The 57,671-nt window shown below is 32.8% G+C and carries 42 protein-coding genes (2 of these 42 cut by a window edge); 15 read left to right on the plus strand and 27 right to left on the minus strand.

Annotated features, from left to right (window positions below):
* The 8 genes from sufD to ACYX4H_RS04390 form a co-directional block, all read left to right on the plus strand.
* Positions 1 to 1,178 carry the 3' portion of a Fe-S cluster assembly protein SufD gene (gene sufD / locus ACYX4H_RS04355; protein ID WP_476237987.1) on the plus strand. 136 nt of this gene lie to the left of the window's left edge, so 1,178 of the gene's 1,314 nt are visible here — the last part of the coding sequence; the start codon falls outside the window, past its left edge; the stop codon is at positions 1,176 to 1,178.
* A gap of 154 nt (positions 1,179 to 1,332) precedes the next feature.
* On the plus strand, positions 1,333 to 2,547 hold the full coding sequence (locus tag ACYX4H_RS04360) for an aminotransferase class V-fold PLP-dependent enzyme (RefSeq protein WP_476237988.1): 1,215 nt from the start codon (positions 1,333 to 1,335) through the stop codon (positions 2,545 to 2,547).
* 148 nt (positions 2,548 to 2,695) lie between these two features.
* Positions 2,696 to 3,490 (plus strand): META domain-containing protein, encoded by a 795-nt coding sequence (locus ACYX4H_RS04365; RefSeq protein ID WP_476237989.1) that lies wholly within the window; start codon positions 2,696 to 2,698, stop codon positions 3,488 to 3,490.
* Between the two features lie 39 nt (positions 3,491 to 3,529).
* Positions 3,530 to 3,952 (plus strand): SufE family protein, encoded by a 423-nt coding sequence (locus ACYX4H_RS04370; RefSeq protein ID WP_476237990.1) that lies wholly within the window; start codon positions 3,530 to 3,532, stop codon positions 3,950 to 3,952.
* Positions 3,953 to 4,034: 82 nt separating this feature from the next.
* Positions 4,035 to 4,361: an SUF system Fe-S cluster assembly protein gene (locus ACYX4H_RS04375; protein WP_475296899.1), complete on the plus strand. Its 327-nt coding sequence runs from the start codon at positions 4,035 to 4,037 to the stop codon at positions 4,359 to 4,361.
* Positions 4,362 to 4,400: 39 nt separating this feature from the next.
* Entirely contained in the window at positions 4,401 to 4,907 is a 507-nt protein-coding gene (locus ACYX4H_RS04380) for a DUF2480 family protein (RefSeq protein WP_476237991.1), read from the plus strand.
* A 73-nt stretch (positions 4,908 to 4,980) separates the two neighbouring features.
* Positions 4,981 to 5,910 (plus strand): DUF3078 domain-containing protein, encoded by a 930-nt coding sequence (locus ACYX4H_RS04385; protein WP_476237992.1) that lies wholly within the window; start codon positions 4,981 to 4,983, stop codon positions 5,908 to 5,910.
* A gap of 123 nt (positions 5,911 to 6,033) precedes the next feature.
* Positions 6,034 to 6,732: a hypothetical protein gene (locus ACYX4H_RS04390; RefSeq protein ID WP_476237993.1), complete on the plus strand. Its 699-nt coding sequence runs from the start codon at positions 6,034 to 6,036 to the stop codon at positions 6,730 to 6,732.
* A gap of 9 nt (positions 6,733 to 6,741) precedes the next feature.
* Here the strand turns inward: ACYX4H_RS04390 and ACYX4H_RS04395 are convergent, their stop codons facing one another.
* Positions 6,742 to 8,994 carry a penicillin-binding protein 1A gene (locus ACYX4H_RS04395; protein ID WP_476237994.1) on the minus strand — a complete coding sequence of 751 codons (2,253 nt, stop codon included), beginning with the start codon at positions 8,992 to 8,994 and terminating at the stop codon, positions 6,742 to 6,744.
* Positions 8,995 to 9,013: 19 nt separating this feature from the next.
* On the minus strand, positions 9,014 to 10,237 hold the full coding sequence (gene hflX / locus ACYX4H_RS04400; RefSeq protein ID WP_475296904.1) for a GTPase HflX: 1,224 nt from the start codon (positions 10,235 to 10,237) through the stop codon (positions 9,014 to 9,016).
* A gap of 75 nt (positions 10,238 to 10,312) precedes the next feature.
* Between hflX and ACYX4H_RS04405 the strand changes: the two genes are divergently transcribed.
* A complete protein-coding gene (locus ACYX4H_RS04405; protein WP_476237995.1) occupies positions 10,313 to 11,281 on the plus strand; it encodes an endonuclease/exonuclease/phosphatase family protein in 969 nt (322 codons plus the stop codon).
* A 23-nt stretch (positions 11,282 to 11,304) separates the two neighbouring features.
* Here the strand turns inward: ACYX4H_RS04405 and ACYX4H_RS04410 are convergent, their stop codons facing one another.
* The 3 genes from ACYX4H_RS04410 to ACYX4H_RS04420 are packed head-to-tail and all read right to left on the minus strand — an operon-like array spanning position 11,305 to position 16,318.
* Positions 11,305 to 12,084, minus strand: coding sequence for a hypothetical protein (locus tag ACYX4H_RS04410; protein ID WP_476237996.1), 780 nt, complete (start codon positions 12,082 to 12,084; stop codon positions 11,305 to 11,307).
* A gap of 7 nt (positions 12,085 to 12,091) precedes the next feature.
* The gene (locus tag ACYX4H_RS04415) at positions 12,092 to 13,516 is read right to left on the minus strand and encodes a DUF5689 domain-containing protein (RefSeq protein WP_476237997.1); all 1,425 of its coding nucleotides are present in this window, start codon (positions 13,514 to 13,516) and stop codon (positions 12,092 to 12,094) included.
* A 3-nt stretch (positions 13,517 to 13,519) separates the two neighbouring features.
* On the minus strand, positions 13,520 to 16,318 hold the full coding sequence (locus tag ACYX4H_RS04420) for a carboxypeptidase regulatory-like domain-containing protein (RefSeq protein ID WP_476237998.1): 2,799 nt from the start codon (positions 16,316 to 16,318) through the stop codon (positions 13,520 to 13,522).
* 130 nt (positions 16,319 to 16,448) lie between these two features.
* On the opposite strand from ACYX4H_RS04420, the gene ACYX4H_RS04425 reads away from it, so the two are divergent.
* Positions 16,449 to 17,501: an endonuclease/exonuclease/phosphatase family protein gene (locus tag ACYX4H_RS04425; protein WP_476237999.1), complete on the plus strand. Its 1,053-nt coding sequence runs from the start codon at positions 16,449 to 16,451 to the stop codon at positions 17,499 to 17,501.
* 2 nt (positions 17,502 to 17,503) lie between these two features.
* Here ACYX4H_RS04425 and ACYX4H_RS04430 read toward each other — a convergent pair whose 3' ends face one another.
* From ACYX4H_RS04430 to uvrC, 12 genes are all read right to left on the minus strand, one after another.
* The gene (locus tag ACYX4H_RS04430; RefSeq protein WP_476238000.1) at positions 17,504 to 17,938 is read right to left on the minus strand and encodes a hypothetical protein; all 435 of its coding nucleotides are present in this window, start codon (positions 17,936 to 17,938) and stop codon (positions 17,504 to 17,506) included.
* A 95-nt stretch (positions 17,939 to 18,033) separates the two neighbouring features.
* A complete protein-coding gene (locus ACYX4H_RS04435; protein ID WP_476238001.1) occupies positions 18,034 to 19,659 on the minus strand; it encodes an Ig-like domain-containing protein in 1,626 nt (541 codons plus the stop codon).
* Positions 19,660 to 19,726: 67 nt separating this feature from the next.
* Positions 19,727 to 21,397 (minus strand): hypothetical protein, encoded by a 1,671-nt coding sequence (locus ACYX4H_RS04440; protein ID WP_476238002.1) that lies wholly within the window; start codon positions 21,395 to 21,397, stop codon positions 19,727 to 19,729.
* A 12-nt stretch (positions 21,398 to 21,409) separates the two neighbouring features.
* Positions 21,410 to 23,953 carry a TonB-dependent receptor gene (locus tag ACYX4H_RS04445; RefSeq protein ID WP_476238003.1) on the minus strand — a complete coding sequence of 848 codons (2,544 nt, stop codon included), beginning with the start codon at positions 23,951 to 23,953 and terminating at the stop codon, positions 21,410 to 21,412.
* Between the two features lie 170 nt (positions 23,954 to 24,123).
* Complete coding sequence (gene pgi / locus ACYX4H_RS04450) at positions 24,124 to 25,743, minus strand: glucose-6-phosphate isomerase (RefSeq protein WP_476238004.1); 1,620 nt, start codon at positions 25,741 to 25,743, stop codon at positions 24,124 to 24,126.
* Positions 25,744 to 25,746: 3 nt separating this feature from the next.
* A complete protein-coding gene (locus ACYX4H_RS04455) occupies positions 25,747 to 27,066 on the minus strand; it encodes a peptidoglycan DD-metalloendopeptidase family protein (protein ID WP_476238005.1) in 1,320 nt (439 codons plus the stop codon).
* The gene (locus tag ACYX4H_RS04460; RefSeq protein ID WP_476238006.1) at positions 27,024 to 27,947 is read right to left on the minus strand and encodes a tryptophan 2,3-dioxygenase family protein; all 924 of its coding nucleotides are present in this window, start codon (positions 27,945 to 27,947) and stop codon (positions 27,024 to 27,026) included. Before ACYX4H_RS04460 ends, ACYX4H_RS04455 begins: the two co-directional genes overlap by 43 nt.
* On the minus strand, positions 27,947 to 28,726 hold the full coding sequence (locus ACYX4H_RS04465) for a DUF3108 domain-containing protein (RefSeq protein WP_476238007.1): 780 nt from the start codon (positions 28,724 to 28,726) through the stop codon (positions 27,947 to 27,949). The genes ACYX4H_RS04460 and ACYX4H_RS04465 overlap by 1 nt, the downstream gene beginning before the upstream one ends.
* A gap of 202 nt (positions 28,727 to 28,928) precedes the next feature.
* Positions 28,929 to 30,089 carry a 4-hydroxyphenylpyruvate dioxygenase gene (hppD, locus tag ACYX4H_RS04470; protein ID WP_476238008.1) on the minus strand — a complete coding sequence of 387 codons (1,161 nt, stop codon included), beginning with the start codon at positions 30,087 to 30,089 and terminating at the stop codon, positions 28,929 to 28,931.
* 112 nt (positions 30,090 to 30,201) lie between these two features.
* The gene (locus ACYX4H_RS04475; RefSeq protein ID WP_475296919.1) at positions 30,202 to 31,359 is read right to left on the minus strand and encodes a homogentisate 1,2-dioxygenase; all 1,158 of its coding nucleotides are present in this window, start codon (positions 31,357 to 31,359) and stop codon (positions 30,202 to 30,204) included.
* Positions 31,360 to 31,568: 209 nt separating this feature from the next.
* Positions 31,569 to 33,815, minus strand: a complete 2,247-nt coding sequence (locus tag ACYX4H_RS04480) for a patatin-like phospholipase family protein (protein ID WP_476238009.1) — start codon at positions 33,813 to 33,815, stop codon at positions 31,569 to 31,571.
* A 43-nt stretch (positions 33,816 to 33,858) separates the two neighbouring features.
* Positions 33,859 to 35,655, minus strand: coding sequence for an excinuclease ABC subunit UvrC (gene uvrC, locus ACYX4H_RS04485; RefSeq protein WP_476238010.1), 1,797 nt, complete (start codon positions 35,653 to 35,655; stop codon positions 33,859 to 33,861).
* A gap of 101 nt (positions 35,656 to 35,756) precedes the next feature.
* Here uvrC and ACYX4H_RS04490 point away from each other — a divergent pair, with 101 nt between their 5' ends.
* The 5 genes from ACYX4H_RS04490 (at position 35,757) to ACYX4H_RS04510 (ending at position 39,695) form a co-directional block, all read left to right on the plus strand.
* The gene (locus ACYX4H_RS04490; RefSeq protein ID WP_475296921.1) at positions 35,757 to 36,182 is read left to right on the plus strand and encodes an ATP-dependent zinc protease family protein; all 426 of its coding nucleotides are present in this window, start codon (positions 35,757 to 35,759) and stop codon (positions 36,180 to 36,182) included.
* The gene (gene rimK / locus ACYX4H_RS04495; protein ID WP_475296922.1) at positions 36,179 to 37,054 is read left to right on the plus strand and encodes a 30S ribosomal protein S6--L-glutamate ligase; all 876 of its coding nucleotides are present in this window, start codon (positions 36,179 to 36,181) and stop codon (positions 37,052 to 37,054) included. Before ACYX4H_RS04490 ends, rimK begins: the two co-directional genes overlap by 4 nt.
* Positions 37,055 to 37,076: 22 nt before the next feature.
* The gene (locus tag ACYX4H_RS04500; protein WP_476238011.1) at positions 37,077 to 38,054 is read left to right on the plus strand and encodes a succinylglutamate desuccinylase/aspartoacylase family protein; all 978 of its coding nucleotides are present in this window, start codon (positions 37,077 to 37,079) and stop codon (positions 38,052 to 38,054) included.
* The gene (locus ACYX4H_RS04505; protein WP_476238012.1) at positions 38,041 to 38,607 is read left to right on the plus strand and encodes a 5-formyltetrahydrofolate cyclo-ligase; all 567 of its coding nucleotides are present in this window, start codon (positions 38,041 to 38,043) and stop codon (positions 38,605 to 38,607) included. Before ACYX4H_RS04500 ends, ACYX4H_RS04505 begins: the two co-directional genes overlap by 14 nt.
* 101 nt (positions 38,608 to 38,708) lie before the next feature.
* The gene (locus ACYX4H_RS04510; RefSeq protein WP_476238013.1) at positions 38,709 to 39,695 is read left to right on the plus strand and encodes a PAS domain-containing protein; all 987 of its coding nucleotides are present in this window, start codon (positions 38,709 to 38,711) and stop codon (positions 39,693 to 39,695) included.
* Here ACYX4H_RS04510 and ACYX4H_RS04515 read toward each other — a convergent pair whose 3' ends face one another.
* The 10 genes from ACYX4H_RS04515 to panC form a co-directional block, all read right to left on the minus strand.
* Positions 39,696 to 40,316, minus strand: a complete 621-nt coding sequence (locus ACYX4H_RS04515) for a lipoprotein signal peptidase (RefSeq protein WP_476238014.1) — start codon at positions 40,314 to 40,316, stop codon at positions 39,696 to 39,698.
* A 101-nt stretch (positions 40,317 to 40,417) separates the two neighbouring features.
* Positions 40,418 to 40,798: a TraR/DksA family transcriptional regulator gene (locus tag ACYX4H_RS04520; RefSeq protein WP_475296927.1), complete on the minus strand. Its 381-nt coding sequence runs from the start codon at positions 40,796 to 40,798 to the stop codon at positions 40,418 to 40,420.
* 4 nt (positions 40,799 to 40,802) lie between these two features.
* Positions 40,803 to 44,207 (minus strand): isoleucine--tRNA ligase, encoded by a 3,405-nt coding sequence (gene ileS / locus ACYX4H_RS04525; protein ID WP_476238015.1) that lies wholly within the window; start codon positions 44,205 to 44,207, stop codon positions 40,803 to 40,805.
* A gap of 133 nt (positions 44,208 to 44,340) precedes the next feature.
* Positions 44,341 to 48,129, minus strand: a complete 3,789-nt coding sequence (locus ACYX4H_RS04530; protein ID WP_476238016.1) for a LamG domain-containing protein — start codon at positions 48,127 to 48,129, stop codon at positions 44,341 to 44,343.
* Positions 48,130 to 48,543: 414 nt separating this feature from the next.
* Entirely contained in the window at positions 48,544 to 52,926 is a 4,383-nt protein-coding gene (locus tag ACYX4H_RS04535; RefSeq protein ID WP_476238017.1) for a lectin-like domain-containing protein, read from the minus strand.
* 234 nt (positions 52,927 to 53,160) lie between these two features.
* On the minus strand, positions 53,161 to 54,519 hold the full coding sequence (gene radA, locus ACYX4H_RS04540; protein WP_476238018.1) for a DNA repair protein RadA: 1,359 nt from the start codon (positions 54,517 to 54,519) through the stop codon (positions 53,161 to 53,163).
* 41 nt (positions 54,520 to 54,560) lie between these two features.
* Positions 54,561 to 55,709 carry an alpha/beta hydrolase gene (locus ACYX4H_RS04545; protein ID WP_476238019.1) on the minus strand — a complete coding sequence of 383 codons (1,149 nt, stop codon included), beginning with the start codon at positions 55,707 to 55,709 and terminating at the stop codon, positions 54,561 to 54,563.
* Positions 55,710 to 55,760: 51 nt separating this feature from the next.
* Positions 55,761 to 56,690, minus strand: a complete 930-nt coding sequence (locus tag ACYX4H_RS04550) for a lysylphosphatidylglycerol synthase transmembrane domain-containing protein (protein ID WP_476238020.1) — start codon at positions 56,688 to 56,690, stop codon at positions 55,761 to 55,763.
* A 52-nt stretch (positions 56,691 to 56,742) separates the two neighbouring features.
* A complete protein-coding gene (gene panD / locus ACYX4H_RS04555) occupies positions 56,743 to 57,093 on the minus strand; it encodes an aspartate 1-decarboxylase (RefSeq protein ID WP_475296934.1) in 351 nt (116 codons plus the stop codon).
* 13 nt (positions 57,094 to 57,106) lie between these two features.
* Positions 57,107 to 57,671: the 3' portion of a pantoate--beta-alanine ligase gene (gene panC / locus ACYX4H_RS04560; protein ID WP_476238021.1), read on the minus strand. It continues 287 nt past the right edge of the window; the window shows 565 of its 852 coding nt (coding positions 288-852); the start codon falls outside the window, past its right edge; the stop codon is at positions 57,107 to 57,109.

A 57,671-nucleotide genomic window follows, 5' to 3' on the forward strand; every position in this document is an offset into this window, starting at 1 on the left:
AAGCTTGGAAATACACATCTTTAAACAAAATTTTAAAAGAAGACTACAGTGTTTTCCCAAAAAAAGAAGATGCTTTAGATTATAAAGATGTAAAAAAGTATTTCATTCATGATATAGATACCTATAAAATTGTATTTGTAGATGGTAAATACTCATCGCACCTATCTGCAACCACGCATGATGGCATTGATGTTTGCCTAATGTCTGCTGCTTTAACAAAGCCAAAATACAGATTAGTAATTGAAAATTACTTTAACAAAGCGGCTACAACAGATGGCTTATCATCATTAAACACGGCATTTTCAAAAGAAGGCGCGTATATACACATACCAAAAAATAAAATAGCCGATAAGCCTATTCAAATAATACATTTTTCAACAGGTTTAGAGTGTGCAAGCATGCTACAACCACGTAACTTAATTGTTGTTGAAGAAAACGCACACGTTCAAATTATTGAACGCCATCAAAGCTTAACAAGCAACCCGGTTTTAACCAACAGTGTTACCGAAATTTTTGCCAAAAAACGCGCTATTGTAGATTATTATAAAATTCAAAATGATGCCCAAAGCGCGTCGTTAATTGATAACACCTTCATAAAACAAAAACAAGAAAGTTTTGCATCTGTACATACCTTCTCATTTGGCGGAAAATTAACCCGTAATAACCTTAACTTCTATCAAGAAGGTGAGCGTATAGATTCAACCTTAAAAGGTGTAACCATTATAGGCAATAAACAACATGTAGACCACAACACGCTAGTACACCACATAGAGCCAAATTGCGAAAGTCATCAAGATTATAAAGGTATATTTTCAGATAGCTCCACAGGTGTATTTAACGGTAAAGTGGTAGTTGAAAAAGAAGCACAAAAAACAAACGCTTTTCAAGCCAACAACAATATTTTAGTAAGTGATAAAGCCTCAATAAACACAAAACCACAGTTAGAAATTTTTGCAGATGATGTTAAGTGTTCACACGGTTGCACCATTGGCCAGTTAGATGAAAGTGCTTTATTTTACATGCGCTCGCGTGGTATTCCTGAAAAAGAAGCCAAAGCGTTACTAATGTTTGCCTTTAGTAATAATGTTTTAAGTTCAGTTAAAATACCAGAATTAAAACAACGTATCACTAAAATAATAGCAAACCAATTAGGTGTAAATATAGGTTTCGATTTATAATACTGAAGTAGTTTTCAGTATAAATAATTTTATTAGTAGCTAATTCCCGCTATCCACTGTATCTTTTTTGTTTTATGCTATTTAAGAGCTAAACTATAAAGGTTCTAACCAAAACAAAAAAGGATGCCGTTACTATCGGGGCTAAAAAACAACCATGTTAAACGTTGAAAACATAAGAAAAGATTTCCCAATACTTTCACGTAAAGTAAACGGTAAACCTTTAGTATATTTTGATAATGCTGCTACCTCGCAAACACCACAACAAGTAATAAATGCTATTGTAGATTATTATTCAAATTACAACGCAAATATACATCGTGGTGTACACACTTTAAGTCAGGAAGCCACAGATTTATATGAACAATCCCGCAAAAAGATACAAGATCATTTTAATGCTAAATTTTCGCATGAAATCATATTTACATCGGGTACAACTCATGGTATAAACCTAGTTGCCAACGGTTTTTCTTCGTTATTAAAAAAAGGCGATAACATTATTGTTTCAGCTTTAGAGCACCACAGTAATATTGTGCCATGGCAAATGTTATGCCAGCGTACCGGTGCCACATTAAACGTTATTCCAATGAATAATGAAGGTGAATTGGTAATGGCTGAATACGACAAACTGCTTTCAAAAAACACAAAATTGGTTTTTTGTAACCATATTTCAAACGCTTTGGGCACTATAAACCCCATTGAAACCATCATAGAAAAAGCACACGCCGTTGGTGCTGCCGTTTTAATTGATGGCGCACAAGCATGCCCACATATTAAAGCAGATGTTCAAGCTTTAAATGTAGATTTTTATGTAGCATCAGCTCATAAAATGTGCGGACCAACAGGTGTTGGTATGCTTTATGGTAAAGAAGCGTGGTTAAAAAAACTACCACCATACCAAGGTGGTGGTGAAATGATTGCCGAAGTTACTTTTGAAAAAACTACTTACGCCGATTTACCTCATAAATTTGAGGCCGGCACACCAAATATAGCTGGCGGCATTGTTTTTGGCACTGCCATTGATTATATGAACAACATTGGCTTTGAAGCTATTGCAAATTATGAAAACGAATTATTGCAATACGCCACCAAAAATCTTTTAGATATTGAAGGCTTAAAAATTTATGGCACTTCAAAACAAAAAACATCGGTATTATCATTTAATTTAGAAGGTATTCACCCGTATGATGTTGGCGCTATTTTAGATAAATTGGGCATTGCTGTAAGAACTGGCCACCATTGTGCACAACCTATTATGGACTTTTATAAAATACCTGGTACCGTGCGCGCATCGTTTGCTTTTTACAATACCAAAGCCGAAATTGATGCTTTAGTTGAAGGTGTTAAAAAAGCTAAAATGATGTTATCTTAGCATCTAAATAAGTTCTAATAAAAAACGTTTTTAATTCTGAATTATTTTCAGAATATATCTTAATTAAATATTTTTAGTTAAAGAAAACCTGCCTCAAATAATTACGGTATATTTTTTGTATTTTAAAGAGTAAAATCAAATTAACATCATGAAATATGCACTTTTATTTTTCTGCTTTTTTGTACTAAAATGTGCAACGCCAAAAACAAAAACAACTTTAAACATTTCTAAAAGTAAAAACATTCAAAATATAACACTTCAAAAAAAATATAGCATTCAAACTATAAACGGAAAAGATGTAACTACACACCGTTTGTTTATAGAATTTAATACAGATACTAAACAGATTTCTGGTTTTTCGGGTTGTAATAATTTCTTCGGAAACTATGATATAACAAACACAGCTATTACAATAGGACCATTAGCTTCAACCAGAAAAATGTGTCCTCCTTATAAAAATTCCGTAGAAAAAGAATTACTAAATACACTTCAAAACAGCAAAAGCATAACTGCTGAAAGTGATTATTTAACACTTTATAACGATGCCCAAAAACCTGTACTCAAGGCCATTATTTTTACTAAAAAACATGCGCTAACTGTGCAATACACCCAAAGTTCTAGAGGTAGCTTTAAGCAAATTATAGTTAATAATGATTTTACAAATATTAGCACTACGCGTGGTGTAAAAGGTAAAAATGAACGCTTTTCAAAATCTAAATGGAAAACAATAAAAAACTTAGTTGAAAATTTTAATTTAAACAACCTTTCAAACCTAGAAGCTCCAAGTAAAAAACACCAATTTGATGGTGCTGCACTGGCTAAACTAACCATTACTCTAAATGGCAAAATATATGAAACACAAGCTTTTGACCATGGAAATCCGCATCCAGAAATTGCAAAAGTTGTTAAAGAAATCTTATCAATAGCTCAAAACATTGAATAGCAATTTTTCTTGTTGTATTTTTGCTTAAAATTTGACACCGTGACGATTGAAGATATTCAAAATGAAATAATAGACGAATTCTCAATGTTTGAAGATTGGGAAGAACGCTACCAATACATGATTGATTTAGGGAAAGAATTACCCATAATTAACGACCAATATAAAACTGACACCAATATTATTAAGGGTTGCCAAAGTAAAGTTTGGGTTCATGCCGAAATGGATAATGATAAATTAGTTTTCACTGCAGATAGTGATGCTATTATTACAAAAGGTATAATTGCAATTTTAATTAGAGCTTTTTCAAATCAGCACCCAAAAGATATTATTGATGCAGACACCAATTTTATTGATAAAATAGGATTGAAAGAACACCTATCTCCTACCCGTGCAAATGGCTTAGTGAGTATGGTTAAACAATTAAAAATGTACGCTATTGCGTACCAAACACAATTAAAATAACTGTATTTATATTCTTATAAAAGTATAAATATAGTATCCATTTTATTTCCGCTTTAGCAGAAATACTAAAAGAATACCATTTATGAGTGATACAACAATAGATACAAATGCCTTAGGTGAAAAAATAGTAAACGTTTTAAAAACTATTTATGATCCTGAAATTCCAGTAGATATTTACGAGTTAGGATTAATTTACGACGTTTTTGTAAATGAAGATTACGACGTTAAAATTTTAATGACTCTTACAACACCTAATTGCCCTGTGGCAGAAACTTTACCTTTAGAAGTTGAAGAAAAAGTAAAATCTTTAAACGATGTGAACAACTGTGAAGTTGAAATTACTTTTGATCCGCCTTGGAGCCAAGATTTAATGAGTGAAGAAGCTAAGTTAGAGTTAGGAATGTTATAGCAGTATTTTAAAATACACTTAACTTTTTAAATAGTTACAATGGCTGACGAAATTATAAATCGAGTTGCAAATAGCAAGTTAATTACATTTGATCTTGAAGATTTTTATCCGAAAGGTGATCGCATAATATTTGATATTAAAGATTGGCTTTTTGAAGGCTTCGTTTTACGCGAAAAAGATTTTAGAGAGCAGGTTAAAAACCATAATTGGGAACAATACAAAGACACTTATGTTGCTTTAATTTGCAGTACAGACGCCATCATACCTGGTTGGGCTTACATGCTAATTACAATAAACTTAGAGCCCTTTACAAAAAAAACAGTAGTTGGTAGTTTAGAGACTTTAGAAACTGTTATTTATCAAGATATTATTAATAATCTAGACACTTCAATATACAAAAACGCACCCGTTATTATAAAAGGCTGCACCAACAAACCTGTACCACAAAACGCTTATTTAATGGCTATTAGCAAACTTAAACCTGTAGTTAAATCTATTATGTATGGCGAAGCATGTTCAGCAGTACCACTTTACAAAAAAAAGTAATATTTTTCTGTGACCTAAACCAAAACTTGGGTCTAACACGTATATTTGCATAAACAAAACAAAATTACGTTACATGAAAAAAGTACTAGTATTAGGTATGATGTTTTTAGGAGTTATTTCTATAAACGCACAAACCAAAGAAGAATTAAAAACGCAAAAAGCAGAAAAACAAGCTATAGCTGATAAGGCACAAGCAGAAGCAAACGCTATTCAGGCTAAAATTGATGCCCTTCCAGGATGGAGAACTGGTGCATTTGGTACTATTGGAGGAAGTTTATCTGGTTTTAACAATTGGTACGCACAAGATAAGCCAAACAACAGCTCTGGTAATATTGGTTTTACTTTTAACGCTTTTGCTAACTTAATTGAAGAGAAATTTTTCTGGAGAAACTCTTTAAACACAAACTTAGCTTGGGTAAAGTTAGATGATAAAGATAACGGTACTGATGCCGATGATAGTTTTGAACCAACTACTGATGTTTTTAACCTTTCATCGCTTTACGGTAGAAACCTAACTAAAACATTGGCTGTTTCTGGTTTACTTGAATACAGAACAACCCTTTTAAACAACTTTAATGACCCAGGTTATTTAGATGTTGGTGTTGGTGCTACTTGGACGCCTATTCAAAACCTAATAGTAGTAATTCACCCTTTAAACTACAACTTTGTATTTGCTGATAATGATGCTGTTTTTGATTCTTCTATGGGTGCTAAAATAGTTGCAGACTACACAAGACAAATTGGTGCTATAAACTTTAAAACAAACCTATCTGCCTTTCAAAGCTACAAATCTAGCGATTTATCAAACTGGACGTGGACAAATTCATTTAGCTACACACTTTGGAAAATGATTGGTGTTGGTTTTGATTTTGGTTTGCGTAGCAATAAACAAGAAGCTTTAAACTATGCGTTGGCGCAAGACCCAGCTACAGCAACTGGATTTGATGATGTTGATAACGATTTACAAACTTACTGGACACTTGGTTTAAGCTATAAGTTTTAAAACATTATAAATAAATTATTTACAAAAAACCTCTTAAATTATTTAAGAGGTTTTTTATTTATAAAACAATAACATTCTATATTTAATTTTTAATTTTAAAGTGTTCATTTAAGAAAATAAAAAATGAAGACTAAAAACGAAGACCTAAAAATTGCCGATTACAGAATTAGAAAACTTATTGGGTTTTTGGGTTTATTTCTTCCTATTTTACTCTATTTCACTGAAGGTGAATTATTGGCTTCTATAAGTCATTATTACTACAAACCATTACCTTCGCTTATTTTCATCATAATATTATCTGCTTTTGGTTTGTTTTTACTATCATACAAAGGTTATACAATAGATACAACTTCTGAAAAAATTAGTGATGATGTGTTAACCAACATAGGCGGTATTGCTGCTTTAATTGTGGTTTTTATCCCAACGTGTTGTAAAGGTAGTTTAAGCGCTTCAATTGATATTATTTGTAGAGACCAAAGTTTTCCGCTATTAGGTCATAATAACGATTTTAAAAACACCATACATTTAGTAGCTGCTGGAGTATTTATGTTCACCATGGGGTGGATGTCTAAATACAAATTTACCCGAAGCGCTAATGATACTAACAATAAAATTTACAAAATATGCGGTAACTTAGTTTGGTTATCTATTGCACTAATTATTGTTTTAATAATTTTTGAAAAACTGAAAATACATATTGGCTTTACAGATTACTATGTATTTGTTTTTGAAACCACAGCCATTATTCCTTTTGGTATTTCATGGTTGGTTAAGGGTGATGTTTTAGATAATGTAAGCAGTATGTTTAAAAAAAGTAACTAATATTTTCAGTTAATTCCTTACATCAAACTTCTTTTTCTTTTGTTTTTTTCCTTTAAACAGTCGTTTTAAAAAGCCATCTCTTTTCTCTGGTTCACAATCTAAATCTTGTAAAACCTGTGCTGTTGGTTTTTCAAAAGTACTTTTTGTTATTGTATTAAATTTAGAATTGTTATTTAGTTGCTTGTAAAAATTAGCAAAAATGGGCAATGCAGAATTAGCGCCTTGCCCTATGCCTGTGGTTTTAAAACCTATGGTATGATTATCATTACCAACCCAGGTAACCGTTACCAATTTTGGTGTTAATGCCACAAACCAACCATCTTTATTATTTTGTGTTGTACCGGTTTTTCCTGCAATGGCATTTTGCAAACCATACACATTACGTAACCTAGAGGCAGTACCAGAGTTTACTGTTGTTTGCATAATTTCTAACATTACTTGCCTTGTGTAATCACTATAAGCTTTTTCATTTGAAATCTCGGGTTTAAAATCAACTATAACGTTGCCATTTTTATCGGTAATTTTAGTAATAGCATATGGCTTTACAGGCTTACTATTATTAACATAACTGGCGTAAACACCAGTAAGCTCTTTTAAATTAATTTCGGCAACGCCTAATGCTAATGAAGGTTCTTCAGGTAAGTCTTTTGTAATTCCAAGCTTTTTTGTTTGTGCAATAACTTTTGGTATTCCAACCTCGTTAAACACTTTAACTGCAATGGTATTGACAGAATTGCTTAATGCCTTTTCAAGTGTGTAATTTATGTATGGATCTTCATTTTTACTACCGGAATTTTTGGGTGTCCAATTATCAAAATTAGTATAAGTTACAGCTGATAATGGAAAATAAGTACATGGTTTCATACCATTTTCAATAGCAGCCGTATATACAAAAGGTTTGAATGTTGAACCTATTTGTCGTTCGCTTTGCGATACATGATCATACTTAAAAAACCTATAATCTATACCACCAACATACGATTTTATGGCTCCAGTTGACGGTTCTACAGCTAACATGCCTGTGTTTAAAAATTTCAAATAATGCTTTAAACTATCAATAGTTGAAATGTTTTTAACGGTATCTCCTTCCCAACTAAATAATTCAACAGGCTGTTTTATTGCAAGAGAATCTAGAATTTGAGATGCTTTTAAACCTTGCTTTGTTAAAGCCTTATAACGTGCTAGTTTTTTTATTTCAGATTGAATTAGTTTTGAATTTGATAACCACGGCGCCGATTTACCAAAAGCATTTTCATGCGTTTTTTGAAGTTTTTTAAGGTGTAGTTTCATAGCAGATTCTGCCATAGCTTGCATAGTAGAGTCTAAAGTAGTGTGTACTATTAAACCATCTTTATACAGGTTGTAAGGTTCTCCATTTTCATTTTTTAAAGTATCTAAAATGGTTAAAACTTCCTTCTTAACAGCTTCTCTAAAATAAGGTGCCAAACCAACATCATGACTAAATGATTTGTAATTTAATGTTAGCGGCAAATTACTTAAAGAATCGGTTTCAGCTTCAGTTAAATAATTATACTTTAACATTTGCTGTAAAACTACATTACGTCGATTTTTACTTTGCTCTAAATGCTTTCTTGGGTTGTAATAAGTAGTTGCTTTTAGCGTACCAACCAATGTGGCTGCCTCTTCAACAGTTATATGTTTTGCGGCTTTATTAAAAAACTTTTGCGCTGCACTTTCAACACCATAAGTATTATCTGGAAAAGGCACCGTATTAAAATACAAGGTAAGTATTTCTTCTTTTGAATATACCCGCTCAATACGCTTGGCTATAATAGACTCTTTAAATTTATTTATGAGCATGCTAAACATAGCATACTGTTTTCTTCCATAAAGATTTTTTGCCAATTGCAATGTTATGGTACTACCACCGCCTGCCGATTTATTTCCTAATAAAATATTTTTAAAAAACACCCGCAATAAACTTATATTATCAACGCCGTTATGCTCAAAAAAACGCACATCTTCAGTAGCAATTAAGGCATTAATAAGGTGTTTAGGAAAAGCTTCAAACGGTAATGGTTGCCTATCATAAATATAATATTTACCTATAAGTTTACCGTTGTAATCAAGCAATTGAGTAGCTTGTGCTTGCTCAATAGTTTTTAAATCTTGGGTTGTAGGAAGTTTACCAAAAACACCCCAAAGTGCACATAAATAAATGCTAAAAAAGAAGGCAAGAACGCCAGCCCCAAAAACAAACAGCCATTTTACCCATTTTTGTTTTAAAATTTTTGAGTTCATGTGGCGTTTTAAGGGGTTTTTATGCATCATCTACATCAAATTCGTTATAATCTGGATACAAAAAGTTGTTATACGGAAAGCGTGTTACGTGAATATCTCTAACCTCATCATACACGCGCTTTTTAAAATCGTCTAAATTCTTTTTATTTAACGCCGAAATAAACAAAGCATTGTTTCCAATTTTGTTCATCCAGGTTTTTTTCCATTCTTCAAGAGTGTAATTAGCTTTGGTGCGCTCGGTTTCTAAATCGTCTTCGTCAATGGGTTCTGGCTTGTAGGCATCAATTTTATTAAAAACCATAATGGTAGGTTTATCACTACTATCTATTTCACCTAAAATTTTATTAACTGAAGCAATGTGTTCTTCAAAATTAGGGTGCGAAATATCAACTACATGCAGTAGCAAATCTGCTTCTCTAACTTCATCTAAAGTACTTTTAAAACTCTCGACCAATTGTGTTGGTAGCTTTCTAATAAAACCAACAGTATCACTTAATAAAAACGGTAAGTTTTGTATAACCACTTTACGCACGGTAGTATCAAGTGTGGCAAACAATTTATTTTCAGCAAACACCTCACTTTTACTTACCACATTCATGAGTGTAGATTTACCAACGTTTGTATAACCAACCAATGCTACACGTACCATTTTACCACGGTTACCACGTTGCACAGCCATTTGCTTATCAATGGTTTTTATGCGCTGTTTTAGTAATGAAATTTTATCGCGTACAATACGTCTATCTGTTTCAATTTCAGTTTCACCAGGTCCGCGCATTCCAATACCACCTTTTTGGCGTTCAAGGTGCGTCCACATACCACGTAAACGCGGTAATAAATATTCGCATTGTGCTAGTTCTACTTGGGTACGTGCATAACTTGTTTGGGCACGTTGCGCAAAAATATCTAATATTAAATTGGTTCTATCTAATACTTTTACGTTAAGTATTTTACTTATGTTTCGTTCTTGCGCTGCAGATAATTCGTCATCAAAAATAGCAGTTCCTACGTGATGTTCATCAATAAACTGGCGTACATCTTCCATTTTACCAGAACCAATAAAGGTTTTGGGGTCTGGTCTTTCCATTTTTTGTGTGAAGCGTTTTACAACTTCGCCACCAGCTGTATAGGTTAAAAACTCTAATTCATCTAAATATTCTTTAGATTGAACTTCGTCTTGGTCTTTGGTAATAATTCCTATTAAAACAGCTTTTTCTAAAGCTATATCTTTCTTTTCTATCATATAAATTAATATTGTGCAAAGTTACACAATTGTTATCATATTAATTTTTATATTTTTAGACTCAATTTTTTATTTATGAGCGATTTATTTGATGATATTCCTGTGCAAGATAACATGCAAACATTGGCATTTTACAATCTTGAAAATTTGTTTGATTTAGATGATGATAAACATACAAACGACAATGATTTTTTGCCTTATTCTGCTAAAAAATGGACACCAAAACGCTATAAAAATAAATTACGAAAATTAGGTTTTGCCATTTCTAATATTGGAAGACGTGAAACTGGAAAACACCCTGCTATTGTTGGTTTAGCCGAAGTTGAAAACGCCAAAGTTATTGAAGATTTATTGGCATCAAAACATTTAGAGTTTTACAACTACAGTTATGTACATTACGAATCTCCGGATGAACGCGGCATTGACGTAGCGTTTATTTATGATAAAGATGCTTTTGAAGTAACGCACTCTGATAATTTTATAGTGCCTTTAATGAATGATGATGGCATGCCAGATTACACCCGCGATGTACTTTTAGTAAGCGGCTTGTTAGACAATGAGCCTGTACATATTATTGTAAATCATTGGTCTTCTAGACGAGAGGGCACTTTAGAAAGTGAACCTAAACGTATGGCATCATCAAAAAAAGTGGGCGCTATTATTTCAAATTTAAAAGAAGAAAACACCAATTCTAAAATTATTGTTATGGGCGATTTTAATGATGAACCCCAAAACAATAGCATTGTTAATTTGGTACAAAACTATAATTTATACAACCCATTTGAAACATTGCGCTCATACAACCGCGGTACAGTTAGCCGTTTTAAACAATGGAGTTTATTTGATCAAATATTTTTTACCACCAATTTTTTTGAAAACTCACAAAATGCCTTTGAGTTTTATAAAGCTAATATTTTTGATGAAGATTTTTTAAAAACCTTTAAAGGGCGCTACAAAGGATCACCGTTTAGAACCTATATTGGAAAAAAATATAATGGTGGTTATAGTGATCACTTTCCAGTTTATGCGGTTTTTAAGAGGTAAGATTTTTTAAAAGTATTATCTATTTAGATTTGAGTTTTTTTTGCTAAAGTTATAGTTTTTACCACAAGACTATCTTCAATACAAGAAAGCCCGTATATTTCTTGAAGTTTCTCATTTAAAAAATTGATATTAGAATTTGGAAAAATTTTAAAATCATAAACATCTCTTTCTTTTTCTTTGGAAAAGAAATGATTATTATTATTACGATTTAAATAATTAGACAAGTGGATAACTGAAAGTCCTTTTAAATTTGCTTCAAAATTGTTATAGCTATATTCATATTGTGTTGTGTTTTCTGAAGCGAATTTTTTAAGTTTTAAGGAATCTATGATTTTAATGTTGTAAGCTTTGACCTTATCATAACTTACGCTCATTTTTAAATTAAACCTATTTAATAATTCATTAACTACCTCTTTCTTATTTACAGTATCGTTAGTGTTTTTAATTTTATAGTTATACTCAAAAAAATATCTATCTAAGGTTTTATCTTCACAATAAACATCTTTATTAGACATATTAAATACTACAGCTATTGCATTTCTTATATTAAAACCATAGAGATAAATTTCATCAGGTTTACTAAAGCCTAAGCCATAACCTTTACATTGTTTTTCACCTGATAATACATCATATTTTGTATTTATCTCTCTAAATTCCATGTAATATTTTAACGAATCTTGTAACTCTAATAACACAGACCCCTTGCCACTTACTACATTATTATTAGTAGGTTTTATACTTTCACAAGCGCCAAAAATCACAAATATTACAAATGAAATACAAATTTTAATTAATCCTTTCATAAACTTTTCATTGTACATAATCAATACTAACATCATCTAATTCATAAACACCATCAAAACTTTCTTGTCCGCCGCCGGTATATTTAAAAGCAATGTAAACCGTACCCGACAAACATGACAAATCTACATTACCAGAAGGAAACCATTCAACAAAAGCATCGGTATCTTTCACCACATAAGCATTGGTTAAAACGTGCCACGTAGCTGCTGTAATGTTTTCTTGTACACCATCCCAATTATTTGAAATTAAAACTTCCATAAAGCTACTATCGGCTCTACTGTTTGATGTTTTAAAACGAAGTGTTTCGCCATCTTGAGCATCTAAATTTATAGCCGGTGTTATAAGCCAACCAATATTTTTAATATCACCCGAACTAGCCGACTGAAATCTAGCTGAACGCCCCAAAGAAGCATTGGTTGATGTAGATGACCATGCTTCCCAACCCTCTGAACCTGCTTCAATAAAATTAGTCCAGCCGTTGCCCTCAATAAGTCGGTTATTTCGTTGTGCTTCAAAATCTTCAAAAAATAAATTAGTATTTCCAAAAGCATCGGCAACACCGCAAGATTGCTCACTTGGGTCACAACGTTCAGTGTTTTCAAAATTTACACTTTCAGAAGTTAATGGTAAAACAACGTTAAAATCGTCTCCAAAATCTCTACTAAAAACACCCGTAATACTGCCGCTTCCTTGTGGCACTAACAACGATTTAAAATCTGAAAACGTGCTTGTTTGCATTAGCATTTGTATGCCAGATTCACAACTTTCTAGCAAACGCAAACCATCAAACTCATCAAAAGACTCACTGGCAAATGTAGCGCCCAATTCAAACCTATTGAGCTGCATATTATTTAATTTAATTAGTGTGTTTTCATCAGCTTCGGTTAAATTTTCTAAAGCTACTTCTTTAGGTTCAATATTGGCTATGGTGTTACTTCTAAGTACAATATTTTTATATTCTGAAGCTTGAATTTGTTTAACGTTTACGCCATCTCCTTGCCCTATAGTAATTACACCATTGTTATTTCCAATTGTTAAGTTTTGAAGTTTTACATATACTTTTTGTCCAAATTGATAGGTGTCTGACAAGTTACTTTTATTAATATCTATTTTAAAACCAAGTCTTGGGTTATCATCTGGATTATCAGCATTAGTTTTATTTTGAATTATGAGTTCTTTAAAAAAATTACCTGCTTTATCTGTTGATACCACGTAGCCTTCAATATACACATCATCTCTAATTAAAACGGTTGTATTACCGCCATTTACCGCTTGTTCATATAAACTTTTTATGGCTTTAAATGTGGTTATTTTATTTTGTGAAATTTCAGGTTCTGTAATTGAAACATCAGGAATACCGTAATCTTCATCTTTCACACATGCACAAAACAAAATGCCTGTTGCTATTAAAAATGTTACTGTTTTTTTCATGTTTTAAAACCTTAAATTCAAATTTAAAAAATACGTAGTGCCTCTTCCGTACCAGTATTTTGGTGCAAAAACTGGTGTTTGCAATGCTTTATCGTCCCTTAACTCTCGGTAATTGGCATTACGCCCTTGTTCAAAACCTCCTGTTTTATAAATGGCATCTAAAAGGTTATTTACACTAGCAAAAAAACCCACGTAGTATTTATCTATTTTCCATGATTTTCCGCCCACTAAATTCACAACCATATAATTATCAAAACGTTCTTGCCTTAGTAATTCTTGGGCTAATTCTTCACTGTAATCATTAAACACATTACCATCAAAATCTGTATTAAAATTTGAAGAACGTGTTAGCGGGCTCACATCTACATAAGTATTATCAAAAAAGTTTGCAGTTGCACCAAACCACCAAAATTCTGGGTCTCTATATTCAAAACCTATTGAACATGCTGTTTGCGGACCAGTTGCTAGTTTATAATTTTTAAGTTTTGATTGCCCAAAACTTTTAAAACCGTTTACAAAACCTGCGTTTTCAGCATCAGCATCAGGTTCTGTAGACAAAAATAAATTAGGATTATTAGCGTATGTAAATTGCCCCAAAGCGGCAACACCTTTTAATTTAATGGTAGAAGTAATTTGTGCATCTACACCCAACTCTACACCCAAATGTTGTTTTTCTATGCCTTGCAAAATTTCTTGAACAAATACGGCATTATCACCTCCAATACCATCGGCAAAAAAGAATGAAATTTCACTAGCATCAGTTATTTTTGTATAATATCCTGTGGCTTTTGCATTAATAACAGGTGATCTGTAAATGTAACTAGCACTGGCGGTTATTATTTTTTCTTCTGAAATATTTGGAACAACATTATGGTTTTCACGCGCATTTGAAAATGTATTTTGCACCGTTGGCGCTCTAGAAATATAGCCTGTATTTGCATTAAATAAATGCTTGCCAGATATTTTGTAAGTACCACCAAATTTTGCTCCCAAACCTGTAAAATATAAACGCTCGCCTTTACCTAATGAGTTATTTGGAAAACCTCCATTTTGATAAATACCTTCTCTTTGGTATTGGGTTTGTTTAATATGCGCTGCCACATAAAAATCTAGCTTATTATAGTTGAATTGTGCCTGAGCAAAACCACTAATTGTTTGTGCTAAAATGTTGTAATGGTATTTAAAAACATCTCCTTTACCAACCAATCTATTTGGGGTTAGTAAATTGTTTTGGGCTTCATTAATTTCGGTAGCAAACCCATCAACATCTAAATAGGTTTTAGCGCCTAAAAGATCTAAAACTTCGGCAAAATTTTCAGATTTTAAACTTTGATATCCCACAGATGCGTTTAAAACTATATTATCATTTAATGTGTTATTTAAAATTGAATTTATTGAAAACTGCGTGTCATCAACTCTATCTTCATACAACGCATAAATAGCATTACCGCCATTGGTTGTATTATTTATATTGGCTTGATACATGGCATTCCAATCTATCTGCCCATCATTTTGAAAAGCCTTTAAAGCAGTGTAAGCAAATTGTAAATCATTAGGAAAATTACTTTCAAAATAACTAGGCAATTTTTGGTAATATGTTGCACTTGGATTTGCACCACCACCCATTGGGAAATTATCAATTAAATCGGTACCATTATAATCTAATCTACTGTTACCAAGTTTACCAAATTGGTAAGCAACATTTGTGTTTATAGTAGTTTTATTGTTTAAACTCCAGTAATGATTAAGCATTACAATTGGCTCATTAACTTCTTTAATTCTAGAATTTCGTTTTTCACCATCTTGCCAGCCCCAATATTCATTATATTTTATGTCTTTTAAATTATATACTTCTTGTGTGTTTGGTGAAGATTTTCCGCGCCTGTTAGGTGTATAAATTGCTGCAAAATTTAAACTGTGCTTACTGTTTAATTTCTTTTCAACAGCCGCAAAAAAAGAATTAGCATTGTAGCTTGTTGCATTTTGATAACCTTCATTACCCCAACGCCTTCCAACAGAAATTGTGTATGCCCAATTGTTTTTAAGTAAGCCTGTAGCATACGTTGCCATAAGCCTGTTGGTATAGCTTCGGTTTGATGATGAATACGTTAATCTTCCGCCAGGTCTTGCTTCACTTGGCCTAATATTTATATTTGTGCTACCCATTGCACCACCAAAAGTATAGTTTGAAGGTGCTAAACCTAAAGCTAATTCTTGGTTACGTAATACATCATTAATGCCACCCCAATTACTCCATTGTGGCCTGCCGTTAAAGGCTTTATTCATTTCTATACCATTAATCAATACGGTACCGTTATTAGAATCTAATCCGCGAACGCGAAAAAAAGAAGCACTAAATTCAAACGCAGCTGTACGTTGAAAAACATCTAATGATGAGGCTAAAAGTCCTGAAATATTATCGGCTCCACTAGTGTCATCATTCAACTCATCATCAGAAAGTGTTATGGTGAATAAATCTTCAATTTCCGAAGTATCTCTATCTAAAGTTATATCAAAAATATTAACTTTCTCACCTTCATTTATTACAATTGGGAAGCGCTTTGGTAAATAACCTGTTTTTGAAACCGTAAGTACTTGTTCACCTAAAGGTAAGTTTTGTGTGAATTCAAAAACTCCAAGCGTATTAGTTAATGTTTTAAGGTTTGTGTTTTCAATAGTTACTAAAACGCCTTCAACGGGCTTAAACGTAAAGGTTTCTTTTACACTACCATTTACTAATGTGTTTTGAGACGCACAAAAAGCATGGATAAAAAAGCAGCAAAGTAGTAAGACTTTATTCATTAAAAGTAAACAATTTACATGTGTTAAAGTAAACCATTTCTTATTAAAAACAAAATTAAAAGCTTTTAGTTTAAACTATTAACTTTGGCTTAGCTTTTGTTTACTACTTTTATATCTATATTATAGACCAATGACATTAATAAAACTTTACACCTTACTTTTAGCTTTCACTTTAATTAATATAGTTGAAGCCCAAGAAAAAAACTATAAAATTCACACCATTGCTTTTTATAATCTTGAAAATTTATTTGATACAATAAACGACCCAACTAAGCTTGATGAATATAGCCCAATAATGGAAATTAAAGGTAACAGAGACACTATTTACAAACAAAAAGTAAATAATATGGCGAAGGTTTTAGCTGATATTGGGAGCCAAAAAACACAAAACACACCAAGTATTATAGGTATATGCGAAGTTGAAAACAGGCAAGTTATTGAAGATGTAATAAATAATACTGCTTTAATTAAAAATGATTATGGTATTATACATTATGATGCCCCCGATGCACGTGGTATTGATGTTGGTTTACTGTACCAAAAAAGCGTATTTAAACCTTTAAATTCAAAAACATTTGAGCTTAAAATTTATGATGATAAAACACGTGAACGCGTGCAAACAAGAGATCAACTTTTAGTTAGTGGTTTGTTAGAAAATGAATTAATTCATGTTATTGTTAACCATTGGCCATCAAGACGTGGCGGACAAGCTCGTAGTAATCCCAAACGTATTGCAGCTGCTAAATTGAATAAACGTATTATTGATTCTTTACAAACTGAAGACCCCTACGCCAAAATTTTTATTATGGGCGATTTAAATGACAACCCTACAAACAACAGTGTTAAAAAGATTTTAAATGCCAAAGAAAAGAAGGATGATGTGGAGTTAAAAGGTATTTACAATCCGTTTACATCAATTTACAAAAATGGTTTAGGCACCGTTGCCTACCGCGATGTTTGGAGTTTATTTGACCAAATAATGGTTACAAAACCACTAATTGACACAAACACTAAAGGTTTAAAATTATACAAAGCCAGCATTTTTAATGCACAGTACTTAATAAATAGTACAGGCGCTTATAAAGGTTACCCTTACAGAAGTTTTACTAAAGCGGGTTTTACCAATGGTTATAGTGACCACTTTCCAGTATATATTTATTTAATTAAAGAAATAAAAGAGTAGTATTAAAACCAAGTACCCCAAGGAATTCTAGACAATAACAACACTAAAGCTATGGTATAAAAAATGGCTATTGTTTTAAGTTTCCCTTTAGAGGTTAGTTTCTTTTTGTGTTTAGAATAGCCAATAGTTATTAAAGCAACAGCAATAATATTTACAAACGGATGCTCAACTAAATATAATCTGGCTAAACTATTACCCATAACACCTCCACCTAATTCACCCCAAAGTTGAAACCTTGGAGATACAAAGTATAAAACTATACCTATTAATAGTTGAATATGTGACACTATTAAAGTGAATAATGATATTCTAAAATCTTTTGCACTGTACTCTTTAGCGCCTGCCGATTTTATTAAAGCGTTAACAACGGCAATTACTAAAACAACTATTACCAAAAAGGCCCAATATGAATGTAAATTAAGTACGGTATTATACATGATTTATTAGCATTTAATTTAGCATCAAAAATAGTGATTTTAATTCATAAAAAAACCGCTTCTTTAAAAGAAGCGGTTTAATTACAAAAATAATTTTATTGCCATGTGTTTTGGGCGTCATTACCACCCCAAATAAGGGTTGCTAAATACGGATTATCAATAAATGGGTTACGGTTACCTTGCGCTGCATAAATAACCTCATTACGTTGCATTTCAAAAGCAGAAACAGGATCTTCTATATTCCATTTTAAAAACAATTCTAATGAACCTACTTTGTTAAACGTTTCGCCATAACGTACATTTAAATAAAGTATCATACGTGCTACATCACCTTTCCATTCATCTCCTGGAAACCATTCTTGGTTTGTTAACAAATAACCACCGCTACCATCTCTGTATGGGTAGTTACTTCTTTGGCTATTTACATTTTCATCACAAACCCTTAAATGATGTAAATCTGCTCTAACAATTTCGTCTTTAGCATCACCACCTTCACCACCTTCAAATAGCGATTGAGGATAAATGTGTTCTGTGTTGAATGTTTGTGGTGTATGCGGGTTGGTTGGTGATGCATATTCTTCCCAATACCTGCTTTCACCAGAATACATTAAAATTACGTTATCAACGTTAGATAAATCTTCATCGGCATTATATAAATAATTATGACGCTGCCCATATGATAAAAAGGTAGTATGTTTAGTTTGTGTAACTTCTTCTAACTCATCAAACATAATATTGGTGTCTTGTACAAAAAGTACATCTTTATAATAATCTTGAAGGTTTGACGGAATATTAAAAGCTACAGAAGCTACAACATTTATTGTTACAGTTGCTGTAGAGCAAGTTGCTGTTGGGGTATCATCATCACAAATGGTATATATAAAAGTGTCTTGCCCTGTAAAATTTGTTTGTGGAGTATAGGTTATTGTGCCGTCATTATTTAACACAATATTACCTTGAGTAGCTGCATTATTTATTGATGAAATAACAGCATCATCAGTTAAATCATCATTATTTAAAATGCTAGTGATTGAACTTTCTTGATTACTTAATACTGAAATTTCGTCATTAACCGCAACAGGGCTACCTTCATCTTCAACAGACACAGTTACAGTTGCAGTTGAACATGTTGGCGTTGGATCATTATCACAAATGGTGTATGTGAAAGTATCATCTCCTGAAAAACCATTTGCAGCTGTATAAGTAACTGTTCCGTTAGTATTTAAAACTATTGTTCCGTTAGTTAAACTATCATCAACAGATGTTAAAGTAGCACCATCTGCCAAGGTATCATTATCTAAAAGTGTAGTAATATCTATTGATGTATTTTCAGTAACTTGTATAGCATCATTTACAGCTACAGGATCTCCTAAGTCTGTTACAGTAACAGTTACTGTAGCTGTTGCACAATTACGTGTACTTAAACCATCACAAATAGTATAGGTAAAGGTATCTGTGCCTATAAAATTTGCTGCTGGTGTGTATATTAATTTATTTGAAGCTTCAACAACAGTACCATTATTTACAGACCTATTATCAAAACTATCTAAAGAAGCATTATTTTTAAGTGTATCATTATCTAAAACACTAATTGTTACTGCTGTGTTTTCTAAAGTACTTATGGAGTCATTATTTGCTATTGGTGGCTCTACGGTTGCCCCATCATCACTGCTACCACAGGCAAATAGCATTAAAGCTAAACATATATATGTATATTTCATAAAACTTAATTATAGATAAAAAAACCTCTCGGTGTTGAGAGGTTTTTTTATTATGGTTATTTTTAATTTACTCTTGGTATACCCAAACACCACCTTCTTTAACAACATATAATGTTTCATTTACTGTTGAACCAGTATATGTTACAATTGTTACGGCATATTTTTGACCTTCTTCAGCGCTAGGGTTTATTTTATCTAAAACAACATTAAACGCTTCTAATAGCATTTCATCTGTCCAGTAATTACTACTACCACTACGTCTGTCAAAGCTACCAAAGAAACCAACGTTATCTGCTGGTCCAGGATATACATCAATAAAAGTAGATTCAACTAAAGCTACATCGGCACTTAAAAACATGTAAGCTATGGTATTGTCTGGTACCCAAACACCGTCTTCAAAACCATATTGGAACGATGTTTCAATAATGTCTGGAGTTAACTTCCATTTATCACCATCAAAATTACTATGGCCATATTTTGTAACAGTAGCATCTCCGTTATAAAATGCATATTGTACCATGGCTACATCACCTGCTTGAGCAAATGGAAATAAATCTTCTAAAAAGATATCTAGGATATATATGTTGCTACTGCTGAAGTTAGGAAATCTGAAACCGAAAGCGTCATAATCTGCTCTTGTAAACATATAAGGAAACTCCCAATCTCCGTTATTTTTTGCAACTGTAGATGTTATTTCTATAACAGTTTCACCAGATACATATGCACCAGATTCGTATTTTAACGTTTGAGTAGCTGTACCTACTGAGCCATCATAAATGGCATACGTTACCGCATACAAATCTCCTTCGGTAGCTGCTGGTAAAACAACATTAAATGCTTCAATAAGCATATCATTACTCCAATAATTAGCACTACTTGATCTTACATCAAAACTACCAAATCTACCTGCGTTTGCAGCTGGACCAGGGTAATCTGCTGCTAATGCTGCTTCAATATCATCATAATCAGAATCTGATAAAGTATACTCTGTAGCTGAAGAAGCACTTGCTTCAACATCTAATTTTATGAAGCCATAACCATTATGTTGTACTACAAATGTTTCTGAAAAGTTAGTACCTCCATCATAAATTGCAAATGACATAGCAATTACTTGGCCTGCATTATAATCTTCACCTAATAAAAGGTTTAAACCTTCTACAATCATATCATCAGACCAATAACTATTGCTTGATGATCTTCTTTCAAAGTTTTCAAATCTTGAAGCACTACTTGCCGGTTCTGGGTATTTAGAACTTAATCTGTTAGCTATAGTTACAATATCTTCATCAGATAGTGTATATGCTAATAAAGCAGCATTGTGTGTTAATTCTACAAATGTTCCGTTTGTTGCGGTTTCAAATTCAGAATCTAAATAAGCATTTATATTACTTAAAGAAGATAATGTTTCTGAAGCAGTCATAGCTACAGGTACGGTTTCATCAAATAAGTTGTAGGTAACATTTACTAAAGAACCTTCTCCAAAAACTGGAAATTTATCTGCTAAGAAATCAGGAATAACAACATCAGCTAAATCTTGATTCATGAAGTACTCAACAGAATCTAACTGACCTTCGTAAGTTTCATAATCATCAGATGTGAATGTATACATTTGTGCGCCTTGGATGAAATCTTTACCTAAAATAGGTTTAGAATCCATTTTGTCATATATGTCATCCATAGGATTACACCCTGTGAAGATGGCTCCTAAGATTGCTAAATAATAAACTATTTTTTTCATTTTCAGTTTTTTTTAAAAATTAAATTTTGCTCCAATACTAAAAGTTCTACCAAAACCGTAGTAACCAACTACAGTATCGTCTGTACCATCAAAAGCATCAGTAAAGTACTCAGTATCTAGTACGTTGTTCATTCTACCTGTTAAAGTAGTTTCAAATGGTCCAAAATCAAATGTATGTGTTACAATTGCATCAAACAACCCATAATTTGGTAATTTGTAAGCATCTGGTCCTGGTTCATTTCTACCACTTGGATCAAATTCTGCATAAATGTCACCAAAGTAAGTATAATCTACAATTAATTTTGTTTTAGCGTTAATGCTGTAATTAGCTCCTAATGCCAATGTTGTTTGAGCAGCATCACCTACGTGTAAATCTTCAATAAATAAGTTTACAGTTTCAACTACTTCTTGGTCTTCATTAAGAATATCTACATCTGTAACGTTGCTATCCCATCTCCAGTCACCTAAAGATAACATACCGTTTATTTTTAACTTGTCTGTAGCTTTATAAATAAAATCTAACTCAATACCTTGGTGAATTGCGTTAACACCCAAAATATTAGCAAAAGCGTTTGTACCATCAGGTTGTTGGAAACTAACTGTTTCAGTTCTATCTTTCCAAGTAGTTCTGTATAAGTTTAAGTTACCAGATATTTTTTCGCTACGGTAACCGTAACCTAACTCAAAACTAACAATTTTTTGATTTTCAGCATTCTCATTAATATGCTCATTATCAAAGTTTTGAAATACCGCATCAAAATCTGCAGCTCTTTCAAAATAACCTATGTTAGCAAATACATTATGGTTATTGTCAATTCTGTAGTTAGCGCCACCTTTTGTGCTGAAGCCTATAAAGTTGTAACGGTCTGTTTCTTGTAATGGGTCACTATCTAAGTAATTAAAGTAGTCAACTCTTTTATATGATGTGTTTGAAACTGCTAACGATAAATATGTATTTAATTTTTCGTTTACATCATATTCTAATTGGCCAAATGCACCTATCCAACCTACTAAACCATCATTATAATAACTTCTTTTATCTCCTACTCTAGTTATTGCATTAGGGTTGTTAACGTTACTATCATCTAAATGATATTGACCTCCTAATAAATCTGTAACTTCTTGGAAGTGTTCCCCTTTATAGTTTCTGTAATCTAAGCCTGCTAATAACACTAAATCATCGGTTAAATTAGTTTTTAATGTAGATAATATACCGTACCAGTTATGATCATTACGAGAAGCTCTTAAAATAGTTTCTGAACCACTATCTCCAGCGGCAATATTTTCTTCAACTATTTTATCAAAATTTATTGGGCCATATAAACCATCTCTATATTCACTAAATCCATTTGAGTCAAAAGTGAATTTTGTTGCATCACCAGCAGTACCACCACCACCACCAGTACCAAAAGAGGCATATGCTACGGTAGAAATACTTGTGTTATCATTTAAATCCCAGTAGTGATTTAAAGACATTTGTGGTTTATTATAAAAGTTATCTTCTTGGTGCGTAACTTGCCCATTTTTATAACCCCAATCTGCGTTAAATTTTCTTCCTCTTTCTGAATTTCGGTAAGTTGAAATTAATTGTCTGTTTTGTCTTTGTCCGTGACGTTGTTTTGCACCAAAAACTGTAAAAGCTAATTTATGATAATCATTAATTTCTTTTGAAAGATTAAGGAAGTACGAAACACCTGTAAACTCAGTTCCGTCTACATAACCATCGCCTTCGGTTTTAGCTGCAGATATTGTTGCTGCAAAACCTTTATCATTTAAACCAGTAGAATACGTAGCACCAAACTTTTTATAACCATCATTTGCAATTGATGTAAAAACATCTCCTCCAGCTTCAACATCAGTAGTTTTTGTAATAACGTTAATAGTACCACCTATAGAAGGCACAGCTACTTTTGATGCTCCTAAACCTCTTTGTACTTGCATTGTTGAAGTAACATCTGCTAAACCTGCCCAGTTAGACCAGTAAACAGCGCCATTTTCCATGTCATTAACAGGAATACCGTTAATCATTACAGCTACGTTTTCAGATTGAAAACCTCTAATTCTAACGCTAGCATCACCGTAACCACCACCTGTTTTTGTTACATAAACTCCTGGTGTAGAATTTAAAATTTCAGGAAACTCTTGTGTTCCTAATTTAAGCTCAATATCGGCTGATTTTACTGTTGAAACCGCTACAGGTGTTTTTCTATCAACAGCTACCGATGCAATAATTTGCACTTCTTCTAAACCTACTTGACTAGCCGATAAAGTAATTGAACCCAAATTGGTTCCTGTAGAAAAAGGAACAGTTTTAGAATTGTAACCAACAAACGAAATTACTAATTCACCTGAGCTAGATTTTGTGTTGATAGTAAAATTTCCATCAAAATCTGTTACTACACCGTTTGTAGTACCTTTTTCAACAACATTTGCTCCTGGTAACGGAATGTTACTTCCCGCTTCCAAAATAGTACCACTAATGGTACTTTGTGCCATAGCTACAGCAGACACTAAAAGTGCTACAGCAACTATTAAATTTTGAGTAATTCTTCTCATAATTTTTAAAAAGATTAATTTTTTTAATTAGTCTTGCAAAATTACTCCTTGAGTAAGGTTTTAATATTAAGAAAATATTAAGAAAACTATAACAGTTTTATAGCTAAAAAGGCACTAACCTATTAAAATTAGCACCTTTTTTTAAGTAAATATTATGAGAATGTATTTTTTTACTTCATATTTTTGTAATATGTAAGTAAATTAACAGTTGAAGAATCATGATTGTTTGTTGCTAAATTGTTAAATTCATGTAAAATTTTTGTTGCCAGCTGTTTTCCAAGTTCAACTCCAAACTGATCGTAGCTAAAAATATTCCAAATAATACCTTGTACAAAAATCTTGTGTTCGTACATGGCTATTAGTTTCCCAAGACTTTTAGGTGTTAATTTTTCTACAAAAATTGAGTTAGTTGGTTTATTTCCTTCAAATATTTTGAATGGTAAAATAGTTTCTGAAGTTCCTTCTTCTATTACTTGTTCTTTTGTTTTACCATTAAGTAAAGCTTCGGTTTGTGCTAAAAAGTTTGATATTAATTTATCTTGATGATCTTGATTACCATGTAATGATTTTACAAACCCAATAAAATCGGCAGGTATTAGCTTGGTTCCTTGGTGAATTAGCTGAAAAAACGCGTGTTGCGAGTTTGTACCAGGTTCTCCCCAAATTAATGTACCTGTTTGGTAATCTATAAAATTACCATTTCTATCAACACTTTTTCCATTACTTTCCATAATGCCTTGTTGCAAATAGGTAGCAAACTGGTTTAAATACTGCGAATATGCAATTACAGCTTCACTTTCAGCTTTAAAAAAGTTATTATACCAAATACTTATTAAACCTAAAACCACCGGAATGTTTGATGCAAAATCTTCATTTTTAAAATGCTCATCCATTTCATGAGCTCCTTCTAATAAACTAGCGTAATTGTTATAACCAACAGCTAAACTTATTGAAAGCCCAACGGCGCTCCATAGTGAAAAACGTCCACCAACCCAATCCCACATTGGGAAAATATTTTCTGAAGCTATACCAAAACTTTTAACCGCTTCTAAATTTGTTGATACTGCTACAAAGTGTTTTGCTATATCATCTTGTGATGCCGATTGTAAAAACCATTCTTTTATGGTGTTAGCGTTTGATAAGGTTTCTTGTGTGGTAAACGTTTTTGAAACTATTACAAATAACGTAGTTTCAGGGTTTAATTTTTTAATTACTTCGTTTACATGATCACCATCAACATTACTTACAAAATAGGTTGTTAAATGGTTTTTATAATACTGAAGTGAATCTACAACCATGGCTGGCCCTAAATCTGATCCGCCAATACCAATATTTACAACATGTGTGAATGCTTTACCTGTATACCCTTTTTTTGAACCACTTACCACCTCATTGGTAAAAGCTTCTATTTTTTCTCTAACCTTATAAACTTCGGGTATTACATTAACACCATCAACATTTACAATGGCTGTTTTTGGAGCTCTTAAAGCAGTATGTAACACCGCTCTTCCTTCGGTTTTGTTAATTTTTTCTCCTGAAAACTGACTTTGTATTGCTTCCTTTAGTTTTACATCATCGGCTAATTCTAATAATAGTTTAAATGTTTCTTCTGTAATTCTGTTTTTTGAAACATCTACATAAAAGTCTTGCCATTTAATGGTAAATCTATCTGCTCTGTTTGCATCTTGAGCAAATAAATCTTTCATATGTAAATTTTCTACTTTATTAAAATGGTCTTGAAGCTTTTTCCAGGCTTGGGTTTGGGTTGGGTTAACTGTTGGTAGTGCCATGTGTTAATAATTCTGTGTAATTAAATTTTGGTTTTGGTTCAAATTTTCTTGAGACGCTTGGTTTTCAAAATGTATACTATCTAACTGCGCCTTAATTGGTTTTATAAACTCTAAATATTTTGTTTTTAAAGAATCTGATATTGGTTTAGCTTCGGGTAATTTTTGCTTAAACGGATCAACTTGTCTGCCATTTACCCAAAAACGGTAACACACGTGTGGTCCACCAGTATTACCCGTCATGCCAACCCAACCAATAACATCGCCTTGTTTTACAAACTGCCCTACTTTTACATTACGTTTTTTCATATGTAAATATTGGGTTTCAAAAGTGGCGTTGTGGCGTATTTTAACGTAATTTCCGTTTCCGCCTCTACGTTCAGATTTTGTTACTGTACCATTTGCAGTTGCCATAATGGGCGTGCCTATTGGCGCAGCAAAGTCTGTACCTTTGTGTGGGCGCACTTTAAAGCCATATACGGCAATTCTTCGTCTTAAATTATAGCGTGATGATATTCTGCTAAACTTAACTGGTGCTTTTAAAAATGCGCGACGTAAGTTTTTAGCGTCTTCATTAAAATAATCTATAATACCTTTAACAGAATCTGTTTCAAATTGAAAGGCGTAAAAAGGCTCTTTGTTATGCTCAAAAAAAGCCGCTTTTACATCGTGTATTCCGCCGTAAATAGTATCATCAATATATTTATCGGTATAAATAACTTTAAACCTATCGCCTTTTTGAAGCCTTCTAAAATCTATGGTCCATGCATAAATATTATCGGCCAGTTTATTAGTTAATACGGCGCTAACACCTTTTTCATCTAAAGTTTCAGAAATACTGCTGTTTATAACACCGGTTACTGTTTTTTCAATATATTTTATGGGCTTACGGCTTGTAAATGCATGAATAGAATCTTTAAAATTTATAACAACATATTCTTCTTTATTGGGTTGGTATATAAAAGATTCTGGCAACTCCAATGAGTCTTTTGAGCATAAAATGGTATAGGGTTTTCCTACTTGCAGTTTTCTAATATCAAAAGTGTCTTTTGCTTTTTCGGCAATGTGAAAAATTTTAGGATATCCAATATTGTTACGTTCTAGAATAACACCAAATGTATCGCCTCGTTTTATGGTATCTCTTTTTACAATGTAATCGTCTAGTTTAAAGCCAAATTCGTAAACATATTGTACTTCTTCAACCTCGGCAATATCTTCTTTTGTAACTTCTTTTGGCTCATTTTTGCAAGCATTTAAAATGAGTAATAATAAACATAATGATGTTAAATATTTGTTCCCCACGCTTCTATTTCTTTTGTTGTCCATAATTCTGGAAAAAATATTCTTTTTTGATACTTTGGATGCATGTATTTTACCCACTCACTACCGCCTGTAGCTTCGGCTGTTTTGCCTCCTATGTTTAAATAGTGACTTGCGGTATTGTAATGTGCCATTACCCATTTTACATTAACCGTAAAATCATAATGACGCATTGCCTCTACTAGTGCTTTATTTTGCTGAGAATTTTGGGGTAAACTTTTAAATTTAGACCAAAGATTGTTTGTTTTGTAAAATTTGCTAAATCTAAGAAACTCTTCTTTATATTGTTCTTCAAAAACTGTTAAAGTATAGGTTTTTTTTCCTGTTTTATAATCTTTACCTGCAGCTTGCCAGTATAAGTATTCAAAAGCATTTTCATAAGATGTTTCTGTATCAAAATCTGCTCTAAATCTTTTATCAATAAGATTAATAATTTCTGTTGAAGCAAACTCTATTTTACGGTATTGAGCACTTTGAAAACCACTTGCCGGAATTAATGTTTGCCTAAATTGGTTGTACTGTTCTATGCTCATGCCATCTTTCATAATGCTAAATGATGATGTAAGCACATCAAAATAACGGCTAATGCGCATTATTTTATCAGTAAAAACAGCTTCGGTTATTTGGTTGCTTTTTGCTACTTGCTCAATTTCAGTAAGTATCATTTTAAAGAGCAACTCGGTGATTTGATGGTACATTATAAATACCATTTCATCAGGAAAATTAGTACGTGGCAGTTGTAAATTTAAAAGCGCATCGGTATGTATATAATCCCAGTAAGTAATAGGTTTGCTGTGTAATAGACCTTCTAAATGATCATCTAAATCTTGGTCTATAGCCTTATATTTTTCATTAAGTTGGTTGGTAATATTTTTTTCTGAACCCATTAATTTTTTACTACTATATTGAAGGGATGCTTTAAACCCTTAAAAGCATCTAAATCTGCTCTTAATGATCCTACAGCCAAATCTGCTTTTATACGCAAAGGTACTTTATTTTTGTCTTTTGAAACCCAAAGTGTTAAACTTTCTTCCTCTTTAAACACACGACCTGCCATAACATAGGGCCTAAATTTTAGAGATTCAACCTCTCCAAAATCTGTATCTATAATTTCTTCGCCTAAATACTTTAATTTAAAACCATAGTTTTCTTTATCAAAAAACATATCAACCCTAACCTCATCACCTATTTTTAAGGTATCTGTTTTTAAATTATTTCTTAAGTAATAAAATGTTGATACCATATCTTGTATGTTTGGTCTGGTATCTAAAACATATTTTTTACTGTGTTTTTTATCGTTTACGTGTGCTTTATGGTTTACTTGGTCAAAGTCTATTTCAATATCTTTGGTATAGCCACCTTCATCAATATTTCTAACAAACTTGTAGGGTAGTAATGTTTTTTTATCAAAATAGCTTTCATATCTATCTTTTACCTTAAAAAACCATTTTATCATGCCGGTTGTCCAGCCTTTACCAACAACATGGTAAACATCTTTGTTATCTAGCTTAGTATCTATTACAGTAAGTGTGGCGTTACCTGCTTTTAAAAAATTACTATAACTCATTCTAAATTTAAACCACTCGCCATCACCAAATGACGATTCTTGCGCCTTTACCATTTGCAAACTGCATATTGTAATTATAATAAGTAGTATTTTTTTCATGATGACTGTGGGGTTATGTTATTAACTTTTTAAAGCATTTTTTATTGTTATATCTACTGAAATTACAATTACTATTCCAAAAATATAAAAAAAACAATACAGCTTGTTTTATGTAAGAAGTTCTTAACGATAATTTGTTACATAAAAAGCGCCTTCAATATATTTTTTGAAGGCGCTTTTTAAGGTATTTATTTTGAAAAATTTACAAAGTACCGCGTTTTGCTTGCTCTCTTTCAATAGACTCAAAGAGTGCTTTAAAGTTTCCTGCACCAAAACCACGTGCGCCCATGCGCTGAATAATTTCGAAAAACAAGGTTGGCCTATCTTGTACTGGTTTTGTAAAAATTTGAAGTAAGTAACCTTCTTCATCAGCATCAATCATGATTCCTAAACTTTTTAAGGTTTCAATATCTTCTCGTAACTCATGGTTGTGTGTTAGCAAACGCTCTGGTACAGCTTCATAATACGCATCGGGTGGTGTTGATAAAAACTCAACACCTCTTGCACGCATACCTTTTATGGTTTTAATAATATCATCTGTAGCCACGGCTATGTGTTGCACACCTGCGCTTTCATAGAAATCTAGGTATTCTTCAATTTGAGAACGTTTTTTTCCTTCGGCAGGCTCGTTAATTGGAAATTTTATACGTCCGTTACCATTACTCATAACTTTACTCATGAGTGCCGAATATTCTGTGTGTATTTGTTTATCATCAAATGATAAAAAGTTTTCAAACCCCATAACATCTTCATACCATTTAACCCAGGTATTCATTTGGCCCCAACCTACGTTACCAACCATGTGGTCTACGTATTTTAAACCCAACGGTTCTGGTTTATAATTAGACTCCCAGGCTACAAACCCTGGCATAAATACACCGTTGTAATTTTTACGCTCAACAAACATATGCACGGTTTCGCCATAGGTGTAAATACCTGCTTTTACAACCTCTCCATGTTCGTCTGTTTCTACATAAGGCTCAATGTATGATTTTGCGCCTCTGCTAGTTGTTTCTTCATAAGCTTTTCTGGCATCTTCTACCCAAAGCGCTATTACTTTCACACCATCGCCATGTTTTACAATATGCTCATTTATTGTGTTTTTAGAATTTAGTGGTGTGGTTAAAACTAAACGAATTTTATCTTGTTTTAACACATAAGACACCGTGTCTTTACTACCGGTTTCTAAACCTTTGTAGGCAAAAGATTGAAAACCAAATGCTGTTTTGTAATAATGCGCTGCTTGTTTTGCATTACCTACGTAAAGCTCAACATAATCTGTACCTAAAAGTGGCAAAAAATCTTGTGCGCCATCAAATATTTTTTCTAAACCGTAGTTTACTGATTCTATATGTTTACTCATAATTATTTATCTGTTTTTTGTTGATTTGTTTTTAGCCCCGATAGTAGCGGCATCCTTTTTTGAGGCACGAGAAAAAGATACAGCGGATAGCGGGAAATAGCTTCTAATAATTTTACTCTAACCATGATTTATGGTAGCTTTCATCGGCAATTTTCATGGCTTCTTCTGTTACCATTAAAGGTTTAAACGTATCAACCATAACGGCTAATTCTTCGGTTTTTTGTTTACCTATACTGCGCTCTGTGGCGCCTGGGTGTGGCCCATGCGGAATACCTGCCGGATGCAGTGAAATATGGCCGGCTTCTACATCATTTCTACTCATAAAATCGCCATCAACATAATACAACACCTCATCAGAATCTATGTTGCTATGGTTGTATGGTGCTGGAATTGACAGCGGATGATAGTCATACAAACGCGGTACAAAACTACACACCACAAAGGCATCTGTTTCAAAGGTTTGATGCACTGGTGGCGGTTGATGAATGCGGCCTGTTATAGGTTCAAAATCATGAATTGAAAAGGCGTACGGATAGTTGTAACCATCATACCCAACAACATCAAATGGGTGCGATGCGTAAACCATTTCTATAATATCACCTTGCTTTTTTACTTTTATTGTGAAATCTCCGTTTTCGTTGTAGGTTTCAAGCTCTTGTGGCCTGCGTATATCGCGCTCACAAAATGGCGCATGTTCTAGGAGTTGCCCAAACCAATTGCGGTAACGTTTGGGTGTGTAAATGGGGCGATGAGATTCTACAATGAAAAGTCTGTTATCTTCGGTATCAAAATCTATTTTATAAATTACTCCGCGTGGAATTAGCAAATAATCGCCGTACTTAAAATTTAAATTACCCAGCATAGTGCGTAATTTACCGGTGCCTTTGTGCACAAAAATAAGCTCATCTGCATCGGTATTTTTGTAGAAATAATTTTTGGTAGATTGTTTTGGTGCTGCTAACACGATAGCACAATCTGAATTAATTAATACGGTTTTACGGCTTTCTAAAAAATCGTTTTCAGGCGTTACTTGAAAACCTTTAAAACGGTATGATTTTATATTGTTTTTTAAAGCTATTTTAGGTGTTACACTGTATTGTTTTTTTATTGCTTTTACTTGTGTTGGGCGTTGCTCATGATAACTATTGGTTGACATACCATCAAAACCAATAGTACCAAAAAGCTGCTCATAATATAAACTGCCATCTGGTTTTTTAAATTGTATGTGACGTTTATGCGGAATGCTTCCTAATTTATGATAAAAAGGCATACTTTAATTTTTAAAATGTGAAAAAATTAGCGCTTGTTGGTTAACTGTAAATATTTAATTTTCAGTTACCTTTAAATATACAAAAAAGTGTGCTTATTCAGGATTTCTCTTGATAAGATAGTGTAGAAATTGTAATAAATCTTCAAAATAAAGTATCATACAATTACAAATATCGTAAAAAATATCGATATTTTTTTCATAATAATTAGTTAAAACCAAAAACCGAGCGTGAAATACCAAAAACCTTTGGTTTGCTCTGGCGAGTAACTGTACTTAACTTGTATTGGACCAACAAACGTATCAATAGCATAACCTAGAGCATAACCACGGTAATCTGGTAGTGTAAACCACTCGCCTGTATCAAAAATATCATCTTCAATATTTGCCCAATTAGCCTCTAAAGTTATGTGGTGCTTTTTTAGCCAATTATAATCTAAACCTGCGTAAGCTTTTACGTAACTATTTCCTGTTAAAGAAATAAAATCATACCCTAAAAACGGCACAAAATTGTTAATTAAATTATTGCCGTAACCACCCAAGGCAAAATCTAGCGTTTGGGTAGTTTTATCGCCTAATTTAAAGCCGCCTCCAGATTTTAAATTAACAGCCAATTTATCGGTTATACTAAAAGCATAGCCAATATCTGCTTTTGCAATACTAAAAGCGTCAAATGTTTTATTAAAATGTGATGCGTATAAATACCAGTGCAAATCGCCGTTAAAATACACCCCGTTTTTAGGGAAGTATTTATCATCATATGTGTCTAGTTTTAAATTACTGTATAAGCTAAAATAATCGGTATTTTCAAAAACAAACTCTTCATCTACATTGTTGGTTGCAATGTTTTCAGAAGTTATTTCTAATCGTTTATGTTCTGCACCAACACTTAAAGCAAAGTCTTTTCTAAAAAGTGTTTGTAAGTAAAATTGATTGGTTTGGTCTTGTAAGTCTACACCTATTTTATTTAAGCCCATAGCATCAATTTCAGTATCATTTAATAACAATGAAGCTGAAATATTTTTGTTAAAATGGTTAAAACTAGACCGCAAACCTATACTCCAATAAAAACCTTTATCAATTAAATAGTCAAATTTATACCTAATGTTATCACCTAAAACAAGATCAAAAACCGCTATATCATTATTAAAAAGTAACCGTTTTTTTGTAACGTTTAAAAGCGCCCCACTTTTGTATAAATTGTCATAATGCACACCAAACTTTAAAAATGTGGTGTTTTTGGTTTCTTTTACGTTGGCAAAAAAATCATAACCTTTTTTGTTTTTTGAGGTTTTTAATTGATATTCAAAAGCATCAAAATTATTGGTAGCTATAATATTATTTATACCATTTGTTAATCTTTTATAGCTAATTTTCTCAAAACTTTTAATTTTTAATTTTCCCTTTACATACGCACGGGTGTAATTGTTTAGGCCGTCAATTTTTATATTATTTATAAAAATACTGTCTTTAGCATGAGGTGTTATTTTTGCTTTTGAATATTGATTAGATTTTAAATTACCCAAAGCTTTTAGTTCATTTACTTTTTTATTGCCAGCTGTTTGCCCTCTGGCAATAATTTCTTTACCTGCATCAAAAGAAACTACGCTGTAATCTTTAATATCTGGTTTTATATAAATATTGGTTTTTTTACTTTTAACCTCCATGTCTTTAATGGTACGAAAGTTGTTTATTTGCAGCAACACATCTGGTGCAGATATTAATTGAGTTCTATCCATTAAACCATCTTGCACATCAACACCAATAATAACATCCATTCCTTTTGCTCTTAACTCATCAATTGGATAGTTATTAACCACACCGCCATCAATTAAAAGATTCTCATTTAAAGCTACTGGCTGAAACAAGGTTGGTAACGCGCCACTTGCCATAACACTTTGGGTAAGATTTCCGGTTTCTAACTGTATTTGCTTACCTGTTTCCATATTGGTTGCAATACAAAAAAACGGCACTGGCAGTTTGGTGAAATCTTCAATTTCATTGGTATGCAAATGCAACTTTAGCAATAAGTTATAGGCGTTTTGACCTCTTGAAAGCGCCGATGGTAGTTTGAGTTTAAAATCGTTAAAAGGTAATTTTATGGCGTATCGTTCATCATTATTACGTTCAAAAAAATCTTTAGATGCTCTTGGTAAATCATCGGTAATAATTTTATCAAAATCTGCTTCAACAAAAATAGAATCAAGCTGTTTACCCGAATAACCTGCCGCGTACAAAGAGCCAATAATAGCACCCATACTTGTACCTGCTACATAATCTATTTCTACTCCAAGGCTATCAATAACCTTTAACACACCTATGTGAGCCAAACCTTTTGCACCACCACCACTTAGCACTAAACCTATTTTAGGTTTTTTAGATTTTAGTGTATCTGTTTGCGCTTTCGCGGAAATAAAAGCGATTATAAATACGAATGATATGGCTAGTGTTCTTTTCAAGTGAGTAACATTTTATTTGCCTTATTGTAATGACAATTTTTAATTATTTCTTTTCATGATAGTAATTATACACTTTTTCAGCTCTTGAGTTGCCTATAACAACTTCAAGCTCATCTAACTTTGCGTTAGAAACACGTTTAGCCGATTTAAAATGTTTTAACAACTCAACAACTGTTTTTTCGCCAATACCAGGAATGGTTTCCAACTCTGTATTTAACGCATTTTTACTACGCCTATTTCTATGATGCTCAATACCAAAACGGTGTGCTTCATTACGTAATTGCTGAATTATTTTTAAGGTTTCGCTTTTTTTATCTAAATATAGTGGAATTGGGTCATTTGGATAAAACAATTCCTCTAAACGTTTTGCAATGCCAATAATAGCAATTTTACCACGCAGCCCTAAAACATCTAAGCTTTTTAATGCTGAAGAAAGCTGCCCCTTTCCGCCATCAATAATAATTAATTGCGGCAAAGGTTTATCTTCATCTAACAAACGTTTATAACGCCTGTAAACCACTTCTTCCATAGATGCAAAATCATCAGGCCCTTCAACGGTTTTTATATTAAAATGTCTGTAATCTTTTTTACTTGGTTTACCGTTTTTAAATACCACACATGCCGCCACGGGGTTTGTTCCTTGTATGTTTGAATTATCAAAACACTCAATATGCCGTGGTTCTTCATGTAAACGCAAATCGGCTTTCATTTGTGCCATAATGCGGTTTGCATGCCTATCTGGATCCACAATTTTATCTTGTTTAAAACGCTCCATACGGTAATACTTGGCATTGCGTAGTGATAAATCTAAAATATGCTTTTTATCACCAAGTTTTGGCACTGTAACCTTTATATTTTCGCCTAATTGCACTTTAAAAGGCACGTAAATTTCTTTTGATTTTGAATGAAAACGTTGCCTAATTTCGGTAATTGCTAAGGTTAGTAATTCTTCATCAGTTTCATCAAGCTTCTTTTTAATTTCTAATGTATGAGACCTAATTATTGAACCATAGGATAACTGCAAGAAATTAATATAACCGTAGGTTTCATCACTCATAATTGAAAACACATCAACATTGCTAATGTTAGGGTTTACAATAGTTGAGCGTGCTTGATAGTTTTCTAAAACTTCAATTTTTTCTTTTATTTTTTGAGCTTCTTCAAACAACATATCTTCAGCAAGTTGTTTCATTTGCTGTTTAAATTGTTGTAATGAATCTTTAAAATTGCCTTTTAAAATTTGCCTAATGGCTTTTATGTTTTCATTGTAAGCTTCTTCAGTTTCGTAACCTTCGCAAGCACCTTTACAGTTTTTTAAGTGATACTCTAAACACACTTTATATTTGCCTGCTTCAATTTTTGTTTCGGCCAAATCATAATTACATGTGCGTAACGGGTACAATCCTTTTATTAAATCTAGTAGTGTATGCACGGTTTTGCCACTTGTGTAAGGCCCAAAATATTCGCCGCCACCCTTAAAAACACGCCTTGTTGAAAATACACGTGGAAATCGTTCGTTTTTTATACAAATCCAAGGGTAAGATTTATCGTCTTTCAACAACACATTATAGCGTGGTTTATGCTTTTTAATTAAGTTGTTTTCTAACAGTAAGGCATCGGTTTCGGTTTCAACAACAATATGTTTTATACGTGCAATTTTTTTAACAAGCACACGTGTTTTGCCGCTATCATGAGTTTTTGTAAAATATGAACTTACGCGCTTTTTTAAATTTTTGGCTTTGCCTACATAAATAATGGTATCGTCTTTATCAAAGTACTGATAAACACCCGGTTGATTGGGCAGTGTTTGTAATTGTATTTCTAAAGCAGGCACTTCCATTATCTCAAAGGTAATTATTAAATATTTTATGGTTAAATTTTAATAAACTAAAAATTTGAATTAACTTATTTACTACATTGCGCCTCTTTTTAAAAAAGCAAATGAATAAAAAAACAATTGGAAGAATAGACAAAATAGATTTCCCAAAACTGGAACTCTACAACATTGATGTTAAGATAGATACAGGCGCGTACACTTCTGCAATTCATTGCTCTGAAATTATAGAAATAGACAACGCATTACTGTGTATTTTTAACAGCGATGTACACCAAAACTTTGGTAAAACCGAAATTATTTTTGATTCGTTTTCACTAACTAACGTAAAAAGTAGCAATGGCTACAAAGAAAATAGATACAAAGTAAAATCTGAAGTCATATTTTTTGGTAAAACTTATAAGATTAACTTAACTTTAAGCACCAGAGACGATATGAAATTTCCTGTTTTAATAGGCAGGCAATTTTTAAGCCATAAATTTATAGTTGATGTAGATTTAGAAAACGTTTCTTTTAACTCAAAAACACCATGAATATAGTAATACTGTCTAGAAACACCAACCTTTATTCTACAGAAAGACTTATTGAAGAAGGCGAAAAACGCGGACACCAAATTGAAGTTATTGATCCGCTTAAATGCGATTTAATAATTGAAAAACAAAAACCATCTATTTTTTACAAAGACAGGTATTTAGATTACGTTGATGCTATTATACCCAGAATTGGCGCATCTGTTACATTTTTTGGTTGTGCCGTTGTACGCCAGTTTGAAATGATGAATGTGTTTACCTCTGTAACCTCAGATGCTATTATTAGATCTAGAGACAAACTACGTAGTTTCCAAAGGCTATCAAAAGCAGGAATTGGCATGCCAAAAACAGTTTTTACTAATTACTCACGCGATATTGAAAAAGTGCTATCGCACGTTGGTGGCACTCCTGTAATTATAAAATTATTAGAAGGCACACAAGGTTTAGGTGTTGTTTTAGCCGAAACAAAAAACGCCGCAGAATCTGTTTTAGAAGCCTTTAACGGTTTGCAAGCACGCGCACTAGTACAAGAATTTATTGCTGAAGCAAAAGGCGCCGATATTAGAGCGCTGGTTGTTGATGGCCATGTGGTTGGCGCCATGAAACGCCAAGGTAAAGAAGGCGAATTTAGATCTAACCTACACAGAGGCGGCAGCGCCGAAATTATAAAACTTAACGAGGCTGAGATTAAAGTTGCCATGAATGCTGCCCGTGCATTAAAACTGCCTGTTTGCGGTGTAGATATTTTACAATCTGCACGCGGGCCATTACTTTTAGAAGTAAACTCTACACCCGGTTTAGAAGGCATTGAAACCGCTACAGGTAAAAACATAGCAAAAAGCATTATTACGTATATTGAACGCAACAAACATTAAGTTTTTTAAATGACGATGATTTATGACTTTAGAAAAAAAAACGCTTACCATTTTAAATGAAACCATTGCCCCAGGCGAAAGTAAAGAAGTAAATTTTGATGTTGCCAACTTACACACCAGTACTCCTGTAAATGTTCCTATTATTATTGAACGCTCAAAACGTGTTGGCCCAACAGTATTATTTACCGCAGGCATACACGGTGATGAAGTAAATGGTATTGAAATTGTACGCCAAATTATTGCCAAAGGCATTAACAAACCTAAAATTGGCACCATTATTTGCATACCAGTAATTAACATTTTTGGCTTTTTAAACTTAACCCGTGAATTTCCAGATGGCAGAGACTTAAACCGTATGTTTCCTGGTAGCCCAAAAGGCTCATTAGCTAGCAGAGTTGCTCATAAATTAGTTACTGAAATTATACCGCATGTAGATTACATTATGGATTTTCACACAGGTGGTTCAGGTAGATTTAATGCACCCCAAATTAGAATTATTGAAGGTGAAAATGAGCTTAAACAACTTGCTAAAATATTTGGCGCTCCCTTTGTTTTGTATTCAAAAAACTTAAATAAATCCTTTAGAAACACTTGTTTCAAACTAAATAAACCGCTTTTACTTTTTGAAGGAGGCAAATCTGTACATATTGACGATGTAGTTACAAACTCTGGTGTTAATGGCGCTAAACGTGTATTGAAACATTTGGGTATGTTAAACGTATCTTTTAAAGCTTCAACCCCAAAAAAAGACTGTGTTTTTATTAAAGACAGTAAATGGGTTAGAGCCAAATTTTCGGGTATGTTTAAAGCCAGTGCTAAAATAAATTCAAAAGTTCAAAAAGGAGATCTATTAGGTAACATTACAGACCCTTATGGTAAACTTAATTTTTTTGTAAAAGCACCTAATACCGGTTATATAATTAATGTAAACGAATCGCCTATTGTATATCAAGGTGATGCGCTTTTTCATATAAGTACAAAATTAAATGACAAAAGCTGAACTACGCAAAAAATACAAAACGCTTCGCAATAATTTATCACAAAATGATATTGAAACATTTAGCATTGCCATTGCTAATAATGCAATAAAAATACCTATTTGGCAATATAAATTCTATCATATTTTTTTACCTATTGAAGAACAAAAAGAAATAAATACCGAATTTATTTTAAGCATTTTAGCTGGTAAAGACAAAAACATTGTGGTACCAAAAAGTCATTTTGATACTGGTGAAATGACACATTTTTTATTAACTGATAGCACAACCATTAAAAAAAACCATTACAACATACCCGAGCCTGTTGATGGTATTGAAATTGATGCCAATAACATTGATGTAGTTTTTATACCTTTATTAGCTTTTGATGAACAAGGCCATAGAGTTGGTTATGGAAAAGGGTTTTATGATACGTTTTTAGCCAAATGTAAACCGGAAACAATAAAAATTGGACTCTCTTTTTTTGATGCTGAAGCTCAAATTGAAGACACCTTTCCAACAGATGTTAAACTAGACTTTTGTGTTACCAAAACGCACATCTATACGTTTAAATGATGTTTTTAATCGATAAAATGCGTTTTTATTTGTTTACAAAGCTTTTTTTTTAGTATGTTTACAATAAGTTACTCTCATTTCTCTCAATAACTTAAAGTAAAATGCTATTAAATAACAGTATCAACAAACAAGTAAGTGATATTGCATTTTGGGAACTTAAGGATAATGATAAACTACTTTGGTCTGAAGTTTTTTTATCAAATCTAGGTTTTTCATTGCGAGCAAATCAAACGTTAGAAATCTTTTTAAACAAAATTATTCATTTTGAAGACGCTTCAAGTTTTGAACATAACTTTATAAATTATGCGAAAAATAATAGCCATTTTAAACAACGCATACGTTTAAAAAACAGTGCTGGCAGTTATACTTATTTTATATGCTCTAGCAAACACACCTTTTTTATAAAACCCAACAATACTTCACGATATTTGTTTTTTTATGAACAAGCTGAAAACACATCAGATTACATTGATAATTTAATTTCTCATGCTACACCAAATGTTTTTAAACAGCAACCAAAAAAGCCTAGAGATTATAATAAAATTGCCTTACATAATGTAAAATCGCATATAAATAATTTAAATTTAGTGTCTGAATTGGTTAACACCTTTAGTATTTCAGAAGAAAAAAATAATACAGCCAACAGCCGCAAAAATATTAATAAAGTAATTAATGAAACCTTAAGTGTTTTAAGTGAGATAAAACACACCCCAACATATAATGCTATTAGTTTTAATAACGTGCTTTGTCAAGTTTTAATATCTATTAGCCCTGTAATTATAGACACTAATGCGAAAATAGATTCAGATTTTTCTAAACTTAAATCTATAAACATAAAAGCAGAATATATTGAGCGCATATTGCTAAATTTAATTACTAACGGTATAAAAAACAGGCACTCACACAAACACCCTAAAATACAAATACAAAGTTATTTAGAAAACAACACATCGGTTTTAGAGATTACAGATAATGGTATTAATGTTAATTTGAATGAATTAAGTACAGCAACACTAACAAAAATGCAAGATATTTTAGTAATTGAAAGCAAAAAAGATATAGCAACTACTTTTAAAATATTCTTATAATTATTTTTTTGGAAATGCTTTTTTATTAAATACAATAAGCATAACAAAACCTGTACTAATTGCTACATCTGCAATATTAAAAACGGGCTCAAAAAACGTAAAATATTTGCCACCAATTACCGGTAACCACTGTGGCAAATACCCTTTCCACAACGGAAAATAAAGCATATCTACAACTTTACCGTGCAGTAAACCATCATATCCGCCTTCATTGGGCATAAAAGTAGCTACATCAATAAGGCTATCACTAAACAAAACGCCATAAAAAACAGAATCTATAATATTACCTAAAGCACCGGCAAAAATAAAAGCCAACGCCAAAATTAGCACCTTAGGTTTTTGTTTTTTAGTAACATCAAACAGCCAATACCCAATACCACAAATTGCTACAATTCTAAATAAAGTTAGAGTTACTTTTGCAGTTCTATCATTTATAAAACTTACAAAATCACTAATTTTAGTACCCCAAGCCATTCCATCATTTTCAATAAAATATATTTGAAACCAATTAAAAACCTTTATACTTTCTTGAAGCTGAAAATGTGTTTTTATATAAAGTTTACTCACTTGGTCTACAAGTAAAATTAAAACAATAATTATAGCAGATTTTTTTAATGACATTAGAGTAATTATTATATAATTGTTTTTATAAAAAAAACGCCACTCATTTAAATTTATGATTGGCGTTTTTTTAAAACTCCTTTAATTAAATAAAGGACTAATTATTTTTGCATGTTTTTGGCCTCAATACTAAGTGTAGCATGTGGTACAAGCTCTAAACGTTTTTTATTTATTAACTTACCCGTAACCCTGCAAATACCATAGGTTTTATTTTCAATTCTTATAATGGCATTTTTTAAATCTCGAATAAACTTTTCTTGACGAATGGCTAATTGCGAGTTAGATTCTTTACTCATAACTTCACTACCTTCATCAAAAGCCTTAAATGTTGGTGATGTATCATCAGTACCATTATTATGGTCATTCATATACGCACTTTTTATAAGCTCTAAATCGTGTTGTGCTCTATCAATTTTTTCTTGAATTAAAACTCTAAACTCTTCTAATTCTGCATCAGAATATCTTGCACTTGTGGATCCCATAATTTTAATGTTTTTGTATAAACAACTTGGTATTTATATCATCAAAAGCAATTTCAATACCTTGTTCTAAATTATCAATAATTTCAAGCTCTTCGGCTAATGTTTCCGTTTTTATGTAAGCTTTGTTTGTGTCTATTGCACTAACTATATGTTCGTTTTTTTGAAGTTTTACGTCAATTCTATCAGTAACTTCAAAGCCTGAATCTTTACGTAAGTTTTGAATTCTATTAATAAGCTCTCTGGCTATACCTTCGCTACGTAAATCATCAGTAATTGTAACATCTAAAGCCACTGTTAATGCGCCTTCATTGGCTACCAACCAACCTTCAATGTCTTGTGATGTAATTTCTACATCTTCAAGGCCTAAAGTAATATTTTTTCCATTAATGTCAAGCGCTAATTCACCAGATTTTTCAATTTTTTTAATATCATTTGCATCAAAATCTTTAATGGCGTTGGCCACCAACTTCATATCTTTACCAAAACGCGGACCTAAAGCTTTAAAATTAGGCTTAATTTGTTTTACTAAAATATCAGAGGCGTCTTCTAAAAGCTCAACTTCTTTTACATTAACTTCATGTTTTATTAAGTTTGAAACCGCTAATATTTCTTCTTTTTGTTGAAGATTATCAATTGGAATCATTATTTTTTGAAGTGGTTGGCGCACTTTTATCTTTTCTTTAGCACGTAACGATAAAACTAATGATGATATTGTTTGCGCGTTTTCCATTTTACGCTCTAAACTTTTATCAACAAAGCTTTCGTTATACACCGGAAAATCTGCTAAATGCACACTTTCAAAGGCTTCTTTTTTAGTTACAGCATTTAAATCTTGGTATAATTTATCCATAAAGAAAGGCGCTATTGGCGCACCCAACTTTGCTATGGTTAGCATACAAGTGTATAGTGTTTGGTAAGCCGAAATTTTATCGGTTTGGTAATCGCCTTTCCAAAAACGTCTTCTACTTAAACGTACAAACCAGTTACTTAAATAATCTTGTGTAAAATCTGAAATAGCTCTAGCTGCTTTTGTAGGTTCATAATCAGCATAAAAAGCATCTACTTTTTTAATTAAAGTGTGTAATTCAGATAAAATCCATCTATCTAGTTCTGGTCTTTCAGCTAATGGAATATCAGTTTCAGTATATTTAAAATTATCTAGATTTGTATATAAACTGAAGAACGAGTACGTATTATAAAGTGTTCCGAAGAATTTACGCTTTACTTCTTCAATACCTTCTAAATCAAATTTTAAATTATCCCATGGGTTGGCATTACTAATCATATACCAACGTGTGGCATCTGGCCCGTATTTTGAAAGTGTTGTAAACGGATCTACGGCATTACCTAAACGTTTAGACATTTTTTGGCCATTTTTATCTAACACCAAACCGTTAGACACCACGTTTTTGTAAGCCACAGAATTAAACACCATTGTGCCAATGGCATGAAGCGTATAAAACCAACCACGTGTTTGATCTACACCTTCTGCAATAAAGTTTGCCGGATAGGTTGTGCCTTCATCAATTAAATCTTTATTTTCAAACGGATAGTGCCATTGCGCGTACGGCATAGAGCCAGAATCAAACCAAACATCAATTAAATCGGTTTCACGTTTCATTGGTTTTCCTGAAGCCGATACTAATGTAATTTGATCTACTATGTTTTTATGTAAATCTACTTTTGCGTAGTTTTCATTACTCATGTTGCCTACTTCAAAATCGGAAAAAATATCTTCAGCTAAAACTCCTGCTTTAACAGCTTTATGCATTTCGTTTTTTAACTCTTCAACAGAGCCAATGCAAAGCGCCTCTTTACCATCTTCGGTTCTCCAAATTGGTAGTGGAATACCCCAATAGCGTGAGCGCGATAAATTCCAATCGTTTGCATTTGCTAACCAGTTACCAAAACGGCCTTCGCCAGTGCTTTTTGGTTTCCAATTTATGGTTTGATTTAGGGCAAACATTTTGTCTTTAACATCGGTTACTTTAATAAACCAAGAATCTAGTGGATAGTATAGAATTGGTTTATCTGTACGCCAACAATGCGGATAACTATGCTTGTATTTTTCAACCTTAAAGGCTTTATTTTCTTCTTTTAATTTAATGGCAATTTCAACATCAACAGAACGCTCTGGTGCTTCACCTTCATTATAATATTCGTTTTTCACGTATTTGCCACCAAGTTCTTTTAATTCTGGACGAAAACGCCCTTGTAAATCTACTAAAGGTACTAAATTATCATTTTCATCTTTTACCAATAGTGGTGGTATTTCTGGTGTAGCTTGTTTTGCTACCAAGGCATCATCTGCTCCAAATGTTGGTGCTGTGTGTACAATACCTGTACCGTCTTCGGTAGTTACAAAATCTCCAGAAATTACTCTAAAGGCATTTTCAGGGTTATCATTTGGCAATACATATGGTAATAATTGCTCATACGTAATTCCAACCAAATCAATTCCTTTAAATGCTTTAACTACAAAGTATGGTATTTTTTTATCACCTTGTTTGTAATTATTCAATTCTGAAATGTCTTCGGCTTGTTTATATTTACCAGCAAATTGTTTTGCAACTAAAGGCTTACCAAGCACTACATTAATTGGCTCAAACGTGTACTGATTAAATGTTTTTACCAACACATAATCTATTTTAGGCCCAACGGTTAGTGCCGTGTTACTTGGTAGTGTCCAAGGTGTGGTTGTCCATGCTAAAAAGTGAATATCGCCTTCGTTTTGTAAAAACGATGGTAATGATGCTGCATTGGCTTTAAATTGGGCTATAATAGTAGTATCAGTTACGTCTTGATATGTACCTGGTTGGTTAAGCTCATGTGAACTTAAACCAGTTCCGGCCTTTGGTGAATATGGCTGAATGGTGTACCCTTTATATAGTAAATTTTTGCTATAAATTTGTTTTAGTAACCACCAAACAGACTCCATATATTTAGGCTCATAGGTTATGTAAGGGTCATCCATATCTACCCAATAGCCCATTTTTTCAGTAAGATCATTCCACACATCTGTATAACGCATTACGGCTTTTTTACACGCTGCATTATAATCTTCAACCGAAATAGTTTTACCAATATCTTCTTTGGTAATGCCTAATTCTTTTTCAACACCAAGTTCAATAGGCAACCCGTGAGTATCCCAACCTGCTTTACGCTTAACTTGATAACCTTTTTGGGTTTTATATCTACAAAAAATATCTTTAATAGCTCGTGCCATTACGTGGTGAATACCAGGTAACCCGTTTGCAGATGGTGGTCCTTCAAAAAACACAAAGGTATCTTTGCCTTCTTTTGAGGTTATACTTTTATCAAAAATATTGTTTTCTTGCCAATATTGCAGTATTTGGTCTGCTACATTTGGCAAGTCAAGTCCTTTATATTCAGGAAATTTAGCGCTCATTTACTCGAAATTCATATAAGGATGCGAATTTAAGAATTTATCCTGAAAAGGTTGGTTTTAAAACACAAAAAAAGCCAAAACCTTATATTTTGACTTCTTATTGTTTTGTATAATTATTTTGAAGTGTTATAATTTAATTTACAATGATTTTTTTGGTAATTACCTGGTTATCATCTGTTCTTAAATATACAACATATCCGCCTGATGCCACCTTTGGTACAGTAATACCATTTTGTAAAACTTGTGGAGACACATTTTGTTTTTCTAAAACTATTTGCCCTGTTATGCTTACTAAAGCTAAACGTTTTACAGTACCATTTAACTTTTTTGCATACAATTTATGGTCTGTATTTGTATAATACACATAATTAGATTCAACCTGCGCTTCTTCTGTACTTAGTGATTGTTGTTCAGATTGAAATACAATTTCAAACCTATTGTTAAACTTACCTTGTTCTGATGTGAAACTGTATGCTTCACCTTCTGACAAGTCAAAATAAACGCCTAACATATTATCACGAATGTAAATTGATTGCCCTTCTGAAAAATGCTCTTTGTTAGAAATTTTTATTTCGAAACTATTGCTTCCCGAAGACTTAAAATTTAACGGCACTACTTTATCATCGGTTACTGGGCCGTAGGCTTGTATGTTCATATTCTCACCTTCTAACGATAAATTTAAATCGTTGTTATTACTTTCTGATGATTTGGCTTCATAACCATAATCGTAACCATCAGTAGTAAAATCACTAAACCCTAGTAACAATTCACGATGTGTTGATGGTCCTGAAAGCGCACTAAACTCTAAGCGTATTTTTTGCATAACAGGTTTTTCTGTTTCAGGTTGCGCAACAGCTTTCGATGTTTTTGATTTTGAATTTCCGCCTTTAAAAAACACCGATCCGTTATTGTAAGTTCCATCGGCGTCAGCTTCTTTTACAAATACACGTTGCGTGTTATTAAATTCTACTTGGCCATTAGCAACTACTTCTACCACAAAACCTTGACTTACTGGCAAGTATCTTGACGGCACTAAAGTACCATCTTGTGAGCCATTATGCGCACCACTAAAACCCACAAACTGAAATGCCCTTACACCTCCTGTTTTATTTACCTGCGCATAACCTCCGTTATATTCATTTAAATTGTGAGAATCTCCACTCCATTGTTGCCATAATTGAAGTGTACCATCTATAATACCTTGGTTATCATCAATAAATTTATGAATATCTATAGCTGAAGCATATGGATTTCCTAATAAAAAATTAGTTCTTGAAACATCTTGCTCTGAACCAGCGCCACCTTTATCTTCAACATCTACCAATATAGTGCCGTTATTGGGTTTTCCTTCAAAAATATATTGCTGTTCTGAAGCCGCTATACCTGTTCCTTTTTGGGTATAACCTATACCTGGAGTTAAGTCTCTAGAAGTACTTACGCGCTCCCAATCCCAATACGTTACGCCATTTTTATAAGTGTATATCCAATAGGTACTAATGTTTCCGTTTGCTGTATAATCTGATGTGAACAAACAATTTGTACCAGCATCATCTTTAATCATGTTCAATCTGTACGACGTATTGTTTGTATTATTTGTTGATGCGTTATTGTTGGATAAACTGGTTGCGCTTTGTGCCCCAATTGGTGAAGACCAATAATTATAACGATATGGGTTGGACTCTCCTTGTTGACGCCTTAATATCTTACCATTGGAAGAGGTAACTAAATCACTATACTCAGTTTGTATTAATTGAGAGTCATTTAATAAATCTATGGTGCCGTTGAGTTCTAAATACCATGTGTTTTTTATTAAATTATCGCCTGAAACTGTTAAACGTTTTCCTGGGTCTATAATTAAACCATAGTTAGTATGCGAATTGTTTGTTACTACATCTTCTTCTATTTTCACTATACTCCATTCTTTGTTTTTTGAAACATCTTCTATATCCCAAACACCACCATGTGCCCATGTTGACACTGAATTCCAATTCCCATAAGACACAGCTCTATATGGCATTGGCGCTGTTTGTTCTTGTACGGTTGTTATGTTATTTAAATACAACAACCTGTTATGCCCTGAATAGTCTGTTGTTCTATCTGTTTTTATATTTGTCATTGGGTAATACGCAATAAGGCTAGCCCATGAAATAGTAGCATTGGTTTGGGTATCTTGAATATTTTTTGGAACAATAACACCCGACACATTACCAGCACTTTCATTTATTTCTTGATAAACCATACCTTGAATTTGGCTTGTTGTTAAGGCTGTATTAAAAACTCTAACCTCATCAATATCACCTTTAAAATATTTTTTATCGGCTAAGGTTGTAGACAAGCGCCCTACTTCAAAATTACCGTTACTGTTTACAGAATTTTGAATAGCTGAACCAATCACACTTAAGTTTGAAGATGTTTCCAAATTACCATCAACATACAATGACACTAAACCTGTTAAACTATTATAAGATGCTGCCACATGGTGCCATTCATTACAGTTAACAGCAGATGACGCACTAAGTGTTACAGCTGAATTAGCTGTAGTTTTAATTGTAAACATTGGAATATCACCATCTTTAAGCCAAATACTACAGGCAGTATCTTCGCCTGCAATAATCATATCTCTTGTATTACCTAAATCAGACTTTATCCAAGCCATAATTGTAATGTTATTTTGCCCACCAACAAAGGCCGTTGTAGACAAATAATCATCAACACCATCAAAATCAATAGTTGCAGAAACTGGAGGATTTGGTGTAAAAACGTCACGATAATCTAAATCACCACCTGAGGCTAAATCACCATCAGCATCTGGAAGAATTGATAAATCTGATGGGTTTTCAATATCTTCATTAGCATCTAAAACCGCATCATTTGTGTTAGTTGTTTCAAAAGCATCATCTAAACCATCATTATCTGCATCGGCACCTAAAATTGTATTTGGCATACCGTTTTCTTCAATATCAGGAGTTCCGTCGTTATCAGCATCAACATCAATATAATCAGGAGTTCCATCTCTATCTGTATCTTCAAGTGTTAATAAACCTGCTCCGTAATTATCATCAACACCATCATTATTAGCATCTGCCATGGCTGTACCATTTCCGCTAGGTGCCACATAGCCTATGGTTGGTTGTGCTTCTACATTATCAGGAATTCCATCGTTATCTGAATCAATATCTAAATGATCTGGAATCCCATCATTGTCAGAATGTATTGCTGCACAATACTGCCACTCATACATTTGAATGGTTGCATTGGCAGATTCGCCATCATCTTTTGCAATTTCAATAATTAGTTCATTTAATGGCCCATAAATATTTACTTGCACACTATTTAACGGTGCATTTCCATTAACACCATTAATATCATATGCAGAATTTCCTGAAACAGCACCACCACTTAAGTTTATATCGGTTATTGAAACCGTTTTACTAGCACCACTATTATTTGCATAAACATCGGCTCTATCTTGGTTATCAAAACCACCCATTTTGAAAGACAAGTTATAAACTGGCTCTGAAAAACTAAACCTGTATACTGCTACATCTCCATTTGGAAAATCTGAATTTCTAACCTGTGTTTGTATATAACTACCACTAATACCTGCGCCTGTAATACTTCTAACCCCTGAAGCCCATGTTGCCGTACCTACTAATGAATATGTAAAGTCTACTGTAACACCACCGTGAGGATATATATTATTTACAACACCTGGGTTTGATGTTCTATCATTAAAAGTTTGACTTAGATCTATATAAGAGGCAGCACAGTTAATTTCTTGTGAATCTGGAATACCATCATTATCATCATCTAAATCTACAGAATCAGCAATAGAATCACCATCAGTGTCTTGAGCATAAACATTGTTGTTAATAACAATACAAAGGCAAAATACTATAATAATCCAAAATTTGTTTTTCATGGTCTTTCATTTGTTGTGGTACTATTTAGATACGAAAGCAACGTTACTGTCACTAACACTTAACGATAAAAGTTAGTGTTTAAGCGAAAAAACGCACTTAAATTTTAGTTAAATGGATTCTTTATTTTAAGAGGGAATAAAATACTTGATTAAAACGTTTTGTTTATAAACCAAATATTTACTTCAAAAGTAATCTTAAAAATCATACATTAAAAAGAACTATTGTTCATTTCGATAAAGCAGTGTAAAAAACGGTTATTACGTATGTTTTAAAATATGAAACACAAAAAAAACAGATGAATAACAGCAAGGTTTTAGCTAATTTTTAATTTAAAAAATAAAGCTCAAAAACAGAATAAACATTTTTGAGCTTTATGGTTTTTGGTTGATATGTATTTAGGAAACTTTGGTTGCTTAATTTATAATGAGTTTTTTGGTAAGCACTTGGTTATCGTTGGTTCTTAAATAAGCCACATAGGCTCCTGTTGCTACGTTGGGCACATCAATACCGTTTAATAATGTTTCGGGTGAAACATCATTCATTTCTAAAATGGTTTGCCCTGTCATGCTTACTAAAGCCATTCTTTTTACTGGTGCGGTTGATTTTTTTACATATAATTTACGTTCTTTATTTAAATAGTAAATAAAGTTTTTTTCAACCTTTGCTTCTTCTGTACTTAGTGATTGTTGTTGAGATTGAAATACTATTTGAAATCTGTCATTAAATTTCCCTTGTTCTGAAGTGAAATTAAATGCATCATTATGTTTTAAATCAAAATACTCACCGGTAAAATTATCTTTTATGTAAATTTCATCGGTTTCTTCAAAATTTATCAATTCGGTTATTTTAATTTTAAAGGCGTTTTGCCCTGAAGATTTAAAGTTTAATGGCACTACTTTATCTGGCGTTACATTGGCGTATGCTTGCATATTCATGTTTTCGCCTTCAAAAGCAAGATTTAAATCGTTGTTGTTAATTTCATCACATTTAGTGTCATACCCGTAATCATACCCATCAGTAGTTTCATCACTAAATCCTAATAATAATTCTCGGTTTGTTTCAGGCCCTGTAACGGTTGTAAATGCTAATCGTATTTTTTTAAACGGGCTATCTTCTTCTATTACATTTTCAACTATAGCATTTTGTGATGATTTGTTTGATTTTGAATTGTTTTTAAAAAACACGGATCCGCTGTAAAAACTACCTCTGGCATCTTTTTCTAAAATAAATGCTCTTTGTGCATTATTGAATTCTACCTTACCGTTTGAAACAATTTCGGCAACAAAACCCTGACCCACTGGCAAATATTTAGTTGCCAATAAATTACCACCAGGCAGCAGTAAATTAATTAAACCGCTTATACCCGAAAACTGATAAGCTCTTGTTGCACCTAATAAACTAACCTGTGCGTAACCTCCGTTATACTCACTTAAGTTATGTGAACTTCCGCTCCATTGCTGCCATAATTGAATATTACCATTTATAACACCTCTATTATCTCTTATAAACTGATGGATATCTAAAGCTGAAGGATACGGATTACCTAACAAATAATTTGTTCTTGAAACCTCTGGCACAGAACCTGGTCCGCCAACATCTTTAACATCAACAAGTATAGTACCGTTATTTGGTTTACCTTCAAAAACGTATTGTTGAGACTCAAAAGGCACACCGGTTCCTTTTTGTGTGTAACCAACACCTGGCTCTATATTTGTAGTGGGTGTTACGCGGGCCCAATCCCAATAGGTTTTACCGTTTTTATATGTATACATCCAGTATGAACTAATATTACCGCTAGCCGTGTAATTTGATGTAAACTGCATATTAAATCCTGCATCATCTTTTAACATACCTACTTGAAATGGTGTATTGTTTACGTTATTTGTTGAAGCATTGTTATTTTCCAAGGTGGTAACACTTGCTTTCCCTACAGGAGACGCCCAATAGTTATACCAAAAAGCACTTGGGGTACCTTCTTGCCTTCTTAACACTTTACCATCTGCCGATGTTACTAAATCACTTGTTTTGGTTTGAATTAATTGTGAATCGTTCATTAAATCTAAAGCACCGTTAAGCTCAAAATACCCTGTATTTTTAATAACATTATTTCCGTTTACAGTTAATGTTTTTCTATTGTTTATTATTAAACCATATGAAGAAAATGATGATGCTATTTCAATATCGTTTTCAATTTTAACTATAGTCCACTCTCTGTCACTTGGAACAGATTCAACATCCCATAGATTACCATGTAACCATGTACTTTGTGAGCTCCAATTACCATCTGAAATGGTTTCATAAGGCATTGGTGCTGTTTGTTCCTGTATTGTTGATATGTTAAACATTGTTAGATTGTTGTTATTGTTTGAATAATCTAACACTTTGTTTGAAGCAATATCAGTCATAGGATAATATGCAACCAAACTACTCCAAGGCACAGTGGTTTTAGTATCAAAATCAACAATATCTTTTGGCACAACAACACCTCTAACATTGCCATTATTGTTTTGAATTTCTTGATATACCATAGTTTGAATTTGGGTATCAGTTAATGCTTTGTTAAACACCCTAACCTCATCAATTTCACCCTTAAAATATTGTTTATTTGTAATATCTCTAGAAATACGGCCTATTTCAAAATTACCATTCCATTTAGAAGTGGTTTTAATTTTAGCGCCTGAAAGCAATAAACTGCGCGAGGTTTTAACCTTTTCACCATCTAGATATATGTTTACAGTACCCAAAGCGTTTGAAAATGAACCTGCAATGTGATGCCATTCATGTTTATTAATAGAACCTGTATTTAGGTTTTTTGAAACACCTTTTGATGTTTTTATACCAAATTGCACTTTGTTACCATCTTTAACAAAAAGCCTACACCCTGTATCTTCTCCAAGAACATATAGTTTTGTATTACCGCTAACATCTTCTTCAAGTTTTATCCAGGCCATAATGGTTAATTCGCCCAGGCCATTTAATACGCTGTCTCCCTGAAGGTAATCATCAACACCATCAAAATCTACTGATGCTATTGAAGGGTACACAACGGTTACGGGCACATCACGATAATCTAGATCTCCTCCCGTGCTAACATCGGTATCTGAATCTGGTAAAATAGATGCGTTAGAAGGGTTTTCTATAGCTTCATTAACGTCCCAGTTTGTATCATTTACACCATTAGTTTCAAATGCATCATCTAACCCATCTTTATCAGTATCTGTACCTAAGATGCTATTTGGCATACCATTTTCTTCAATATCATTAAAATCATCATCATCACTATTTAAATCTTTATAATCTGGTATTGTATCAGCATCAGTATCAACAGGTATAATGCCTATACCGTAATTGCTCCAAAGTCCTTTATAAGCTCCTGTTGTATTTACTGTTCCGCTAGGTAAATTATAACCCAAAGTTGTTTGAGCTTCAACATTATCTGGAATACCATCATTATCACTATCAATATCTAAGCTATTGGGGTAGCCATCATTATCAGTATCTACAAACAAAGGAATATCACAAACACTATTAAATCTAACCTTTTGCTGATTATTTAAACCTCCAGTAGATGCTGAAAAGCCAAAATACACTAGGTTACTGCCGCCAAAATAATTGTTTATTAAATCTCCGGTATAAATTCCAGCTAAAGTGCTATCAACATAATAACTTATGGTTTTTGTATTTACATTCCATGAAATGGTAACGGTATGCCACTTGTTGTCTTCTAACTGCCCTAAATTGGTAGAAGCCGTTAAAAAACCTGAACTGGTTTGGTTGTCTGAATCCCAAATCATGCCATGATCTTGAGATATATCACCTAAAAAAGATCCGTTGTAATATGTATCTAACTCTAGTACAATTCCATTTTTAATTCCTTTAGCACCTAAGCCATTTCCTGATGCTCCTACTGCCGATGCTCCTGCCGGATCATTATGAAAAATAATAGCAATACCATCTGCCCCATAATCATAGGCTCCTAAAAAAGCATCAAACGAAAACGAGAAACTTGTATCAAAGTTAATACGTTCTTTAATTGTGGCAGCTCCTGCTTGATAGTTGGTTGATGTTGTTAATTGAAACTCATCATCTGACACTTCAACGGCTGTTCCGCTAAGTAAAAAGACTTCAGATATTGTGCCGTATGTTATACCTTTTTCAACACAATCTAAAATTCCATCGTTGTCATCATCAACATCAACAACATCTGCAATACCATCACTATCTGTATCAATTAGTGGTACAGAATTTGAAATAAATTTTATGTTATAATCTTCAATTTCTCCAGCTTGCCAATTAAAATTACAAGAAGAAAAATTGGTGTTAGTACCCGTTCTAAAGGCTACTCGCATTCTAGAATTACCCACATCGGCGCCTTGAGGAATATTTATTGAAAATGGCACATCTAAGGTTTTGCTTCCTCGCCATCCACTTCTATTATCTCTTATATTGAATATGAAACGCTCTCCGCTATCTTCAAAATCATCATCTGAATTCTCATTGAAATTAAGCCAAATAGCTACCGTATTATTTTGATTGTTCCATTTATTAAGGGTAACACTAACGGTTCCTGTTAAAGTTTGGCCTATTTCAATATTTTCTGTTGGAAGACTTGAGAAATATGTATAACCTCCCGTTGAGCCTGCTGAAGTGTTATTTACACCTCCAAATGTTACTTTAGAAATATAGTTAGTGTTAAACCTACCAACATTACTTGGTGTACAATATTGTGCGTGTAAATTTACTGTTGTTAAAAATACAGCCCAAAACACTACTTTTAAAAAAGATACCGTTTTCATAGATTAATTGTTAATTGTATTAGAACCTAATTTTCTAACACTAAACAACAACTACGTTTTACTCCAAATGGATTAATATACTTTTGAGAGAAAAAGCAATTAACAAGGCAATATTAAACTATAGGTAGAAGAAAACCTAATAAAATTTCATTTTTTATCGATTAAATAGCTTAAAAAATCGACGAAATACACGCGTAATAAACACAATTAACTCTCAAAACACTGATTACCAAGTTAATAAATTAAATTAACCAAATCTTCAATTTTTGATACATATTGAATTTTTATAACGGTATTTTTTAATGATATTTTACTGTATTTAGACACAAAAATAGTTGAAAACCCTAATTTTTCGGCTTCTAAAATACGCTGTTCAACACGCTGAATTGGTCTTATTTCACCAGATAAACCAACCTCGGCTGCAAAACAAAAATTGTTTTGTAGCGGCTCATCTTCATTTGATGATAGTATAGCTGCAATAACAGCTAAGTCTATTGCAGGATCATCTACTGTTATGCCACCCGTTATATTTAAAAAAACATCTTTAGCGCCTAACCTAAAACCTGCACGTTTTTCTAAAACAGCTAAAAGCATGTTTAATCTTTTAGCATTAAAACCTGTGGCAGAACGTTGTGGCGTGCCATAAACGGCAGTACTAACAAGTGCTTGTACTTCTATCATTAATGGGCGCATACCTTCTAAAGTGGCAGCAATGGCATTACCCGATAAGTCTTCATCTTTTTTTGAAATTAAAATCTCAGAAGGGTTTGATACTTCGCGCAAGCCAGCACCTTGCATTTCGTAAATTCCTAGTTCATTTGTAGAACCAAAACGGTTTTTATTGGCTCTTAAAATTCTGAACACATGGTTTCTATCGCCTTCAAACTGTAATACAGTATCAACCATATGCTCTAAAATTTTAGGTCCTGCAATGTGGCCATCTTTGGTAATATGACCTATTAAAATTACAGGAGTTGCTGTTTCTTTTGCAAATTTTATGAGCTCTGTTGTACATTCTTTTATTTGCGAAATACTTCCTGCTGATGATTCTATATAATCACTGTGCAGTGTTTGAATTGAATCTATTATTACAACATCGGGCTGTAAAGCTTCAATTTGCTTAAATATATTTTGTGTTTTGGTTTCAGTTAAAATATAACAATTACTGTTGCTTGGGTTTATGCGTTCTGCACGCATTTTTATTTGTTTTTGGCTTTCTTCGCCAGAAACATATAGTGTTATGTATGGTAATTTTAAAGAAATTTGAAGCAATAATGTACTTTTTCCTATACCAGGTTCGCCACCTAAAAGTGTTAATGAACCAGGAACAATACCGCCACCCAAAACACGATTAAACTCGGCATCTAAACTGTTTAATCTAGCATCTTCAGTTGTATCAATTTCATTAATTTTTAATGGTTTTGAAGCGCGTTTATTTGTAGTGGTTGTTGCTTTCCACCCTGCTTTTTCAGGCTTTTCAATAAGCTCTTCGGCTATAGTGTTCCATGCTTTACAAGCATTACATTGCCCTTGCCATTTAGCATATTGCGCACCACAGTTTTGACAAAAAAATGCTGTTTTTACTTTTGCCATGTATGTTTTTTAAAACTTTTAAGTTATTGTTTTGAATTTTATTAATACCCAAAATCGCTTTTAATTGCTTCGGCTTTTTCTAACACCAAATCTTTTGTTATACCAGCAGCTTCATCTAACATGTAAGCCGATTGATAAGTACGCATTGCCTTTTTAGGCTCGCCACCTTCTTCATAAAACCTAGCTATGTAATAACTTCCTAAAAGTGTTTCGGGGTATTGTTTTCTTGCAATTTTACCTAGCGCTTCATAATATTGAAATTGCTCTGTTTTTTCAATAGCTGCTGAAATGGCTTTAAAATCGTTTATTAAAATCTTTTTATTTAGGCCGAAAAGGGTTTTAATGGTTTCATATTTTTCAACTAAATAATCAACAGGAGATCCTTCTAACTCTAAAATAGTGTCTTTATATTCTTGTTTCGAAATAGGTTGAAATACTTTAAATATTTTTTCAATAGCATTGGGTATTGCGTGCGTTGGCACTGAATAATGCGAGGTTTCTTGAAATGATGCGTAACCGTAAGTAAAATTTTTGTTGTCAATTACCGAAAGGTCTTTATGTAAAGCTTCGGTCATTTGTATGATAGATTTTTTATCATTTTCAGTATTTGCCAAATAGTAAAATATTTTAGATTCTACATTTTGTAAACGCTCTGGAATATAATCTAACATATTTGGAGCTAACTCTGGACTAATTACAATATAGGCTTGAAACAACGGTACGCCTTTTAATAAATAGTAATTTATAAAATTAGCCGTTTCTCCGTGGCCAACAGCTACTTTAAAGTTTGAAGCCCTATAATTTTTCTCAATATAAGGTATAAGTTCTGTACCAATAAACTCAAAAAAGGCTGCACCGGTTTCAATAGGCAGTGAGTTTTGTTCAGAGTACAAACAGTCATCAAACCGCTTACCTAATTGGTTTACACCAACCACAATGGCATCTGGCATATCTTCCCAATAGGCGTAATAATCGGTATTTCCAGCTACAGCTTCAAATAAATAATCGCCATCTAACACAATAAAAACAGGAAATACTTTATCTTCATTTGAATTATAACCTCGTGGTAATTGTATTTTTATTTGGCGTTCTTCGCCTAAAGTAGCAGACTGAAAATTTTCATATTTAACTTGAGCTTCCGCAGATAAAAATAAGAGTAGAAACAAACAAATTGTACTAAATGTTTTCATGGCTAAAGGGGTTTTGTTTTAAAGCGTAAGGTAAGAAATTATGCAACAGCTTTAAAAATTATTATTGGCTTTACGGCTTTTCTTTTGGTTGTAAATTGGTAAATATATTAATGAAATGCCTCCACAGATAATTACCAATAATGTTTGTGCTCCCCACATAATCCAACCAAATGCAATACTTGGTTCTTCGGCAATTCCAAAAATTGAAAACGCGCCGTAAATAGCTAATGGGTATGAGCCAATACCGCCGTTAGTTGCTGCAATACTAAAACTTGCTGCTATAAAACCTATTAAAATAGCACCCATTGATATACCTTGCAAAGGCTGAATAGCAAATGATGTTACGTAAAACATAAGCACATACATACCCCAAATAAATAATGTGTGAAAAATATATGCCCACTTATTTTTCATTTTAAATATGCTAAAAACACCTTCAATTAAACCATTAAAAAATGCTTTAATTTTCAAAGCTATTTTTAACTTACTCTTTTTAATAAAAGCTATTAAAATAACCCCAAAAGCTATCAATATTGCTATGGCTACTATAATTTTAGTAGGATTGAATTTTTCAGCAAAAAAACTATAAATAAAATCGAATTGAAGACAAAGCGTAATACCTATAATAGCTAACATAACAACCATATCTGCAATACGTTCGGCCACAATGGTACCAAATCCTTTTTCAAACGGTACATCTTCATAATTTGTTAAAATAGAAGCTCTTGCAACTTCACCTGCCCTTGGAATGGTATAGTTTATTAAATACGTAGCAAAAACAGCCATAACACTGTTGCCAAATCTAATGTTATACCCCATTGGTGCTAGCTGAAAACGCCAACGATATGCACGCGACAAATGACTTAACAAGCCCAAAAAAACACCTAAAACTATCCATGAATAATTTGATGTTTTTAAATACCCGTAAATTTGCGTTAACGATACTTTTGATAATGAATACCAAACTAAAAAAACTCCCAATAAAAGTGGGAGTGTTATTTTAAGTATGTTTTTTAGTTTTAATGGCAACGGTTTATTTTAATAGGTTGGTAGCCTCATCTGGAAATACTAATGAAGGCTTAAACACCTTAGCCTCTTCAATACCCATAAAAGCATAGGTTATTAAAATTAAGGTATCACCAATTGATACTTTTCGGGCAGCAGCACCGTTAAGTGTGATTTCACCACTTTTTCTTGGTCCTGGAATACAATAAGTTTCTAAGCGCTCACCATTATCATTATTAACAATTTGCACTTTTTCACCTTGTATAATATTGGCAGCATCCATTAAATCTTCATCAATGGTAATACTACCTATGTAGTTTAGTTCAGCGCCTGTGCACTTAACTCTGTGAATTTTAGATTTTACTACTTGTATTTGCATGGGGCAAAGATAATTAATTTAAAGCTATATTATCAATAAGTCTTATATCATCTGCATATACGGCTATAAACGCTCTATATGCTTTGTTTTTGTACTTACGTGTTACGGGTTTTAAGGTTTTAGCATCGGCAATAATAAAATATTCTAACTTTAATATTTCATGATTAGAAAACTCATTTTCAACCCATTCTGTTACTTTACTAGCACTTTTTGTGCCAAAATGTTTTTTAGCGTTTTTTAAGGTTTTATAAATAAAAGGTGCTGCTTGTAAATACGCTGGTTTTAAACGTGTGTTGCGCGAGCTCATAGCCAAACCTGTAGATTCTCTGTAAATAGGACAACCCGTTATTTTTACAGGAATATTATATTTTTCAACTAATTTTTTTATGATTTGTAATTGTTGAAAATCTTTCTCGCCAAAATACGCATTATGGGGCGTAGTTATTTCAAAAAGGCGCTTAACAATAGTACCAACACCATTAAAATGCCCATGACGAAATTTACCTTCCATTTCATGTTCTAAGCCATCAAAATCATAGGTTTCTGCTACTGTATTTCCTTCATAAACATCATCAATA

The organism is Seonamhaeicola sp. ABD4_340, from assembly GCF_056312135.1.

Excerpts from the sequence above, each read along its gene's own strand:
- ACYX4H_RS04360 (WP_476237988.1), top strand. The coding sequence starts at position 1,333 with ATGTTAAACGTTGAAAACATAAGAAAAGATTTCCCAATACTTTCACGT.
- ACYX4H_RS04365 (WP_476237989.1), top strand. The coding sequence starts at position 2,696 with ATGAAATATGCACTTTTATTTTTCTGCTTTTTTGTACTAAAATGTGCA.
- ACYX4H_RS04375 (WP_475296899.1), top strand. The coding sequence starts at position 4,035 with ATGAGTGATACAACAATAGATACAAATGCCTTAGGTGAAAAAATAGTA.
- ACYX4H_RS04380 (WP_476237991.1), top strand. The coding sequence starts at position 4,401 with ATGGCTGACGAAATTATAAATCGAGTTGCAAATAGCAAGTTAATTACA.
- ACYX4H_RS04385 (WP_476237992.1), top strand. The coding sequence starts at position 4,981 with ATGAAAAAAGTACTAGTATTAGGTATGATGTTTTTAGGAGTTATTTCT.
- ACYX4H_RS04390 (WP_476237993.1), top strand. The coding sequence starts at position 6,034 with ATGAAGACTAAAAACGAAGACCTAAAAATTGCCGATTACAGAATTAGA.
- ACYX4H_RS04395 (WP_476237994.1), bottom strand. The coding sequence starts at position 8,994 with ATGAACTCAAAAATTTTAAAACAAAAATGGGTAAAATGGCTGTTTGTT.
- hflX (WP_475296904.1), bottom strand. The coding sequence starts at position 10,237 with ATGATAGAAAAGAAAGATATAGCTTTAGAAAAAGCTGTTTTAATAGGA.
- ACYX4H_RS04405 (WP_476237995.1), top strand. The coding sequence starts at position 10,313 with ATGAGCGATTTATTTGATGATATTCCTGTGCAAGATAACATGCAAACA.
- ACYX4H_RS04410 (WP_476237996.1), bottom strand. The coding sequence starts at position 12,084 with ATGAAAGGATTAATTAAAATTTGTATTTCATTTGTAATATTTGTGATT.
- ACYX4H_RS04415 (WP_476237997.1), bottom strand. The coding sequence starts at position 13,516 with ATGAAAAAAACAGTAACATTTTTAATAGCAACAGGCATTTTGTTTTGT.
- ACYX4H_RS04420 (WP_476237998.1), bottom strand. The coding sequence starts at position 16,318 with ATGAATAAAGTCTTACTACTTTGCTGCTTTTTTATCCATGCTTTTTGT.
- ACYX4H_RS04425 (WP_476237999.1), top strand. The coding sequence starts at position 16,449 with ATGACATTAATAAAACTTTACACCTTACTTTTAGCTTTCACTTTAATT.
- ACYX4H_RS04430 (WP_476238000.1), bottom strand. The coding sequence starts at position 17,938 with ATGTATAATACCGTACTTAATTTACATTCATATTGGGCCTTTTTGGTA.
- ACYX4H_RS04435 (WP_476238001.1), bottom strand. The coding sequence starts at position 19,659 with ATGAAATATACATATATATGTTTAGCTTTAATGCTATTTGCCTGTGGT.
- ACYX4H_RS04440 (WP_476238002.1), bottom strand. The coding sequence starts at position 21,397 with ATGAAAAAAATAGTTTATTATTTAGCAATCTTAGGAGCCATCTTCACA.
- ACYX4H_RS04445 (WP_476238003.1), bottom strand. The coding sequence starts at position 23,953 with ATGAGAAGAATTACTCAAAATTTAATAGTTGCTGTAGCACTTTTAGTG.
- pgi (WP_476238004.1), bottom strand. The coding sequence starts at position 25,743 with ATGGCACTACCAACAGTTAACCCAACCCAAACCCAAGCCTGGAAAAAG.
- ACYX4H_RS04455 (WP_476238005.1), bottom strand. The coding sequence starts at position 27,066 with ATGGACAACAAAAGAAATAGAAGCGTGGGGAACAAATATTTAACATCA.
- ACYX4H_RS04460 (WP_476238006.1), bottom strand. The coding sequence starts at position 27,947 with ATGGGTTCAGAAAAAAATATTACCAACCAACTTAATGAAAAATATAAG.
- ACYX4H_RS04465 (WP_476238007.1), bottom strand. The coding sequence starts at position 28,726 with ATGAAAAAAATACTACTTATTATAATTACAATATGCAGTTTGCAAATG.
- hppD (WP_476238008.1), bottom strand. The coding sequence starts at position 30,089 with ATGAGTAAACATATAGAATCAGTAAACTACGGTTTAGAAAAAATATTT.
- ACYX4H_RS04475 (WP_475296919.1), bottom strand. The coding sequence starts at position 31,359 with ATGCCTTTTTATCATAAATTAGGAAGCATTCCGCATAAACGTCACATA.
- uvrC (WP_476238010.1), bottom strand. The coding sequence starts at position 35,655 with ATGGAAGTGCCTGCTTTAGAAATACAATTACAAACACTGCCCAATCAA.
- ACYX4H_RS04490 (WP_475296921.1), top strand. The coding sequence starts at position 35,757 with ATGAATAAAAAAACAATTGGAAGAATAGACAAAATAGATTTCCCAAAA.
- rimK (WP_475296922.1), top strand. The coding sequence starts at position 36,179 with ATGAATATAGTAATACTGTCTAGAAACACCAACCTTTATTCTACAGAA.
- ACYX4H_RS04500 (WP_476238011.1), top strand. The coding sequence starts at position 37,077 with ATGACTTTAGAAAAAAAAACGCTTACCATTTTAAATGAAACCATTGCC.
- ACYX4H_RS04505 (WP_476238012.1), top strand. The coding sequence starts at position 38,041 with ATGACAAAAGCTGAACTACGCAAAAAATACAAAACGCTTCGCAATAAT.
- ACYX4H_RS04510 (WP_476238013.1), top strand. The coding sequence starts at position 38,709 with ATGCTATTAAATAACAGTATCAACAAACAAGTAAGTGATATTGCATTT.
- ACYX4H_RS04515 (WP_476238014.1), bottom strand. The coding sequence starts at position 40,316 with ATGTCATTAAAAAAATCTGCTATAATTATTGTTTTAATTTTACTTGTA.
- ACYX4H_RS04520 (WP_475296927.1), bottom strand. The coding sequence starts at position 40,798 with ATGGGATCCACAAGTGCAAGATATTCTGATGCAGAATTAGAAGAGTTT.
- ileS (WP_476238015.1), bottom strand. The coding sequence starts at position 44,207 with ATGAGCGCTAAATTTCCTGAATATAAAGGACTTGACTTGCCAAATGTA.
- ACYX4H_RS04530 (WP_476238016.1), bottom strand. The coding sequence starts at position 48,129 with ATGAAAAACAAATTTTGGATTATTATAGTATTTTGCCTTTGTATTGTT.
- ACYX4H_RS04535 (WP_476238017.1), bottom strand. The coding sequence starts at position 52,926 with ATGAAAACGGTATCTTTTTTAAAAGTAGTGTTTTGGGCTGTATTTTTA.
- radA (WP_476238018.1), bottom strand. The coding sequence starts at position 54,519 with ATGGCAAAAGTAAAAACAGCATTTTTTTGTCAAAACTGTGGTGCGCAA.
- ACYX4H_RS04545 (WP_476238019.1), bottom strand. The coding sequence starts at position 55,709 with ATGAAAACATTTAGTACAATTTGTTTGTTTCTACTCTTATTTTTATCT.
- panD (WP_475296934.1), bottom strand. The coding sequence starts at position 57,093 with ATGCAAATACAAGTAGTAAAATCTAAAATTCACAGAGTTAAGTGCACA.